A 57,671-nucleotide genomic window follows, 5' to 3' on the forward strand; every position below is an offset into this window, starting at 1 on the left:
CCCAATCAAAAACCTCAGATGCCCCCAGTCTCTCCCGAGCGTCTCCGCAGCTTCCACCGCGTCCCAGCACCTCAGCAGCGCCGGTGAAGGGGTATTTACGGATTAGGTCTGGGACCTGCAACCCCCAATTTGAAAAAACTTCACATTTCCGACCACCTTCTTCTTCACCTTAATAAAAACAACAGGTTAGCTTAACAAATCCTCCCGAGAACTCACAAAAAGGAGGTTTATAGAAAGAGAAAGAACAGTCTCTCGGCGGAATCGTACCCAATGCTTGGTACGCGCCCTGAGTCAGGCGCATGAAAACGCCGCCCGACTCTCCTCGGGCGGCGCAATTTACTGCGATGGTTATAGGGTTACTTCAGATCAAAACGATCCGCGTTCATCACCTTGTTCCAGGCCGAGATGAAATCGCAGACAAATTTGCCACCTGCGTCGTCCTGACCATAGACCTCAGCCAGTGCCCGCAGCTGCGAGTTCGACCCAAAGACCAAATCCACGCGGGTACCTGTCCACTTCACGTCACCACTTGCGCGGTCGCGGCCTTCATAGACGCCGTCACCGGATGGTTTCCATTCGGTGCCCATATCCAGCAGGTTCACGAAGAAATCGGTGCTGAGCGTGCCGACCCGTTCGGTCAGCACACCATGAGAAGTTCCGTCAAAGTTTGTGCCCAGCACACGCATCCCACCTACAAGCGCAGTCATCTCCGGTGCCGACAGCGTCAACAGTTGCGCTTTGTCCACTAGCAGGGCCTCGGCCGGAACCGAGTATTCCTTGTGCAGGTAGTTGCGGAAACCGTCCGCTATCGGTTCCATCACCGCGAAAGACTCGACATCCGTCTGCTCTTGCGAAGCATCGGTGCGGCCGGGGCTAAAGGGAACATCAACGTCATGACCTGCGGCCTTGGCTGCCTTTTCGATGGCAGCACCACCACCCAAGACAATGAGATCGGCCAATGAGACCTTCTTGCCACCAGACTGTGCGTCATTGAACGCTTTCTGAACGCCTTCCAGCGCATCCAGCGACTTGGACAGTTTCAGCGGTTCGTTGACCTCCCAATCCTTCTGCGGGGCCAGACGAACGCGCGCACCGTTGGCACCGCCACGCATATCCGATCCCCGGAAGGTCGAGGCCGAAGCCCATGCGGTCGACACCAGATCTGAGATAGACAATCCCGTCGCGAGTATCTTGGCTTTCAGATCGGCTACATCAGCGTCGTCAATAAGCGCGTGATCGACGGCCGGGACGTTGTCTTGCCAAATAAGCTCTTCGCTGGGAGCCTCGGCTCCAAGATAACGCGCACGCGGACCCATGTCGCGGTGGGTTAGTTTGAACCACGCGCGAGCAAAGGCATCGGCAAATTCGTCCGGGTTTTCGTGGAAGCGCTTCGAGATCGGGCCATAGATCGGGTCCATGCGCATCGCCATGTCGGCGGTGGTCATCATAGTCTTGACCTTTTTCGATGGATCACCCGCTGCCGGGGCCATGTCCTCTTCCTTGACCCCAACAGGTTCCCAGATCCACGCGCCCGCTGGGCTCTTGGTCAGGTTCCAGTCGTAGCCAAACAGCAGGTCGAAGTAGCCGTTGTCCCACTTGGTCGGGTTTGCGGTCCAGGCACCCTCGATGCCGCTGGTGGTGGTATCATCACCCTTGCCGCTGCCAAAGTCGTTGATCCAGCCAAAGCCCATCGCCTCCATCGGGGCGGCCTCGGGTTCGGGACCGACAAGACTGGGATCACCGGCGCCGTGGGCCTTACCAAAGGTGTGACCACCCGCAACCAAAGCAACGGTTTCTTCGTCATTCATCGCCATTCGGCCAAAGGTGTCGCGAATATCGCGACCTGAAGCCAAGGCATCTGGCTGACCATCTGGACCTTCGGGATTCACATAGATCAGACCCATTTGCACAGCGGCCAACGGGTTTTCCAGATCACGTTCGCCCGAATAGCGGCTGTGCGGGTTCTCAGTTGGGGCCAGCCATTCGGTCTCGGCACCCCAATAAATGTCTTCCTCAGGTGCCCAGATGTCTTCGCGACCACCGGAGAATCCAAAGGTCGTACCGCCCATGGATTCGATCGCGCAGTTGCCCGCCAATATGTAAAGGTCAGCCCACGAGATCTGGTTGCCGTACTTCTGCTTGATCGGCCAAAGCAGACGGCGCGCCTTGTCCAGGTTGCCATTGTCCGGCCAGCTGTTCAGAGGCGCGAACCGCTGATTGCCGGTCGATGCGCCACCGCGGCCATCTGCCGTGCGGTAGGTGCCCGCTGCGTGCCAGGCCATACGAATGAACAAACCGCCATAGTGACCATAATCTGCGGGCCACCAATCTTGCGAATCTGTCATCAGCGCATACAGGTCTTCCTTCAGTGCCTTCAGGTCGAGCTTCTTGAACTCTTCGGCATAGTCGAATGTCTCGCCCATCGGGTTCGATGCAGGGCTATGCTGATGCAGAATCGACAGGTTCAGTTGGTTCGGCCACCAATCCCGGTTGGACCGGGCCTCGGCGCCATGCATTACCGGGCATTTGCCCATGTTGGGGGTATCACTTCCGTCCATATCGATCTCCAGTCCTGGCTAGATGTGTGCGTCGCGCGGTTAACTTTGAAACGAGAAACAGGGGTCTTGAGTGTTTTTGCGCTCGTCCTTGGAATGGGCATTACGCGGGATCGCGCAGATCGGCCCAGCCTTCATTGTAGGAAATAGCATTAACGACTCGTTCTTTCTGTTTGGATGTAGATTTAGCAAATCCAAGCCATTCATATAAGTTTTGTTTTTTGATGATATTGATAATCCAGAGCTATCACTTTAACATCTACGCGCAGCCTGACCCTGAAGCGCATGATTACGATTGCACCACCAAGCTTCACCGTGCCTCGCAAGTCGGGCACGAGAGAGAGTGGACGCAAATAAGCTTACGATGATGGCCGCGCATGAAACGACTGAACTGAGTTAGCGCAAAACGGATTGACCGGCCCAGATTCAGTGGCCACTGACCTTCTTATAAAGGGCCGATTTATAGCCGAAGGGAATTCCCAATACCCCGACAAGCCACCCAACCGTTCGGGCGATCTGGATCAATCGCCGATCTGGTTGGAACGGAAACAGAAGGATTGCCCCTAACAGCGCCAACAAGCGAAAGGGGGTGCTCAAAAACCCCAAGATCGCCTTTGTTGGCTTCTGATCAAGCTTACGGCGCATATGGGTGTTGGACTGGTCCCTTCCCCGGGCGGTCTGATACCAGAATGACAACCTTTCGGGAGGAATGGTCTCGTACACAAAAGCGTCGGGCACCCAGCCGACCGGTAAGCCTGCAGCAACGGTCTCGGCATAAAACTTTGCATCCGTCCCGCCGGTCATCCGCATGGTTTCATCGAACCAAAGGCCGGTTTCGCTGAACAGACGTGTCTCGCCCAGCCAGTTATTTGTCACGATGGTCACGCCACCGGTACCGTTCAACGTGGCTTTCTTTGCAGCCGCGTTTTCCTTGTCGAGGTAACGATTGCTGATATTGCGCAACATCAGCCGCTGAATCGCGGTCTCCTGCCCCGATGGCCCCGCCGCACGAAGCGGAGCGCCCATTAGCACGGCAGAGCTGTTGCGATACCCGGCGACCAACCGTTCAAGCCAATCGACCGCCACCACTTCGTCATCATCGACAAAACAGAGCAGATCCGAGCCATTCTCCAACGCTTCGCGTGCGGCTCGGTTGCGTCCGAACGGGATGCCGAGTTCGGTCTCAAGGACATAGTTCAGACTTGCTCCATTAGGCAGCTTCTCCCCTACTGCCTGCACGGTACCTTCGCTGAGCGCTGCGCTGTCGTTTTCCACCACCAAACATCGCACCGAGCAGTCGGGCGGCAGCTTCATCTCTCCCCAGCTTCGAATCAAAGCGGCCAGCATCTCGGGCCGCTGCCGGGTCAGGGTCGAAACGGTAATGTTCAGCGGGACAGAGCGGTCTTTCATCGAAATCCCATACAATCCGTGCCGGTTTCTTGGCAAGGCGCGGTGATCAAGTGGCATCCTTCTGATGCTGCATCAGTGCTTCCAACCCTACACGGTAGTTCGGATAGAGCAATGAGACGCCCAGTTCATCCTTGATCCGATCATTCCGAACGCGCTTGTTCTCATTATAGAAACTGCGCGCCATCGGAGTCAGATCAGCCTCATCAAACGGAACAGCAGGTGGCATCGGCAGACCTTGCAACTCGGCGGCATAGCCGATCACATCCTGCGGTGGCACCGGTTCATCATCACAGACATTGTAGATCGCACCCGGATTGGGTTTGGCCATCGACGCGATCAAAACCTGTGCGATGTCGTCAACATGAATGCGCGAAAACACCTGGCCCGGCTTGATGATCCGCCGCAAACCTCCGCGTTTCAGCTTTGAAAACGGCCCGCGACCCGGCCCGTAAATCCCTGCCAGTCGGAAGATATGCAAGGGCAGGCCCGGAATGCCGCCCCATTGCTCCTCGGCACGCACGCGCCAACGGCCACGTTCAGCCGTCGGTGTGGCGGGCGTCGTCTCATCCACCCAGCCTCCCTGGTGATCCCCGTAAACGGCTGTGGTCGACAGGTAGCCGACCCATTTGAACTGTCCGATCCGCGCGGCGATCTCATCCTTCAATTCCGCCAGCACCGGATCACCTTCGGCTGTGGGTGCTGTAGAGACAAGCAGATGCGTCACCCCGTCCAGATCAGGCCGATCCCCTGGCCAGACACGAGGCTCGGCACCCGAATCGCGAATTGTCTCAAGTTGTTGGGAATCACGCGTGGTTCCGATGACCCGCCATGCGGTTGGATCCAGTTGCCTCGATATCGCTCGGGCAGAATAGCCGTGGCCGAAGGAGAATAGTGTCTGTGTCATGGTCCCTTTGATGATCTGCCCGGCACGTGGATGCAAGCGCCGGATGGACGCACTTGATTCGAATCCTCTGATGCGCATTCATTGAGAAATGACCAAAAAGACACCTGACTTGCACGCAGCCTACTCCCTGAAATCGCCCGAGGAGAACAAGCGCCTTTATGCGGAATGGGCAGGGGAATATGACGACAGTTTCGCAGCGCTTGAGGATTATCAACTCCACAACCACACGGCGCGCGCTTTTGTGGGTGCAGGCGGACAAGGCCCGGTATTGGATGTAGGCGCGGGCACGGGGTTATGCGGAGCGATTCTGGCCGGGTTGGGCGTGGGTCCGATCGACGCAACCGATATCAGCGCCGAGATGCTGGACGAGGCGATGCGCAAGGATATCTATCGCGACGCGATCGAAGCCGATCTCAATCAGGGCCTGCCAGTTCCACGCGGCAGCTATGCCGGTGTCGTCTCGTCCGGAACGTTCACCCATGGCCATCTTGGGCCAGAAGTTTTGCCAGCGCTCTTGCGTGTCGCACGCCACGGTGCGCAGTTCGCCCTGTCGATCAACGTAAAACACTTTGAGGCGCTCGGGTTCGCCGATACCTTCCGCCGCCTCGAGGCGGATCAGATCAGAGACTTATCTTTAACGCAGGTCCGGATTTACGGCGATCTTGCTGCTGGCCCCAACAAAGATGACATCGCTTTGATCGCGTTGTTTGAGAAAACCTGACCAAAGCTCTGCGTAGGTCATATACGGACCTATGCAAAACTCGGCGGGGCAGAACGCCCTCGTGATCTAAGTATACATCTGCTTCTTGAAAGCCCGTGTCCGTGTTGTCGCCTCGGCTGAACCATCGTGATAAGTGCCGAACCACTTGTCGAACGGAATCTCGGATGTGCCGTAGTTACACTCGAAATACCGGTGATGAAGCTGGTGGAAGAAATCCCCGGCCCGCGCGGCATCCGTTTCACCAGCCTTCAGCTTTTCGAAACCCGAGTGAGACAGTACAGGGCTGATCTGCTGGAAGTAGGCGTGAAACAGCAGATGCAGCGGATGCGAGGGTACAATCAGATGGATGAAGTAGGTGGTGAAATAGAGAAGGTTTTCATACCAGTGGTTCGATATTCCTGACCATGGTCCGATATTGACGTTGCGATGGTGCACAGCATGAACGTGCTTGTAGAGTTTCGGGTGATGTTCCAATCGGTGCACCCAGTAGAAATGAAGCCCTGACCACATCGGGATGAAAAGCATCCAGATCACGAACCAAACGGGGGCGGTGGCCCAGGTTATCACTGGCGCATAGCCATTCGCCATCGCCCAGTAGATCAGCCACTGATAGACCGTCGCCACAGTCATCGCACTTCCCAGCGTCCACCAGATGTTATCCAAAACCTGATTTCGAAAGGTAAACGACCCATTGTCACGTGTCAGATCACGCCGGTCGAATTTCTTGTACATGCCCTGCCCTTTGCGCATGTAAAGCCACCAATGCAAACCTCCTGCTATCATGATCTGAGGCACCATGTTCAGCAGCCAGATACGGAACATCCAGCCGGGCGCGAAACTCTGCATGGTCTCTAATGGAGGTAAAAACACGAAATAGGCGGCAAAAGCCATCACCATGCAAAGCGTCAGCGACGTAAGGGGAAGCCAAGCCCCGTTGTACCAGTTCAGGATAGCCGCAGGACGCGGCGGCCAGTTGAACAAAGGGTTCAATCCGACGGGCCCTTCGGGGCGGTAATTCCATCGGGCGGCTTCTGCATCATGCATATCGGTCATGGCTGAAACTCCTAACAGTGCGCTTCAGGTTGCGTAATCCGAGCCTTCGGCATCCAGGACAGATTTGATTTCGCGCAGATGTGCTTCGGCCTGACCGGGATATTCATCAAGCTCTTGCGCGGTTTTCTCAGCAATCTCATTGGACAGAACGCGCAAAGGTTGCCCAGTTTGAAGAGCGCGAATGTACGTTTCTGCGGCGCGTTCAAAATAATAGAGTCTGTTAAAGGCATCTGCCGGACTGTAGCCGATCACCAAAACCCCGTGGTTGCCCATGATCATGACTTTCTTTTTCGGGTCCGACAGCATCGCGGCACAGCGCTCACCTTCGCTTTCAAAAGCCAGACCTCCGAACTCTTCATCGATTACGTAGCGATTGAAGAAAGTTGCGGTGTTCTGATCGATCGGCGGTAAGGTGCTGTCTGCCAGTGAGGCAAGAACCGTCGCAAAAATCGAATGCACGTGCATCACGCAGCGCGCATGTGGGCAATGGCGGTGGATCGATCCGTGCAGCCCCCAAGCCGTTGGGTCCGGTGCGCCGGGCTGATCCATGACATCTTTGTCATTGGCATCAAGCAGCAGCAGATTTGACGCCTTGATACGCGCAAAATGCATCTGGTTGGCATTCATCAGGAACTGCGTGCCGTCTTCATTCACCGCAAGGCTGAAATGGTTCGCCACCCCTTCATGCATGTTCAGCCGCTCAGTCCAGCGGAATGCGGCGGCCATGTCCACGCGTTCGGACCAATGATCGATGTTGGGACGCAGGTTTGTAACGCTCATGCCAGGCTCCTTCGCGGGGTATTCGATTTCTGGAAATCGTGCCTTCGCCGCAAACGTTTGACCAACGAAAAAAACAAGCCTAGTTCATTAGTAAAACTAATGGCAGAGTTATAAGCATGCAGAAATCACTTCCTCCGCTCGGCTGGCTACGCACATTTGAAGCGGCGGCCCGTCATTTGTCATTCACGGGGGCGGCGCGGGATTTGAACATGACGCAAAGCGCAGTCAGCCAGCAAATCAAATCACTAGAGGGCTATTTGGGTCAGCCCTTATTCCTTCGTCGTCCGCGTGCATTGGAGCTGACCGAAGCTGGTATCACCTATCTGCCGGTCGTGCGTGAAGCCTTTCGAACTCTGGTAAGGGGGACACAAGCCGTCACGGGCGCACAACAAAACGCGGTTCAGGTCCAGAGCAACATCACATTTGCCGTCAACTGGCTGGCTCCGCGCCTACCCCGGTTTCGGGAACTGCATCCGGATGTACATCTGAATATCTTCACTGAGCTCTGGGAGCCGCGTGAAATGGCCGAAGGCGCGGCGGTGGAAATCCGCTATTCGCTGCGCCCAGCCGATACGGTGCGAACGGAATTGCTGCGAACAGATCACTACTATCCTGTCTGTGCCCCCGACTTCCCGGTGACGCTGGAAACTCTGCAGGAACAGCCCCTATTCGACTGTTCAAATTTGTTGTCGAATTGGGAGAGTTGGATCACAGATCAGAGTCTAACTTGGCAAAAACCCAAGGTAACCTATTCGACGACCTATCTGGTCAGCCTGTCGGTTGCGATGGCCGGAGGAGGCTTGTGTTTAGCCCACGACATGATCGCAAAACGGTTGATTGAAGAAGGCCGCCTGATCGCGCCGTTCAACCATCGCGCTGCTATGCCCGAGGCCTATTATCTATTGCTATCGCCCCAAGCCGAGGAAACGCCGGGCGCGTTGGCGTTTGTCGACTGGCTGCGCGCGGAGATTGAAGCCGATCGCCACAACTAATCGCGGGTCGCTCCCACCCATCGTCAATGCCCTTCGGGCCTCTCCTCTGGTTGGGCGTGGCAGCGCTGGCGCGCTGCGGATGGCAGGTTTTGTGATGATTCCATGATACCTTAATAGTGGGGGTTGCACCTTGCGCCGCATTCGGGAAAGTTGGGCCATGGAATACACTCCCTTCCCAAGTTGGCCCGATACCGCCCCTCGTCTCATCGCTGTTGCTGCTGGCCGCGAGGCTGCCGATTTGGTGATCCGTGGCGGCGTCTGGATCAATGTGCATAGCCGCGAAACTCTGCCTGACCATGACGTGGCGATCGCTGCGGGGCGCGTCGCTTTTGTGGGGCCGGACGCCGCGCATTGTATCGGTCCTGAGACTCAGATCATCGAGGCGCACGGTCGCTATTTGGTGCCGGGGTTATGCGACGCACATATGCATATCGAATCGGGCATGTTGACCCCGGCAGAATTTGCCCGCGCAGTCATTCCGCATGGCACAACTTCGATGTTCACCGACCCGCATGAGATCGCGAATGTGATGGGGTTAGAAGGTGTGCGACTGATGCATGACGAGGCGCTGATGCAGCCGGTGAACATTTTCACTCAGATGCCGTCCTGTGCGCCATCAGCTCCCGGGTTGGAGACGACCGGGTACGAAATCACTGCTGAGGATGTGGCCGAGGCGATGTCGTGGCCCGGTATCATCGGACTGGGCGAGATGATGAACTTTCCCGGTGTCATTCATGGCGATCCGAAAATGTTGGCAGAGATCGCAGCCACACAGCGCGCCGGGAAAATTGTTGGCGGGCACTATGCTTCGCCTGATTTAGGGTCTGATTTCGCGGCATATGTCGCCGGCGGCCCTGCTGATGACCATGAGGGCACCTGCGAGGCAGACGCCATCGCACGTGTCCGTCAGGGAATGCGGTCAATGATGCGGTTGGGGTCGGCTTGGTATGATGTCGAAACCCAGATTACTGCGGTGACTGAAAAAGGGCTGGACCCGCGCAACTTCATCTTGTGCACCGACGACTGCCATTCGGGAACGCTGGTAAATGACGGACACATGAACCGCGTAGTGCGACATGCGATTGCCTGTGGTTGCGATCCTCTGGTTGCGCTGCAAATGGCGACGATCAACACGGCGACCCATTTTGGGTTGGAACGCGAGATCGGCTCGATCACACCCGGGCGGCGCGCTGACATTATCCTGAGTTCTGATCTGGTAGAGCTTCCGATCGAAACCGTGGTCGCGCGCGGTCAGATTGTGGCTGAAAACGGGACGGTAACGGTCGAATGCCCGCATCTGAACTGGCCCGCTAAGGCGCGAAATACCGTACACCTAGGGCATGCGTTGACCTCGACAGACTTTGAAATCGCAGCCCCTGCCGGAGCGAACCGTGTCACGGCCAACGTGATCGGGGTGGTTGAAAATCAGGCCCCAACGCAAGCGTTGAAATCCGAGCTGCCGATTATCGAAGGGCTTGTTGAAGGCGAAGGCGACGTGTGCCAGATCGCATTGGTCGAACGGCATCGCGCCACGGGGGGTGTGACTAACGCCTTTGTCTCGGGCTTTGGGTATCAAGGCAAAATGGCCCTGGCCTCGACCGTTGCGCATGACAGCCACCATATGATTGTTGTCGGCACCGACCGTGAACAGATGGCGCTGGCCACGAACAGGCTGGCCGAAGTGGGCGGAGGCATCACAATCTTTCGCGATGGCGAGGAACTGGCCTTGGTGGAACTGCCCATCGCAGGCTTGATGTCCGACAACCCAGCGACTGAGGTTGCCGCCAAAGCGGAACAAATGGTCGAGGCGATGAAGACCTGCGGCTGTCAGCTTAACAACGCATATATGCAGCATTCTCTGCTGGCCCTGGTTGTGATTCCTGAACTGCGGATCTCGGACCTTGGGCTGGTGGATGTACGTACATTCGAAAAGATCGACCTTCTGGAACCCCTTGCATGACTACTATCCGAACACCTGACGTTCCCAACCCCGAGAAATTTAGCGATCCGCTTGCAGCTGTCGCACGTTTAGAAGAGCTCTATGAACAGGCGACAAAATTCCTGTGCGATAGGTTTGCAAATGCACTTAAGAACGGCGCTCCTACCGAGAGGTTTCGGGCGTTCTACCCCGAAATCCGGATCAGGACCTCGTCTTACGCGCAGGTCGACAGTCGGCTGAGCTTCGGTCACGTGTCCGAACCAGGTACTCATGCCACGACAGTGACGCGCCCCGATCTGTTCCGGTCATACCTTACCCAGCAAATCGCACTATTGATCAAGAACCACGATCAGCCGGTCACAATCGGAGCCTCGGAAACGCCGATCCCGGTCCATTTCGCTGTCGCCAATAACCCGGATCTGGTTGTCCCGCATCAGGGTGCAGCTGGTTTCACTCTGCGCGATGCGTTTGATGTACCGGACCTGAATACAACAAACGACGATATCGTGAATGGCGTGCACGAGCTGGAAAACGAAGCCGGGCCCCTTGCGCTGTTCACGGCCCAGCGGGTGGACTATTCGTTGGCAAGGCTTTCGCATTACACCGCGACTGACCCCGGTCATTTCCAAAACCACGTGCTGTTCACCAACTATCAGTTCTATGTCTCGGAATTTGAGAGCTACGCACGGGCTCAACTGGCCGATCCCGACAGCGGCTATACCAGCTTTGTCTCGACCGGGAATGTTGAGATCACGGACGCCGAAGCCGTACTGGAACAGCCCCTTAAACTGCCGCAAATGCCAACCTACCACCTGAAACGCGCGGATGGGTCTGGGATTACGCTGGTCAATATCGGTGTCGGGCCATCGAATGCCAAAACGGCCACCGACCACATTGCGGTTCTGCGCCCACACGCCTGGTTGATGGTCGGCCACTGCGCCGGTCTGCGCAACACGCAGGCGCTTGGGGATTTCGTACTGGCACATGCCTACCTGCGCGAGGACAAAGTGCTGGACGACGACCTGCCCGTCTGGGTGCCGATCCCCCCGCTGGCCGAAGTCCAGGTCGCGCTGGAACAGGCTGTGGCCGAGGTAACCGAGTTGGAAGGCTACGAGCTGAAACGCATCATGCGAACAGGTACAGTCGCCTCGGTCGATAACCGCAATTGGGAGCTTCGCGATCAGTCCGGCCCGGTGCAACGGCTCAGCCAGTCCCGTGCGATTGCGCTGGATATGGAAAGTGCAACAATCGCAGCCAACGGTTATCGGTTCCGGGTTCCTTACGGCACCTTGCTGTGCGTCTCGGATAAGCCCTTGCATGGTGAATTAAAGCTTCCCGGCATGGCTTCGGCGTTCTATACCACTCAGGTCAGTCGTCATTTAGCGATCGGAATCCGGGCGATGGAGCACTTGCGCGGCATGCCGCTGGAACGGTTACACAGCCGGAAATTGCGTTCGTTTGACGAAACGGCCTTTCTCTGAAGCAAAAAAGCAACGAATTTCCCCTATTTTTGGGGTTTTTAGTGCTACTATTCGTTGTGTTCAGCCACAATATCCCGTTACAGTTACGCGGTGAGGCCCTATAGATCGGGCACGTTAAGGAGACCAAGAAATGGCAAAGCCTATGACAAAGACTCAGCTGGTGGCTGCTCTCGCTGAGGAAATGGGAACTGACAAGAAATCTGCAAATGCCGCGCTGGAGGCCATGACCGGCCTGATCACTCGCGAAGTTTCGGCCGGTGGTGCCGTCACCCTGCCCGGCGTTGGCAAAATCTACTGCCGCGAGCGCCCCGAGCGCATGGTGCGCAACCCCGCCACCGGCGAGCAGTTCAAGAAAGAAGCCGACAAAGTGGTCAAAATGACCATCGCGAAAGCTCTGAAAGACAGCGTCAACGGCTAATTCGCCGAAGACAGATCGCAAGATCGAAGGGGTCGCCACCGGGCGGCCCTTTTTTTGTCTGAATAAGTTATGTAAGCATCTGATTAATATCGAGTTTTTGCCGCTATCGCCATAGTTGTGTCATATTCCTCATCCACTCGCTTAATGGGAAGTATTATTGAGGAATCTCGATTTATGGCACGATATCAAACCACTGAATTCGATACAGAAAATCAATTCGACTGGGCAAGCATCCAATACACGATTGAAGACGATGTTGTCGTTGCAACGCGGACGACTTTTGATGCCGGATACGAGGTCTTCGGGACTTACGAAGACGGCGTTTTGCGTCAGGAATTTTATGTCGGAACAGATGAGGCACTGGGCTTTGATAATCGGTTCATTGACTATGACGCCAATGGAATAATGACCGAACGCGGAACGGTTTACCCAGACAGTATCCGCGTGACCGAGACCTTTCAAAATGGTGTTCCGAATGAGATTCTCATCCAAGATGGGTTTTTCGGAGACGGTGCAAAATCCTGGAACCAGATCGTTCTACGCTATGATGCGTCGGGCAATATCATAGGCCGCACGATAACAAACGATAATGGTACCCGGACGGTTGAAGCCTTCGCGCCCGGTCATTTCAGTACTGTTCAGGACTTTCTACAAACCAAATCCTGGGATCGGATCGACACGTTCTTCGATGTCAACGGAGAGACAACCGGACGGACGACCACCTATGACAATGGAATTATCAGACAGGAAACGTGGACAGACGGACAGCGTAGCAACGTAACGCAGACAGACGGAAGCGACATAAAGTCGTGGGAAACCATCAGCACCTCATTTGATGGCAGTGGAAAGAAATCTGAAAAGACAACGACATATGACAATGGAGTCGTGAAACATGAGATCTGGTCAAATGGCCAGCGCGTCAGCATCAGCCAGACCGATGAGCTGGATGCGAAATCCTGGGATTCGATCACGACCACCTATCAGGACGGACAAATCTCAGAACGTCGGCTGGAGAAAGATAATGGGGACGTAACCGTTACACTTTATGCGGATGGAAACCGTTCTGACGTGCTGCAACTGGACGGGGACGACAGTGCTTCTTGGGCATTGAAGGTCACCAGCTATCCAGACGCAGGCGGGAAAGAGATTTCTTTGTATGAAAAGGTCGAGGACATCCCTGAATCCTTGTTCCAATACTTCCCGGAACTGACCGCGCCTGACCCGCTTGAAGAGTTCGTGCTGGATTTCAATGACGGAACCCGCATCAATGACAGTGATCAGGTGCTGAATGGTGCATTTATTGCAAGTGTTAGCAAAGGGCAGAGCAACACTGATGGTATTCTAACCCCATACGAATACGGTGGCTCAAACCCCGACCCCGACCTGGAGGCGTTCAATTCCTGGGGGGCAACTGTCGGCTTCTCGAAAAGCGATGGCGAAGAATTCAACTTCAACAGCGTTTCCTTGGCCAATGCTTCCAGATCGGACACCACGTATATTCCTGAATCGAACTGGGCAAACCAAGTCACTATCAATGCCTATAATGGCGATGAGCTGGTGCACTCCGCAGAGGTCGATCTGACATTCGATCACGTCACACACGAGTTTGACTGGCGCGATATTGATCACGTCGAGTTCGTTGCATCGGGAGGTGAAATTACCAATGACCATGTCGAGAACGCGGGTTGGTTCTCGATGGACGATCTTAGCTTTTTCGCCTGAATCAAGCGACAAGCTGAATCATAATGATGAGCAGCGCTTTTCTACAAAAAGCTCTGCTCATTCTCATTGCGCGCAAGCTCAATGATGCCAACTATCGGGCGACCCCGCTATTCGACGCAATGGGTCCTTGCAGCTCATGTTAAAATCAGGAACAGTCGCCCGAATTTCATCAGGAGGCCGTAATGGACCTGCGCGCCATCGCCATGGGGCTTGTTTTCGCCCTCATCTGGTCTTCGGCCTTCAGCTCGGCGCGGATCATCGTTGCCGATGCCTCGCCTTTGTTCTCGTTGGCGCTGCGATTTCTGATTTCGGGACTAATTGGCGTGGCGATCGCACGCGCCATGGGGCAAAGCTGGCGCCTGACTCGCAACCAATGGCGCGCCACTATTCTGTTCGGAATCTGCCAAAATGCTCTTTATTTGGGTCTAAACTTCTATGCGATGCAGACAGTCGAGGCTTCGGTCGCGGCGATCATCGCCTCGACTATGCCCCTGCTGGTAGCCCTAGCCGGCTGGCTGCTATTGGGTGAGCGGATACGCCCGCTGGGCATCGTCGGCTTGCTGGCAGGTTTTGTCGGTGTCGCGCTGATCATGGGTAGCCGGATTAACGCTGGTGTCGATCTGTTCGGGGTTCTGCTCTGCGGAATCGGAGCGCTTGCGCTGACCTTTGCCACCTTGGCTGTTCGGGGGGCGACTTCGGGCGGTAACTTCATGATGGTGGTTGGGCTGCAGATGCTTATCGGATCGGCGGTGCTGTTTCTCGCCGCCCCGGTGTTCGAGTCTATTCATATCCACGCCACACTGCCTTTTGTGCTGGCTTTTACCTACACCACGCTATTCCCGGGCCTTCTGGCAACTTTCATCTGGTTCCTGCTACTGGATCGCATCGGCCCGATCCGTGCAGCAACGTTCCATTTCCTCAATCCGGTATTCGGCGTGACCATCGCCGCCATTTTACTGGGTGAGAAGCTGGGCCCATTGGATGCGGTGGGGGTTCTGATCACAACGCTGGGAATTCTTGCTGTACAGCTGTCGCGCGAACCCGGTCAGCGCAGTAACGCCTCGACCTGATCTATCAATTTAGGCGCATTTGGCTTGGTGCTTGACCCATAGGTGGCAACGACCTCACCCTCGGGGCCAATTAGCACTTTGTTAAAGTTCCCATTCGGGACAAAGCCAGTCTGCGCAGCGACAGCTCGGTAAAACGGATGGGCATCCGAACCTTTCACTGGAGTGATATCCGTCATCGGAAGCGTAAGGTCATAATTTAGTTCGCAAAAATTCTTGACCTCTTTCGACGACGCCAGCTCTTGTTTGAACGAATTCGACGGGACCGCCAGTACCACCAGCCCGCGTTCTTCATATGTTTCGTGCAGCTCCTGCAACGCTGCGTATTGTCCGGTAAAGCCGCAAAGCGACGCCGTGTTGACCACAAGCACGGGCTGTCCGCGCCAGTCTTCCAGTGATATTGTCCCACCATCGATTGATGAAAATTCGCCCGTCAGTGGTGCCGCCTGAAGGGCTTTGCCCAACAAGATCAGAGCAGTCAACAGAGCCATACGGAACATCACTTCACCTCCTGTTATAAATCATACGCGCTTTGCATTCGTTTGGATCAACTGCACAGACCCGCGAGCGCGCTGTAATATGGTTTTGATTCCTGCGCATCTATGCCCAAATAGGACATCATCATTCAAACACCGGAGGATCCATGTCCCGTTATACCAAAGACCCCGAGGTCATTGCGGCCCTCTCACCTGAAGAATTTCACGTCACCCAGCGCAGCGGCACCGAACGCCCGGGCACTGGCAAGCTGTTGAACAACAAGGAACCGGGCATCTACGTGGATATCGTCTCGGGCGAGCCGTTGTTCGCCTCGACCCACAAATACGAATCCGGCTGCGGCTGGCCCAGTTTCACCAAGCCAATCATACATGAACATGTCGAAGAGTTTCGCGACACCACTCATGGCATGATCCGGACCGAGGTCCGCTCGAAACACGGCGACAGCCACCTGGGCCACGTGTTTCCCGATGGGCCCCGCGAACATGGCGGGCTACGCTATTGCATCAATTCCGCCTCGCTGCGGTTCATTCATCGCGACGAGATGGAGGCCGAAGGTTATGGCGAATTTCTGATCCATGTGGAGGATATCTGATGACCGATGAACGCGCCGTTCTGGCCGGAGGCTGCTTTTGGGGCATGCAGGACCTGATACGCAAACTGCCCGGCGTCTCGCGCACCCGCGTCGGGTACACCGGCGGCGATGTGCCAAACGCAACTTATCGCAACCACGGCACCCATGCTGAAGGGATCGAAATCTGGTTCGACCCGACCCAGATCACCTATCGCGATCTGCTAGAGTTCTTTTTCCAGATCCACGACCCGACTACCCTGAATCGTCAGGGCAATGACCGCGGAATGAGTTATCGCTCGGCGATCTACTATGTGGACGATGCCCAGAAACAGGTGGCCGAAGATACAATTGCCGATGTCAACGCCAGCGGCATTTGGCCCGGCAATGTGGTGACCGAAGTCGAACCCGTCGGCGATTTCTGGGAAGCCGAGCCCGAGCATCAAGATTACCTAGAGCGCATCCCCAACGGATACACCTGCCATTTCCCGCGCCCGGACTGGGTGCTGCCAAAACGCTCCAGTGCGGCAGAATGATATGCGCGGTATAGCCCCTTGCGGGGCTATCCGACCGCCACCCGAGGTCGTCCGCTCGCCTCAACCGTGATCAACGCTTCGACGAATACTTCTTGCGCCTCAATCTTGGCGGTGCGGATATCGCGGTCGACTGTCACGCGTATATCCTCGGCACCTGCTTGGCGCACCGCGCCCTCAGCCTCGTTGCGCAGCACATCTTCAAGCAACTGTAGAGCGGAATTCGAGTCCGAGAAATCCTGCGGCCCCTCTTCCAGATGTACCCGATAGCGGCCTTCGGCCGGGGACGTAACTGAACCGGCCCGCCGAAGGGTCAGCCGCCCGACAACCGCACCGATGGCATTTGCAACACCGGCATGCTCTGGCAGGACCATCTTGCAATGCAACCGCTCTCCGACTGCTGGGTAATAGCTGGGGGCCGAAGCCCCAAGGCCCACGACATCCACATTCAGCGCGGCATCCAATGCCAACAACCCACGGTGTTTCGCCAGCCCGCGCTGCGTCAGAACATGCCGGGCCAGATCTCTTGCAGGCTGGTCAAACCCATGGCTTTCCTCGGCAAAAGCAGTCTCTAATAAGGTCAATGAGGTTTGTTCCGTCAACTGATCGACAATGAGCTGAGCCAGCGCTTCAGGCGATGCTGCCAGCTTGTCCCCTGATCCAACCCGCTTACGCGCCATCAGTTCCAGCGCCTTTAGCGCTGCCGAGCAGTCCCAATCCGCAAGCCGCCCCAGAGCATGGCTGGCATCCGAAGGGGTGACACCCGAGACCTGTACGATCCCGCGATCCACCAAACGGCCCAGTGCCCCATGCTCCATCCGGGTTTGCAACAGACTGCTGAGCGGCACAACACGATCCTCCAACCGGTCCAGTAATACTGTTTCACGCGGCCCGACCCCATCGGCGGGGATACCCGACACACGACGGGCAAACCTCGTGTCATGTTCACCTACGGTCGTCGCCCGCAATTGCTCATCCAATGCCGCATGTACCACATCCGGGGCCTCAGCTGCGATCAGCGACACCGGCAGCACCCGACGCGGGCCAAGGAAGACACCACCGCCTAGGCCTTCGGTCACCACATGCACCTGACTGTCACCGCCCAAACCATGAGTCCGCATCGCAACCGCTTCGACCATGGTCCGGAAACCGCCAACCTGCGCGCCTGCAGGGTCGATGGCGGGTTTGCCATCCCGGATCAGCGCGACGTCGGTCGTAGTCCCGCCGATATCGGACACCAGCGCGTTCTCAGCTTCGGTCAACCAGCGCGCGCCAACGATAGAGGCCGCAGGGCCACTTAGGATCGTTTCAATCGGACGCTCCCGCGCCTGCTCGGCGCTCATCAAAGCGCCATCCCCGCGCACAACCATCATTGGGGCGGTGATGCCCTGCGCGCGCAACTGATCCTGCGCGCGCCCGATCAAGCGGTCGATCATCCCGATCAATCGTGCATTCAACACGGCGGTCACCGCACGCTTTGGCCCATTCAGCTTGGCCGACAGGTGATGAGAGCACGTGACCGGCACTCCCGTACGCTCGGAAATCACGCGCGCCACTTCCAGTTCATGCGCCGGATTCCTGGTCGCGAACTGTGCCGCAACCGCATAACCGGAAATGCCTGAATGTGAGTCTAAAAAGGCCTCAAGCCCTGCAACATCCAATTCGGCGACCTGACCCCCGGCATGGTTGTGCCCACCGGCCAGAACCAAAGCCGGATCGCCCTTCAACGCCTCTCTTAGACCGTGTTTCTCAAGGTCGCTTTCCCGAAACCCGACATAGATCAACGCCACGCGCCCGCCCTGGCCTTCGACCAACGCATTGGTGGCCAGCGTTGTCGACAACGATGCCATCCCAATCTGATCCGGAGACACATCAGCCGTCTCTAGCACAGCAGAAACCGCGCTGCCCACACCAATCGCCAGATCCGCTCGTGTGGTCAGCGATTTGGCCGACGCGATCACCTCGCGCTCATCCCGGATCAGCACCGCATCCGTATAGGTTCCGCCCGTATCCACCCCCAAAGCCAACGCCATCGGGTCCTCCATCTGTTCGCCAGAACCGGGTGTAGCGTTTTCCTGCGGCGCGTCCAGCCTGTTTACGACAACCGGGATGCCGCCCAGCGCGCGGCATCAGCCACGGTCGGATCCGGATCATCGGTCAGCGCCTGTGCAACCTGCAGTAACGCCGGCACCGCTGAGTTCCCAATCGCATAAAGCACGTTCCGCACGAACCGATTCCGGCCGATCCGCTTTATCGGCGAGCCCGAGAACATCGCGCGGAATGCTGTATCATCCAGCTGTGCCAGTTCCGCCAACGGAGGCGCCTTTAGCTCCTCCCGCGCCGCATAGCGAAGGTCACTGGCCGCGACCGCAAACTTGTTCCACGGGCAGGCCGCAAGACAATCATCGCAGCCATAGATTCGGTTGCCCAACAGCGCGCGCAACTCTTCCTCCACCGGCCCTTTATGCTCGATGGTCAGATACGAAATACAGCGCCGCGCATCCAACTGATACGGTGCCGGAAAGGCGTCGGTTGGGCAGGCTGTTAAACAGGCGCGGCATGAGCCACAATGATCAACCTCAGCGCCATCCACAGGCAAATCTAAAGTTGTGAAAACAGACCCTAAAAAGGCCCAATTTCCCCAATCCTGACTGACAAGATTGGTATGCTTGCCCTGCCACCCCAGCCCAGCGGCCTGCCCCAGCGCCTTCTCTGGCACCGGAGCAGTATCGACAAACACCTTCACCTCACCCCCACCCTCGGCAATCAGCCAGCGCGCCAATCGTTTGAGGCGCTTCTTAACCAGATCGTGATAATCCTTGTTCTGCGCATAAACCGAAATGGCGCCCAAGTTGGAATGCGCCAGCACCGCAGTCGGGTCATGCTCGGGCGTATAGCTCTCCGCAAGCATGATCACCGACCGCGCGTCAGGCCACAGCACAGACGGATCACCGCGCCAATGAGCCCGCTCAGCCATCCAGCCCATCTGGCCATGATATCCGGCTTGTAGAAAGGCATCCAACCGTTCGGGAACAAGGGGCACATCCCAAGGGTGACAAACCCGACAGGCGACAAACCCCTCAGACAAGGCTTGCTCCACCAACCGCTGTTTCAACTCCGATCCGCTCTTCATCTGGCCAAAAATACCTTCGGGGGTGAATTGGCCCAATGGCCAAGAGGGGGCGGACAGCCACCTACCCCTCAATCTATCAGAAATCCAGATCCGCGTAATGTGGCGGTGGCCGGAATCCCGGAACCTGATCCGCCAGAATCGAGCGGAACGCCGGGCGGGATTTGATCTTGGCGTACCAGTCCTTCACCGCAGAGCTTCGGTTCCAATCTACGTCCGAAATGTAATCCAGCGCCGACAGATGCGCCGCCGCGGCGAAATCGGCCAATGTCATCTGATCTCCGGCCAGCCAGCGACGGTGATCCAGCAGCCAGGCCATATAATCCAGATGATATTTGATCGCGCGCGCGCCTTCCTTGACGTTCTTGCTGTCCGGATAGCCTTGCCCTGTTACTTTCTTGTTCACCCGCTCATACAGTAGCTTTGAGGTCACCTCGTGGTGAAACTTGTCATCAAACCAGCCTACCAAACGCCGCACCTCATAACGTGCTTCGGCTTTTTTAGGCATCAAGGGTGGCTCGGGTCGGGTCTCTTCGATATATTCGCAGATCGCGGCGCTCTCGGCCATGATCTGACCATCCAGTCGCAGCACAGGAACCTTACCCGCCGGGTTGCGGCGCAAAAAATCCGGGTCCTGTTCCCAGTATCGTTCTTCGACCAGCTCAACCTCGATCTTCTTTTCGGCCAGAGACAGGCGAACCTTGCGGCAATAGGGCGAGAGGGGAACGTGAAACAGACGCGCCATGAACTTCCATTCGAACCAGTAGAGTACCCTTCAAGCTTTAGCCGCTGAGGGGTCTGGGTTTCAATCCTCGAAACACGCGGCGCGTCCATCTGCGCGGATGGTGGCCGCTCCATCCAGAATTGACGCGGCACGCCTGCGGGTCCGCACCGATGGATCCGTAACCGACCGGTTGCGCGGGGATGGCAGAATCGCCGCCACACGCGCCGCTTGTGTCGGAGACATCTTTGCCGCACTTACCCCATAGTACTTCTGCGCCGCGGCCTCGACGCCAAAGATCCCTTGTCCGGTTTCCGCGACGTTCAGATACACTTCGAGAATGCGCTGCTTGCTCCAGACGATTTCAACAACCGGAGTCATCGAGGTTTCAAGCGCCTTGCGGACCCAGCTGCGCCCTTGCCAGAGAAATACATTCTTGACCACCTGCTGCGTGATGGTCGATGCACCCCGGCTGCCGCCATCTTCCAGCGCATCGCGGATCGCTTCGACATCAAAGCCCCAATGCAGGCAGAAGTTGGCATCCTCGGCTGCTACGACCGACCGCGCCATGATCGGTGCAATCTCTTCGATCGGCACCCACTCGCGATCAACCTTCCCAAGCCGACGCCACTCGGACCAGATCGTATGCGTGACCGGCGGGTTCACGACTGAATAGATCAGAACCAAAGACACAAAAGCCACGACCATCGCCAGAACAACACGAAGGGCCCAGCGCCGTATCCGAGCGATGGGGCCTGTTGTTTTGTTTGATCTGGACGCCCTCTTTTTCTTACCGCGCGGTTTGCGGACTGCTTTTTTTGCCATGCCTTGCTATACGCCGCGAAGGGCGTATTTGAAACGGATTATTTCGACAACATCTGTCCGTCGCGCGGTCGCACAACCGGGCGTGCAGTTCTGACTGAGGCTGCTCCGCGCGCCGCCAACTCCGGGAACAAGGCCAATACTTCTGCTTGCGTCCGACGCTCGGCCTGGGTCAGTGCATGTCCCGGGTAGTAGCTTTCACTTTTGGCGCCATTGGCGAACACGATCTCATGTCGCCGGAACAGAATGTGGATATAATCCACCTCGCCCCCTTCGACACGCGTGACTGTTGTTCCGTTCACAAGACAATGGGCAGCGATCAGAACTTCTTCATGGCCAAACAGGTAGGGTGCACGCCAATCATCGATCAGCATCCTGTGCTGCGGCGAAACAAGCAGAGGGCGCGTGAGCCCGAACATCCCTGTCTCGAAGCGAATTGGGGCCAGTTTACCCTCGGCTGCTACCTTGGTCCGACCAATCCAGAGCACAGGTTTAGCGCCGCTATCCGCGGTCGTAACCAGATCTCCAAGTTTCAGGTCCTCGACCGGCCGGGGCCCATCGAGGGTATTAATCAATGTGCCGGGCGTAAAGCAGGGCGGACCGAGATCACCGTTGGCGATATCGACCGAACCAAACGAAGCCCCATCATCGCTGAAATCGGTGACTGAAGAAGAAACAAACGTGCCTTGCTGCAGAACCGATCCGTCTGTTGGGGTAAAAACCTCGCGCCCGTCAGCAAGGTAGAAGGTAACGCCGGTATATGTAACCTGCGCACCACCTGGCAACTCGATGGTCACCATATCATTGAAGTAAGACGCAGTGATATCAGATCCGTCAACCGAGTCTCCATTCAGCCGGTTGACCAGATCATCGTCATTCTGATCGATGATATCAAAGAACTCGACGTTGAGCGTGGATCCAACAACGGTTCCGTTCGCACCCGGATTGGCCGGGTCGAGCACAAAAAACTGATCTGTATACGTCGTGGGCACACCGATATTCCACTTCACTCACATCATTGGGATAGCAGCATGCCTGCATTTCCCGAATAAACTATGACTAAAGCTAGGCGTTATGCACGGCATTACACAAGAATTGGAAACAATATGGCCAGACAAAAGAATACCCGGCGTGTTGGGAACGACACGCCGGGCCAAAGATTTAGATCTCTCAAGACCTATTCTGCAGGAACCGCCGCCACTTCGGTGGTCAGAGGATGACTGAGCTTGTTCAACATCTCTTTTGGGCAAACCTGCAGGAAGTTGGTCTTTTCCACATCCCAATGCTGTAAGATATCAATGGCTTTGCGGCTGTTGGTCTCCGCGACATGGCGCTCGATCATTGCTTTCAGCTGATCTTCCCAATGGTCCACTGTCACCGGACAGGTGACAAGCGTCTCCATATTCATCAGCGCCTCAGCTTTGCCTTCGGGGTCGTACAGATAAGCCATACCACCCGTCATCCCCGCACCAAAGTTGGCACCGATATCGCCGAGAATAACCGCAACACCGCCGGTCATGTATTCACATCCGTTCGAGCCGCAGCCTTCGATCACCACTCTGGCACCTGAATTTCGCACCGCGAACCGCTCACCTGCGCGGCCTGCTGCAAATAGGTGGCCATCGGTGGCACCGTATAGGACGGTGTTGCCAATGATGGTGTTATATTCCGCCTTGAGCGGGCTCACCTGCGGGGGTCGCACAACAATCATGCCGCCCGAAAGCCCCTTGCCGACATAGTCGTTGGCATCACCCGAGACCTCCAGCTTGAGACCTGGAGCGGCAAAAGCCCCCAGCGACTGGCCGGCCGAACCCTGCAGTTTCACATGCAAGTGATCGTCCTGGAACGTGTTCCGCATGCCGAAATTCTGGACGATGTGGCTTGAGACACGCGTACCCACGGTCCGATGCGTGTTCTGCACCGCGTAAGATAGTTGCATCTTCTCACCGTCTTTCAGGAATCGCGCCGCATCGCGCACAATCTCGGCATCCAGCGTATCCGGCACTGCATTACGATCCTTGTCGCGGTTGTAGACGATATCATGTGCGCCATCGACGGTGATTAACAGCGGGTTGAGGTCCAGATCATCCAGATGCGCCGATCCGCGGCTGACCTGTGCTAGCAGATCAGCACGACCGATGATTTCGTCAATCGAGCGTGCGCCGAGGCTAGCCAGCAGTTCTCGCACTTCCTGTGCGTAGAAGGTGATCAGGTTCACCACCTTGTCCGCGTTACCAGTAAACTTGGCACGCAACGATTCGTCCTGCGTGCACACCCCGACCGGACAGGTGTTCGACTGGCACTGGCGTACCATGATACAGCCCATTGCGATCAGGGCGGCGGTGCCGATGCCGTACTCCTCTGCCCCCATCATCGCGGCCATGACGATGTCACGACCGGTGCGCAGGCCACCATCCGTCCGCAGAGTCACACGGTCGCGCAGGTTGTTCATCGCCAGAACCTGATGGGCTTCGGTCAGGCCCATTTCCCATGGCAGGCCGGCATATTTGATACTGGTTGCGGGCGACGCACCCGTCCCGCCATTGTGACCCGAAATCAGGATAATATCCGCTTTCGCCTTGGCCACACCGGCAGCAATCGTGCCAACGCCCGAAGACGCCACCAGCTTTACCGTCACCTTGCAACGCGGGTTGATCTGTTTCAGGTCATAGATCAGCTGCGCCAGATCCTCGATCGAGTAGATGTCGTGGTGCGGCGGCGGTGAGATCAGGGTCACGCCCTTGGTAGAATGCCGCAGACGCGCGATCAGGTCTGTGACTTTCATACCCGGTAGCTGACCGCCCTCACCCGGTTTCGCGCCTTGGGCGACCTTGATCTCAAGCTCTTCACACTGGTTCAGGTACTCGGCGGTTACGCCAAACCGGCCCGAGGCCACCTGTTTGATCTTGGCCGACGGGTTGTCACCGTTGGGTTCAGGCACAAAATGCGCAGGGTCTTCACCACCTTCGCCGGAATCCGACTTCGCGCCAATCCGGTTCATCGCCACGTTCAGTGTCTTGTGCGCCTCGGGGCTGAGCGCGCCCAGCGACATGCCTGGAGTGACAAAGCGTTTGCGGATTGAAGTGATCGATTCGACCTCTTCGATCGGCACCGGCTTGCCCAGCGGCTTGAAATCCATCAGATCGCGCAAGTGAATCGGAGGATTGGACTGCATCTTGGCCGAATACTGTTTCCACAGCTCATATGAGGCGCGGTTACAGGCCATTTGCATCATGTGCATTGAGGTTGCTTCCCACGCGTGGGTCTCACCCGATTTACGCGCTTTGTAGAAACCTCCGATGGGCAGAACATCCAGACCGCTGTCCCACGCCTTGGCATGAATTTCTTCGACTTTGGTCTGAATGCCGGTGACACCGATGCCGGAGATACGACTGGTCATGCCCGGGAAATACTCGGCCACCATCGCGCGGCTGAGACCCACGGCTTCGAAATTCAGACCACCGCGATAGGACGAGATCACCGAAATACCCATCTTGGCCATGATCTTGAGCAGACCCTGGTCGATGGCTTCGCGATAGCGCGCAACGTTTTCGGTCAGGGTGCCGTCCAGCAGACCACGGTCAATGCGATCAGCCAGTGAGTCTTCGGCCAGATAGGCGTTCACAACAGTCGCGCCACAGCCGATCAGAACCGCAAAGTAATGAGGATCAACACATTCAGCAGACCGCACGTTCAGCGAACAAAAGGTCCGCAAACCCTGACGGGTCAAATGCGAATGCACAGCACTGGTGGCCAGGATCATCGGCATCGCCACACGACCTTGCCCTGAATTCATGTCAGACAGAACCAAGTGACCCGCGCCCGAGCGCACGGCTTCCTCTGCTTCGGCTCTAACACGTGCCAAGGCGGCGCTCAGAGCGCCTCGGCCGGGTTCAAAGCTACAATCGATCTCCGCAAGGGGTGAACCCAGTTGATTGACCAGGGTGTCCCATTGTGCATTGCCGACAAAGGGGCTTTCCAGAACGATGATCTCGGTCTGGCTGCTGTCTTCGTCCAGCACGTTCTTAAGGTTGCCGAACCGCGTCTTCAGCGACATCACACGGTATTCACGCAAACTGTCGATCGGAGGGTTCGTCACCTGGCTGAAGTTCTGCCGGAAAAAGTGGCTGAGCGGGCGGTATTGCTTGGACAGAACAGCCGAGGGCGTATCATCCCCCATCGAAGCCAGCGCCTCTTTGCCGTCCTCTGCCATCGGGGCAAGAATCTGTTCTAGGTCTTCTACAGAATACCCGGCCGCGATCTGACGCTTGCGCAGTTCTTCTCCGGTGAATTTCGGGTGTTCCGTCACGCCCGCAAGTGACTCGTCCAGATCGTTGATCTTGCCGACCCAGTCGCCAAACGGCAGTGCTCGGGCCAGTTTGTCCTTGATCTGCTTGTCGCGGAACAGCTTGCCCTTTTTCATATCGACAGCCAGCATCTGGCCCGGTCCCAGCGCGCCTTTTTCGGTCACGGTGGCCTCATCAATCGGCACCATACCCGCCTCGGACCCCGCGATGACCAGACCATCGCCGGTTACCACATAGCGCATCGGGCGCAGACCATTCCGATCCAAACCGGCACACACCCAGCGGCCATCCGTCATTGCCAGCGCAGCAGGGCCATCCCAAGGTTCCATCACTGAATTGCAGTAGGAATACATGTCGCGCCAGCTTTGCGGCAGCTCGATAGCTTGCTTGGACCAGCTTTCCGGAACCAGCATGGTCTTCGCCATCGGCGCCGAGCGCCCCGCACGCACCAAAACCTCGAATACCGAGTCTAATGCGGCAGAATCCGACGATCCGCCCGCAATGATCGGCTTGATGTCCTCGGCATAGACGCCAAAGCTGTCCGAGGTCATGCGGATCTCGTGGCTTTTCATCCAGTTGATGTTGCCTTTCAGCGTGTTGATCTCACCGTTGTGGGCCAACATACGGAAGGGCTGGGCCAGCCACCATTGCGGGAACGTGTTGGTCGAATAGCGCTGGTGGTAAATCGCAAAAGCGGACTCGAACCGCTCATCCATCAGGTCGGGGTAGAAAACAGCGACCTGCTCGGCCAGCATCATGCCTTTGTAGATGATCGACCGGCAAGACAGCGACGCCAGATACAGCCCCGAGATTCCTGCGGCCAGCGCCGCTTTTTCAATACGGCGACGAATGACATAGAGCTCACGCTCGAATGTCTCTTCATCCACGCCTTTGGAGTTCGAGATCAAAATTTGCTCGATCTCGGGCCGGGTCGCGTTGGCCTTTTCGCCCAGACAGGTCACATCAACCGGCACATGTCGCCAGCCATAAATATAGTAACCCATGCGCAGAACTTCGGTTTCGACTATGGTCCTGCACTGTTCCTGCGCGCCAAAATCCGTGCGGGGCAGGAAAACCTGACCGACAGCAACCAGTTCATCCAAGTTTGGTTCATGACCCGTGCGCCGAATCTGATCATAGAAGAATGGGACCGGGATCTGAACATGGATACCTGCGCCATCCCCGGTTTTACCGTCCGCATCCACCGCGCCGCGATGCCAGATTGCCTTTAGCGCATCGATCCCCGCATCCACCACCTTGCGTGACGGCTTACCATCGACGGACACAACAAGGCCCACACCGCACGAGGAATGCTCTTCTTCCTCTGAATAGAGACCGTTTTCTGCCATCCATTTGCGCTTGGCTTCCTCGGCCCGCACCCAATCGGCATCATATTTGGTCATTGGCTGTCTCCTTCTTCCCAAGGGGGCACACAGGCTTTTGTTCATCTGTCGGCGTTCGCTTTCGAACGCATACCCGCTGGGATTTTTCGAATTGCTTTTGCGTTTTGTTTCACTCGGCTGCGATGGCGGATTTGGCGTTAAAACGCTCAATTATGGCATCTGCGCAATCGCGCCCGTCACGGATCGCCCAGACCACCAGCGAAGCACCGCGCACGATGTCGCCGATGGCATAAACGCCCTCCATCTCGGTTGCACCGGTCTGGAACGCAGCTTTGATTGTACTCCAGCGGGTCACGGGTAGATCGGGTTGACCAAACAGCGTGGGCAGGTCTTCGGGTTCGAATCCAAGCGCCTTGATCACCAGATCGGCCTCTTCGACATAGTCTGCGCCCTCAATCACTTCGGGAGCCTGACGGCCCGAGGCATCGGGCTGGCCCAGACGCATCTTCTGCACCATGACACCGTTTACTTGCTCATCGCCGGTAAAGCCTTTGGGTGCGCTAAGCCATTCGAAGATCACGCCTTCTTCCTCGGCATTCTGGGTCTCGCGCTGCGAGCCTGGCATATTGGCGCGGTCGCGGCGATAGAGGCATTTGACCGACGTCGCACCCTGACGAATCGACGTGCGCACGCAATCCATCGCGGTATCACCCCCGCCGATGACGACCACTTTCTTACCTTCCGCGTTCAAGCGGCCATTGTCGAAGTCATCAACCGCATCGCCAAAACTTTTGCGATTCGAGGCTGTCAGAAAATCGATCGCCTTTTCAATCCCACCCAGACCGCTGCCGGGCATGGACAGATCACGGGATTTGTAGACGCCCGTTGCAATAATTACCGCATCATGTTTCGCGTGGATTTCCGCGAATTTCGCGGCGTCCACATCGCAGTTCAGCTCAAATGCAACACCACCATCTGCCAGCAGGTCATTTCGGCGTTGGACGATATCCTTTTCCAGCTTGAAACCGGGAATGCCGTACATCAGCAGCCCCCCCGCACGGTCATAACGATCATAGACCGTGACCTGAATACCCGCCCGGCGCAGCATATCCGCCGCTGCCAATCCACCGGGTCCACCGCCAATGATACCCACGCTTTCGTCGCGCTCGGCACGGGGCTGAACGGGTTTAACCCAGCCTTTATCCCAGGCTGTATCGGTAATGTATTTCTCGATCGAGCCGATGGTGACCGTACCGTGGCCCGATTGCTCGATCACGCAATTGCCTTCGCACAGACGGTCCTGTGGGCAGATGCGGCCGCAGATTTCAGGGAAAGTGTTGGTAGCCTGGCTTGTTTGATACGCCTCTTCCAACCGCCCGGTTGCCGTCAGGTTCAGCCAATCAGGGATATTGTTGTGCAGCGGACAATGGGACTGGCAATAGGGCACTCCGCACTGGCTGCATCGGCTGGCCTGTTCGGCCGCCTTCTCCGCGGCGTACTCGGCATAGATTTCATCGAAGTCCTCTTTGCGGTCACTGGCGGCACGCTTTTCAGGCATGACACGATCGATCTGCACAAATTTCAGCATCGGTTGCTTGGCCACGGGTCAGACTCCATGAATTGGCTTGGTCAGGGTTCTTTAAGTGATGTCATTCTAGATGAAAAGTCAATAGTACTGACCTATATTGAGAAAACTGCATCGCTCGATGTTTTTTCAGAGAAATTTGTCGTGTTTTTAGTTCCGATTCGGACCTATCTGAGCACTTCACTTTCCCGTTGCCCGCTTATACCCATTGTTCTCAACAAAACGAGCACGGTACCGGCAGAGCAGATGAGCCTTTTTCACTTGATTCTTGTGGCGATCATTCAGGGCGTCACCGAATTCTTGCCTGTATCTTCATCCGGGCACCTGATCCTGCTGCCCCGCCTGACTGGCGCGGTTGATCAAGGCCTGGCAATCGATGTCGCCGTCCATGTAGGAACACTTGGCGCGGTTATTCTTTATTTCTGGTCAGATGTGAAACAAGCCCTCGCCGGGATACCCCAAATTATCCGAGGACGAATTGAGACGCCTCAGGCGCGGTTGGCACTGGGCTTGGTCATCGCCACGATCCCGACAGTCATCGCGGGCGGGATCGTGTACCTGACGGGGCTTGAGCAGGCTCTGCGTTCAGTCGCCGTCATCGGATGGGCGATGCTTGGCTTCGGGTTAGTGCTGTATTGGATGGATCAAAAGGGGGTACAAACCAAACGTAGTTCGGACTGGGGCTTAAAGGACGCAATGATCATGGGGCTGTGGCAGATGTTGGCCTTGATCCCGGGGACTTCACGCTCGGGGATTACGATCACAGGCGCTCGTCAGCTTGGCTATACACGCGAAGATGGTGCGCGGATTGCCATGCTGATGTCGATACCTACGATCATCGCTTCGGGCGTCCTGCTTTCGGTCGACGTCATCCGTGAGGCGGATACACAGCTGGCCAAGGACGGCGCGATTGCCGCAGCCTTCGCCTTTGTTTCGGCTCTGCTCGCGCTTAACCTGATGATGCGGCTTCTGCGTAGCGTCAGTTTCACACCCTATGTGATCTACCGGGTCATCCTCGGAGCAATACTGCTAATGATCGCCTATAGCTAATCAGATGCGCAGGTTCTTGGCCGAGTTCTGAATATCGTCATACTGACCCGCGGGGCGGAATTTCCACAGATATTCTGGCAGAACCGACTCCAACGTTGCGGGCTCGATCCCGAGGTCCGAAAAACCTTTAGCGTCATCCGCCACCACATTATCGCGCCGCAGATTCTTAAGTTGGTCACGAGTCAGGATATTGTTCGGAAACAACTGAAAACTGACGAACTTCGCGATATCCAACACACCCGCCATGATTTTCGCCGCCCAGAAAGGCATCCCGATGATGATCCGGCGGCGATGAATTACGTCGAGCATCTGCTGCATCAAGGCGCGGAAACTCTTTACCTCTGGCCCGCCCAGTTCATAAACACCGGCAGACGCTTTGCCCAGAACGCCTTGAACTGCCGCTTGCGCAACATCATCGACATAGACAGGTTGAAATTTCGTTTCCGCCCCAACAAGCGGCAGGAACGGGCTCATCCGTGTCATTCCTGCGAAGCGGTTGAAAAACTGGTCTTCGGTGCCGAAAATGACTGATGGGCGCAGAATGACGGCACCCGGCATGTGTTGCAAAACGCCCGCCTCGCCCTGCGCTTTGGTGCGCGCATATTCGCTGTCGGATTCGGGATCCGCACCAATGGCCGAGATATGGACCATGCGGTCAATACCCTGAGCGGCCGCCAGCCGGGCGATCCGTTCGGCACCTTCGGCCTGCACTGCGTCGAACGCATTCTTGCCCAGCTCATTCAATACGCCGACGCAATTCACCACGGCGTCCACACCATGCATCGCTGCAGCAACCGAGGCGTCATCACGGATATTGCACAAGATAGGCTCGACCTGACCAACCGCGCCATAGGGTCTGACGAACATCGCTTCATTGGGCCGCCGCACAGCGACGCGGACACGCCAGCCTTCTGCAGCCATACGCCGCGCGATATATCGGCCGACAAAGCCCGATCCACCGTAAATCGTGACGAGTTTCGACATGATGGCGCTCCTGCTGTCTTGGTCTGAATTGATCTAGCGCCCACGAGCCCGTCGAACAAGGCGCAATAACGCCGCGCTTCTCTGAAAATCCGTCGCGTGAACCAGAAGTTGGGGCACGCATCAAAAAACTTTCAAAAACACCCCCGAATCTGGTTGACGCCCCCTGCCAGTCAGCTTAAACGCCCCTCCACGACACCTGCCCAGGTGGCGGAATTGGTAGACGCGCTAGCTTCAGGTGCTAGTGTCCGTATGGACGTGGAGGTTCGAGTCCTCTCCTGGGCACCAAATTTTCCATAAAATTTGAACCCCTGGCACTTCCGGTCACTTGACCGATGTACAATTAGACTGGTTTGGCCTGTCTGAGACAATTTCTTTGTTTGACCCCGAAAATTGTCCCGCAGGTACCGGAATTAACAATCTCTGTTGCACTACCTTTTGCCAGTCGAAGAAGGACATGGTGCAAGGCTATGGCAATTTCCTGCAAATCAAACTCATCTTTTTTGAAGATACCTTCCCGTCACGCTTGTTAGTTACAAAGTCAACTATTACCACACCGATTAAATTCGATCGTATCTGTCCGGAAGGAACGTGCAAAATGAATGAGCCGACCAAGAATGAACGCATGACAGTTGCCCCATCCTTGAAAGGGCCGCACGAAGGGTACATGCCGGGCTTTGGCAACGATTACGAAACCGAAGCGCTTCCTGATGCTCTGCCCCAGGGTATGAACAGCCCGCAGAAATGCAATTACGGCCTCTATGGTGAGCAGCTTTCAGGCACTGCGTTCACGGCACCCTCGCACCAGAACGAGCGCACCTGGTGCTATCGTATCCGCCCGTCAGTAAAGCATTCACATCGCTATGAAAAAATCGATGTTCCCTATTGGAAATCAGCGCCCAATGTCGATCCTGACGTTGTCAGCTTGGGACAGTACCGCTGGGATCCGGTGCCCCATACCGGTGAACAGACAACCTGGGTCACGGGCATGCGCACCATGACCACTGCCGGGGATGTGAACACTCAGGTCGGGATGGCCAGCCATATCTATATGGTGAACACTTCGATGCAGGATGATTACTTCTTCTCGGCTGACTCCGAGCTGCTGGTGGTGCCGCAAGAGGGCGTTCTGAGATTCTACACCGAATTAGGGATCATCGACCTTGAACCCAAGGAAATCGCTATCATTCCACGCGGCCTTGTCTACCGGGTCGAAGTTGTGGAAGGCCCTGCGCGTGGGTTCGTGTGCGAAAACTACGGACAGAAATTCGAACTGCCTGGCCGCGGCCCGATCGGCGCCAACTGCATGGCCAACCCGCGTGATTTCAAAGCCCCGGTAGCGGCGTTTGAGGACCGCGAGGTGCCCTCAACCGTGACCGTCAAATGGTGCGGCCAGTTTCACCAGACCAAGATCGGTCACAGCCCACTGGATGTAGTGGCGTGGCACGGCAACTATGCACCCGTTAAGTACGACCTGCGTACCTATTGCCCGGTCGGAGCCATCCTGTTCGATCATCCGGATCCGTCGATTTTCACCGTTCTAACCGCACCTTCAGGCCAGCCCGGCACCGCAAATATCGACTTTGTTCTGTTCCGCGAGCGCTGGATGGTCATGGAAGATACCTTCCGCCCGCCTTGGTACCACAAGAACATCATGTCCGAACTGATGGGCAATATTTACGGCCAATATGATGCGAAACCGCAGGGCTTTATTCCCGGCGGTATGAGCCTGCACAACATGATGCTGCCCCACGGCCCGGATCGCGAAGCCTTTGAAAAAGCATCGAATTCAAACCTGGGGCCAGACAAACTGGAGAACACCATGTCCTTCATGTTCGAAACCCGCTTTCCGCAGCATCTCACAGCGTTCGCCGCCAATGAGGCACCGCTGCAGGACGACTACATCGACTGTTGGAGCGACATCGAAAAGAAATTCGACGGCACACCCGGCAAGAAGTGACGAGGGTAAAATTCCTTCGTCACCCAAAGGGCAGAGAATTAGAACGCTTGGTCTGTAACGCATTTAATCGGGTACGTTCAGAAAAGCTTGGCGACCCCGGCAGGATTCGAACCTGCAACCTGCCCCTTAGGAGGGGGCTGCTCTATCCAGTTGAGCCACGGGGCCGCGCGTCGTTTTCTCTAGCGGGGTTTTTTCAGATTGTCATGGGCTTTGCACAACAGTTGAACAATTCGCCCTGTTCACGCTACCATCGGCCAAACAATCAATGCAGGTATCTCGGTGACAACAGAAACAAAACGCCCGCTTACCCTTCGTGATGTCTCGGAAGCGTCCGGAGTATCCGAAATGACCGTTAGCCGGGTGCTACGTAATCGCGGGGATGTGTCGGATGCCACCCGTACCCGTGTTTTGGCCGCCGCAAAAGAGCTGGGATATGTGCCCAACAAGATCGCGGGAGCATTGGCGTCAAGCCGGGTGAATCTGGTCGCTGTGATCATCCCGTCATTGTCAAATATGGTCTTCCCCGAAGTTTTAACCGGTATCAATCAGGTGCTGGAAGATACTGAACTGCAGCCGGTGGTTGGCGTCACGGACTATCTGCCAGAAAAAGAAGAAAAAGTGCTGTACGAGATGCTCTCGTGGCGGCCCTCAGGCGTGATCATTGCCGGACTGGAGCATACCGAAGCCGCGCGCGCTATGCTGGATTCAGCTGGCATACCGGTGGTCGAGATCATGGATACTGATGGCAAACCGGTGGATGCGATGGTGGGAATCTCTCACCGCCGCGCCGGGCGCGAAATGGCGCAGGCAATCCTGAAGGCGGGCTATGAGCATATCGGGTTTATGGGCACCAAGATGCCGTTGGACCACCGTGCCCGTAAACGGTTCGAAGGCTTCACCGAAGTATTGGGCAAGCACGGGATCGAGATCGAAGATCGCGAATTCTACTCGGGCGGGTCGGCGCTGGCCAAGGGGCGCGAGATGACACAAGCGATGCTTGAACGCTCGCCCGAGTTGGATTTTCTGTATTATTCCAACGATATGATCGGCGCAGGTGGGCTGCTGTATTTGCTGGATCAAGGGATTGATGTGCCCGGTCAGATCGGATTGGCCGGATTCAACAATGTGGAGCTGCTGCAGGGGCTACCACGCAAGCTGGCCACGATGGATGCCTGCCGGACCGAGATTGGGCGCACCGCGGCCGAGATCATTGCGGCGAAGCTGGCCGATCCGGATTCCGAGGTTGAAACCCGCGTTACCCTAACCCCAAAGATCAGCTACGGCGACACGCTGAAACGGCGATAACTCCCGATGGCGCAGCAACGTCTGGACAACCGCGCGGCGCGGGCGCTGTTCATGGATCGGCACGCGCTTTTGGAACAGCCTACTGGAAGTTCCAAAGGCGATGACTTGTTACAGCTGATCCATCGTTTAGGGTTTGTCCAGCTCGACAGTATCAACACCGTCGCCCGCGCGCATGACATGATCCTATATGCGCGTAAGCCCAGCTATCGTTCGCGCCACCTCAAACACCTCTATGAACGCGACCGCGCGCTGTTTGAGCATTGGACGCACGATGCGGCGGTGATCCCAATGGAATTCTATCGCCATTGGCATCTGCGGTTCCTGCGCGATGCCGACATGCTGAAAGCTCGTTGGAAGAACTGGCGGCGTGACGGGTTTGAGCAAAAGTTCGAAACCGTCCTGCAACATATCCGCGACCATGGTCCGGTTGGCTCGTCCGATGTGGGAAAAGGCGAGAAAAAGGGATCTGGCGGTTGGTGGGACTGGCATCCATCCAAGACCGCGCTGGAATATCTCTGGCGATCCGGCGCACTGACCGTGGTTGGACGCGATGGGTTTCAGAAACGCTATGACCTGACAGAGCGGGTTATAGAAACTCAACTTTGCCCCGGCAATTTGCACTGCGACGCAAATGAAACTGTGGATTGGTTGTGTAACGCCGCACTCGACCGGCTGGGGTTCGCCACATCTGGAGAGCTTGCCGCGTTCTGGGATACGGTAAGCGCTGCCGAGGCAAAATCCTGGTGCCAACAGGCTCTAACACAGGGTGAAATCGAAGAGATCTGCGTCGAATGCGCAGACGGGCGGGAACGAAAAGTGTTCGCCCGCCCCGGTCTATGTGAACACGCTACAGAGCTGCCCGATGCGCCGGGCCGGATCAGAGTTCTCAGCCCTTTTGACCCTATGTTGCGTGACCGGAACCGGGCCGAGCGGTTGTTCGGATTCCACTATCGGATCGAGGTGTTCGTCCCCGAACCCAAGCGTACCTACGGCTATTATGTCTTTCCGTTGATTGAGGGGCACCGGTTGATCGGACGCGTCGACATGAAGGCCCAGCGAGACCGTGGACTGTTGCAAGTCCGATCCGTATGGCCAGAACGGTCGGTGCGTTGGTCTGACGCAAGAACCCGCCGCCTGCAGGCCGAATTGGACCGGGTACGGCGATTTGCGGAACTGGACGGGGTGAAATTTGAAAAGGATTGGCTGAAAGATCCTAAATAGAACCCAATTTTTCGATCAGGAAACCTTGTTCCTCAATCAGTAGGCGCAGCTCGTTCAGCGAAACATGGGGCGCCCTGCCCGATGTATCCAGCTGCGCATTTGCCCGCCCATACAAAGCCTCGCGACTGGCCAATATGTTCTTGAGCTGTTCCATCGCCTTGGGATTTCCGGCCATCGGGCGTTCGTCGCCTTGGGCGCGCACGCGGTCCATATGCTCGGTCGGTGACGCGCGCAGCCAGATGGTGTGAAACCGGCCAAGCAGGGTAGCATAGGTCGAAGGCTCTGATACGATCCCGCCCGCGACTGCCAGCACGACCCGATCATGCTCTGCAATCACCCGATCCAGCGCCTGCGCTTCCAGATTGCGATACCCGTCTTGCCCGTAGAACGCCATCACTTCAGACATGGGCATGCCGGCCATCTCTTCAATCATGGCTGTGAGCTCAACAAACGGCAGTCTTTGTGCAGCGGCCAGCATAGCGCCAAGAGTTGACTTACCCGCTCCGCGTAATCCAATCAGACAAACCCGATGCGCACGTGCATCCTCATCTGGGTGAGGTTGCAATGCACGCCTGACGCTTTCTTTGACGTCGTCGCTGGCTTGTCGGAAAAGCTCAACTATCTGCAAAGCATCCGAATCCCACGGATCATCTTCACCAATCAACCATTCGGCTTTGTAATCCAGTGCCTGTGCGACACGGTGCAACACGCCGATCGAGATGTTGCCCTCACCCGCCTCAAGCTGCGCCAAATAGCGTGGGGAAACGCCCGAGTTCTCAGACAGGATCCGGCGCGGGATGCCTCGCATTTGACGCGCCCGGCGTACTCGCGCGCCCACTCGCTCGCTTAAATCCTGCTTTGCAATATGTGCAGGCGGTGCCGGTTCTGGCGGTTTGGGCCCATCCATCTGCATTGAACCGTTTGTTAAAGGTAAGGATGAGGCTACGACGCGAACCATCTACGGGCAACGAATATTACCTTCTCCGCCCACAATGCTTATAGTTTGGGGCCTTAAACGAGGTCTGAACGACGGCAAACAACTTGGTTAGAGCCTGTTCTGAGCATTGCGCTCAGCCTTCCAGCTGGTGAAGCTCTACCAGAAGGTCCAGCAACTTCTCGTGCTGCTCTGCCCCGAGCAAAGAGCGGGTGTGTTCCGCCAGCTCCAACATTTCCGCCAGATTTGCGTCGATAATTTGCAACCCGTTCTCGCTGATTTCGACAATCTGTCGGCGGCGGTCTTTGGTATCCGGCCGCCTCATAATCAGCTTGCTGTCTTCTAGCTTTTTCAGAATGCGCGTCAGGCTGGGCAACAAGAGGCAGGCGCGCTCGGCGATCTGAGTAGGCTCCTGAGGTCCTTCTTCCTGCAAAACGCGCAGAACGCGCCATTGTTGCTCGGTGACGCCAGCATCCGTTAGCACACCACGAATAGGCCCCATCACCCTTTCCCGAGCGCGCAACAGCGCTATCGGCAATGATCGGGACGTCTGTGGTAAGTTTCTTGACATATGGAATTTTCGCGCAATTCCAAATATTTCGCAATAGAACGTTGGTTGTGGTTGAGTTTCGTTTACTGGGCTTTACTTAACTTGTTTAGCATATGATACTGACAAAAAGGCTACCGAGGCGGATAAGATGAAATGGAATGAATTCTCCGATTGGGGCAAGAAGGTTGCCGAGTGGACGCAAGACTATCACCTGACGGTGGGCGACAAGCCCGTGCGCGCCTGGACCGAGCCGGGCGATATCCTGAACGCTCTGCCCGCGCATCCCCCTGAGCAGGGCGAGCCGATCGAGGACATCTTTCATGATTTCGAACAAATCGTGATGCCCGGCATTACCCATTGGCAACACCCTCGGTTCTTCGCCTACTTCAATTCGAACGCCTCGGCCCCGTCTGTTCTGGCCGAGTTCCTGGCCAGCGCCATCGCGCCGCAATGTATGCTGTGGCAGACCTCGCCCGCCGCAACCGAGATGGAAACACGAATGATGGACTGGCTGCGCGAAGCGCTGGACCTGCCCAAAGGGTTTGCCGGGGTTATTCAGGATTCGGCGTCATCTGCGACATTGGCGGCTGTGCTGACCATGCGCGAGAAGGCGATGAACTGGCAGGGCAACACGCTGGGGCTGTTCGGTCAAAAGCCACTGCGCATTTATTGCTCTTCCGAGGTTCATACCTCAATCGACCGCGCCATCTGGGTTGCGGGGATTGGACAGGACAATCTGGTGCGCATCCCCGTGCAAGGTGATTGGCGTGGAATGAACCCCGATGCGCTTGAAGCAGCGATTCAATTAGATTTAGAGTCTGGTTTCCACCCGGCGGGCGTGATCCTTTGTGTTGGAGGGACCGGAACCGGGGCAACTGATCCAGTGGATCACTGCCTGGCGATCGCACAGAAATACGGCCTTTATACCCATGTCGATGCAGCCTGGGCGGGGTCGGCGATGATCTGCCCCGAATATCGTCACTACTGGCCGGGGATCGATCAGGCCGACAGCATTGTATTCAATCCCCATAAGTGGCTGGGCGTGCAATTCGATTGCTGTGCGCATTTCCTGAAAAACCCCGATGATCTGGTCCGCACGCTTGCGATCAGCCCGGAATATCTGAAAACCCACGGCAAGGACGGGATCATCAATTACTCGGAATGGTCGGTGCCATTGGGACGTCGGTTCCGCGCGCTGAAACTGTGGTTCGTCATCCGCACCTATGGGCTGGAGGGGTTGCGCGAACGGCTGCGGAATCACGTCAATTGGTCGCGCGCACTGCATGATCGTCTAGCAGCAGAACCGGATTTTCGGATCGTGACGCCTCCAATGTGGTCTCTTTGGACCTTCCGATACGAGCCGGATGGGGCCGACGATCTGGATGATCTGAACCTGCGGCTGGTGAATGCAATCAATGATGATGGGCGGATCTACCTGACACAGACCCGCGTGGATGGCGATCTGGTCATCCGCTTTCAGGCCGGTCAGTTTGAAACCACAGAACAGGACGTGATGATGGCCTATGACGTGATCACTGAAATCGCTCGAGGGCTTTAGGCCCTCATTGACGCTGCAGCCTGCGCGTATCCCCCCGAGGCCCCGTCAACAAAATGCACATGGTCGTCGCGCATGGCCGAGGGAACAAAGCAGGTCATCATCGCCTCTTGCTGGGCGTGCATTCCATATCTGATTTTGCCTTTTGTTTGCGCGTCGTCCAGCATCTGAGTGAGCTGTTCCAACGTGCTCGAGTCACAATCCAGCGTCATTTTCAGACCGTCATCAAACTTTCGGAAATCAGCGTTGCGACTGACCATCTCTTTGTAATGCTTGGGTTCGAATTGACCCAGGCGCATCCCGGTTTTGAACAACAAGCCGATCAACATATTCCCGATCATCAAGCGTGTTTTCTGCATCAGAAGATTCCGACCTGCGCGTGAGACATGGGCGTCGATATCGACGCCGGGCGGAGGGAAACTCATCGGAGGTCCTTTGGCCGGAACCGGGTGACCGGCGCGTTCTAGCCCTTCGGCGACGGACAGGATGGATTGGGTCAGGGCGGCGAATTCAGCCTCATTAGACTCTGATGTAGGCTGAATAACCAGTGAAACGATCTGACCAACCCTCGCTGGACTGTTGGACCAACGACAAGATAGGCCGGTCAGATCGGGCTGCGCGTCAGGTCCGGCTGGTTGCACAACACGTTGCCCGGATTTCATCTGAGCCTCGGCCCAGGCCAGTCCCCCGCCGGTAAACATCGCATAGTCAACGCCGGTGGAAGGCGCAAAGCGAGCAACACGCAGATCACGTCCAGCGGCGCGGATGTCGGCCACCGAAACCAGCGCCGCGCGCAGAGTGATGGCGAATTCCGTTTCGGCCCAGCTTTGCAATGTTGCCAGCGTATCCCGCGCGATCTCGGCATCCTCACCCGATACGGCGAATCCAGCACCATCACCACCGAAGACATACGGAAATATGCGCCCACCCAGCGCATTGATCATGCCTGAAATCACGGCCGCCCCCACCATGTTGACGGTCTTGTACCGGCCCCGCGCGATTTCACCGGTCGAATCTACGATATCGGCGACGCCCAGAACCCATGTCTCTGGCAAAGGTGTGAACTGCGCGGGGTCACTGAGGCTGAGGAAATTGTCCGAAATGGGGACGGAGTCATAAAATACAGAGTCTGAGAGGGTCATAACACACTCGGGAAATCCAAAATCTGCCGTGATGATAGCTCAATTGTGAAGAATGTCCGCCCCAATCGATTCAATCATGGCACTTGTGCCGATCAACGCGGCGTGCAAAGCATCGGGGCGGGGCAGCTAGACAATAGGTCAAGAAATGCAGGCAGGTTTGGTGATCTTGTGTCTGGCCTATGTACTCAGCCAGTTTTTCCGCGCTTTTCTGGCAGTTTTGACTACCGATCTGGGACGCGATATCGGCGCAACACCCGAAGACCTCGCCTTTGCTTCAGGTCTTTGGTTTCTAATCTTTGCGGCGATGCAGATTCCGGTGGGCTGGGCACTGGACCGCGTCGGTCCTCGGCGCAGTTCTGCGGTGCTGCTACTGATCGGCGGGGCTGGCGGGGCTGGCCTGTTCGCGGTCGCAACGACCCCGTTCCATGTGGCGCTCGCCATGGCGCTGATCGGGGTAGGATGCTCGCCGGTTCTGATGGCATCCTACTACATCTTCGCACGAGAGTTTCCACCCGCCAAATTTGCCACGCTCGCCGCGGTGATGCTGGGTGTGGGATCTGTCGGCAATCTGGTCGCCTCATACCCCACGGCGCTGGCGGTCGAGCTGATGGGCTGGCGCGCGACGCTGGCCGGTCTGGCGATTATCTCTGCTGCGGTGGCTGCGGGGATCTGGCTGACGGTGCATGACCCTGAAAAGGTAAAAACCGAGCAAAAAGGATCACTTCTAGACCTGCTGAAAGAACCTGCGCTGTGGACCATTCTGCCGCTCATGCTTGTGTCTTATGCGCCATCGGGTGCGATCCGAGGGCTTTGGGCCGGGCCGTATTTGAATGACGTGTTCGGGCTCAGCACCGCTCAGATCGGGACGGCAACGTTGATCATGGGGGCCGCGATGATCGCAGGAACCTTCGCCTATGGGCCGCTGGACCGTATCCTGGGCACCCGGAAATGGGTGATCCTGGGCGGTAATACCTTGGGAGTCGCAGCACTGGGCCTGCTGTGCCTGTGGATTGACAGCGGCGTTTGGGTCTCGGTGCTGCTGTTGGCAGTGATCGGCTTTCTGGGCGCCAGTTTTCCGGTGATCATGGCCCATGGCCGGGCCTTCGTGCCGCCGCATCTGGTCGGGCGGGGCGTTACCCTGCTGAACCTTTTTGGCGTTGGCGGCGTTGGTCTGGCGCAATTTGCCACCGGGCGCATCCATGCGGCCAGCGCCGGGATCAGCCCCTCAGCACCTTATACGGCGATCTTCGGCTTTTTCGCGGTCACCCTTGCCATTGGCTGCGTGATCTATCTATTCAGTCGGGACAGCGTGGACTGAAACCGGAGACCGCCCGTGCAGGACATTGAGGTGATTGCACCCAATCTGAAGCATTCCCTGTCGGGCGTGACAACGACGGTGATCCGACTGCTGCCAATCCAGCAGAAAATGATCGGCATCCGTGCCACCGGTCCCGGCCTGCCGCCAGATTTGCCCCATATCAGACTCTGGAAACTGTTGTTTCTACCCAATCGCAAACGGGTTTGGCATGCGCGCCGGAATACCGAGATGTTGATGGGTCTGTTTCTGCGCACTGTGCTTCGGCGCAACTACAAACTGCTATTTACCTCAGCCGCGCAACGTGATCATTCCGGGTTCACCAAGCGGCTGATTTCGAAAATGGACGCGTTGATCGCGACGACGCCTCAGGCCGCTTCCTTTCTGGAGCATCCCGCTACTGTCATCATGCATGGCGTCAACACCGAGCTGTTTCACCCAGCCGAGGACAAAAGCGCCCTGCGCCAAAAACTTGGCCTGCCAGACGGGCTGCTGATCGGGTGTTTTGGCCGTATCCGCCCTCAGAAAGGGGTCGACTTGCTGGTCGATGCCGCCCTGAAGATGCTGCCTAATCACCCCGATGCGCATGTGATCTTTACCGGGCGTACCACCAACGAATTTGAGGCGTTTCAGGCTGAGCAGGAGCAAAAGCTGCAGGACGCCGGGCTGGGCGACCGCGTTCATTTTCTGGGTGAGCGCCCTTGGGATGAGATTGTCGAGACCTATTGCGCGCTCGATCTGTTCGTTGCGCCCGCACGGCACGAAGGGTTCGGCCTTACACCGCTTGAAGCGATGGCCTCGGGCGTGCCCGCCATAGCCAGTCACGGGGTCGGAGCGTTCAGTGCGCAAATCAAGGATGGTGAGACCGGAAGACTGGTCGAGAAAGACAATGCCCCTGCACTGGCCGACGCGCTGGAGGATATGGTGCAGGACCGCGCCGCGCTGGCCGCTGCGGGACTAGCCGCGCGCGCCCATGTCGAGCAGAATTTTCGAATCGAAGGCGAAGCGCAGGCGATTGTCGAGGTTTATCGATCCTTGCTGAAACAACCCTGAACGGTACTGAACTGTGTCAAATCGGTGTGACGGGGTGAAATAAGCCGAAACGCCTCTTTTTTCTTTGCCGCAACGCGGCTATGAACGCGCGTCCTTAACTTTGGAGACATGAAATGGGCTATCGCGTCGTAGTCGTCGGCGCCACGGGTAACGTGGGCCGCGAAATGCTGAACATCCTGGCGGAACGCCAGTTCCCTGTCGATGAACTTGCTGCTCTGGCAAGCCGTCGTTCGCTGGGTACTGAGGTGACATTTGGCGACAAGACGCTCACTACCAAAGATCTGGACACATTCGATTTCACTGGTTGGGACATGGCGCTATTTGCTGTGGGTTCCGAGGCCACAAAGGTTTACGCCCCTAAGGCGGCAGCGGCTGGCTGCGTGGTGATCGATAACAGCTCGCTCTATCGCTATGACCCGGACATTCCGCTGATCGTGCCGGAATGTAACCCCGAGGCGATCCACGACTATAAAAACAAAAACATCATCGCCAACCCCAACTGCTCGACCGCGCAGATGGTCGTCGCGCTGAAGCCTCTGCATGACCGTGCCAAGATCAAGCGCGTGGTTGTGTCGACCTATCAGTCGGTGTCGGGCGCCGGTAAGGAAGGCATGGATGAGCTTTGGGATCAGACCAAGGCCATCTATAATCCCACGACCGAGGTTGAACCGAAGAAATTCCAGAAGCAGATTGCCTTCAACGTCATTCCGCAGATCGACGTCTTCATGGAAGACGGCTCGACCAAGGAGGAGTGGAAGATGGTTGTCGAGACCAAAAAGATCGTCGATCCGTCGATCAAGGTCACCGCAACCTGCGTTCGCGTTCCGGTATTCGTTGGCCACTCCGAGGCCGTGAACATCGAGTTCGAAGAGTTCCTCGACGAAGACGAAGCCCGCGACATCCTGCGCGAAGCACCGGGCATCATGGTGATCGACAAGCGCGAAGCCGGTGGCTACGTCTCGCCCATCGAATGCGCGGGCGACTTCGCCACCTTCATCAGCCGTATCCGTCAGGACTCGACCATCGAGAACGGCCTGAACCTGTGGTGCGTATCCGACAACCTGCGCAAAGGCGCGGCGTTGAACGCTGTTCAAATTGCAGAATTGCTGGGCCGTGAAGTTCTGAAGAAGGGGTAACCTTCGCCAGTTGGTTATGACTCTATTAAACCCCGCTGCACCGCCAGTGGGGTTTATTATTTTGTGGACGGGCAGAGATGGCAATATTGCGGGGCAAAGCCGCCCTGTGCATGCGTTGCCATTGCCTATCCAGCACCAGTTGGTCAGCCGCCGATCTGGGACATTGTCGCTTTTACCGCATGGTATCTTTGAGAGTTTGGGGGATGCGTCCCCAGAAAGCGATCACCAGGATCAGGAACTCGTGCGAAGTACAGCGCACCCTTGAGTGGATCATAACCCGCTTTGTAGGCTATTACAGTGCCTAGTCGATCAGCTTCCAATTCAAAGTTCTTTGAATAGCTGCGGCCGCCAACAAAGGCTCCAATGTCTTGTGCTGCGGCAATGTCATTCGGCCCCGACCCCGCAATTGTTGCTAGACCGGCCAGAAGCACCGCACCAGCCGCCGCATTTTGGGCCTGTCGCGCCAAATGCCCTTGAATGTGGTGAGCGGCCTCATGCGCCATAACAAATGCAAGTTCGTCAGTGTTGTTTACATTCCGTATCAGCGCTTGAGTCATTGTGATAACGGGGCGCCCCGACTTGCTTAAACTCTGATACGCGTTTGAGGGTGCTTTTTTGTCTGGATCAATGCGGATCAAAAAATCACAATTCACATTCTTAGTGCGGCGGCGGCATTCTCGTTCTGCCACAGGTTCTATTCGTGAGGCGACCTGACGGAACCTTATTTGTGCCTGTTGTGAACTGACGGGCGCGCTCGCGCGACCGGGGTTTGGAATAGGTGCTGATGGAGGAGTGGTGGTTGAAGCGCATCCCGCTAATGCCAAAACAGCTAACATCAATACCGTTCGCCTCATAAACACACCTTTCCAAATGTTCAGAGCATCAAAATCGAATCTGTGGCTTTCGAGAAACCAACTTGCACATTCGAACCTACGGTCTTCACGATTTGATATTCAATAACAGACGGGTTGTCGGTGGTCGCCCCGATTAAGCTGTCGTCAAAATGGTAGGCACTACAAATGGCATTGAAGCGAAGGACCAACCGATCCACGCCCCGTTCTGTATGGGCTTGAACCGAGTTGAACACCGCATCAGCGGAGGCGATTTGCGCTGCACGATGGCTTGATCCCAGCCTCCTGCGCGGCAAAGGGACTGCTATGAGCGCACGTACAGTTCAACAATCGTTTCTGGTATGGCCTCAAAGCAGTCATCAGAGAGATGCCTCCTGCCTGATCCTTCACCCCTGTCCCTCAACCAGCGTCTTCAAATTCTCCAACCCGCGCTCGTAATCTCCGCCGACCCAATTGTCCATCATTAGGCCCATCCAGCGGGACATGGGGTTCATACCAAGGTCGGATACGAATCCCCAGGTAACCTGTGTGCCTGATCCTTCTGGCCGCAACTGGAACGAGGCGGTGGCTGTCCCCATCGGGCCAAAATCCAGTGCGGTTTGCACGGACTGATCCGGGGTGCTCTCGGTGATTTCCTGCGAACCGGTTCCCACCTGCGGGTTGTCCGAGGCCCAGTTCAGCGTGTTTCCGACACCCGCTTCCGGGCCACTATAGCTCAGCTTGGTTTCGGGGTCTCGGGACAGCCAGGGGGACCATTTCTCGGTCTCCTGCATCGAATTCACATAGGGAAAGATCGCCGAGGCTGGTGCGTCGATCGTGATGCTGCGGGACACCTCGGCCTGACCAGGCAAAAGATATGATACTCCGACAAGCGCCAGAATGATCACCAGTAGGGTGACGAGAATACGTTTAATCAATTTCATGAGCTCGATCCGATTCTGACAACATCATCGGAAACATATCAAAAAATCGACGTAATTTCAGAGGTCCGATCGTATGACCCGCAGGATCAGGCCGGTGGCTGGTAAGGCAGCGACGAATGGTGCAGCACGATGCGAAGCACTCCGTCAGCGTCTTTTTTGTAGCCGAAGCTTTTGTCGACTTGCGTGATGTTACCTTGGCTATCCGTCAGAATGACCTTGCCCATCCACATGGCGACATCGCCTTCGACGAAGCTGGCCGATGTCTCACTTGCCATTTCGCGCCAACCCTTGATTCCGAAACCGCCATCAAGCGGAAATTCGGCATCGTGACCGACAAAATAGGCCAGTGCACCGTGGCGAGTCGGGCGAAAGGTTTGATCTCCGGATGCCATAGTTGGTTTGAACAGGACCGGACCCAGATTATAGCCGTATGCCGCATCTAGAACACCCTCAGCAACGGAACGGGCCGCATCGATCCCACCGTCTTCAAAAGCTTTGGAGATCGCAATCAACCCATCGCCCCAGGCGGTACGGGCAGCGGCCAGCTCGTCAGTGGTAATCGGCATGATCCTGTCCTTCTCTGTCCGGTTTCTATGGTACTGGCAGCAAGTGAGCGTCAACGCAAGAGGTGTGACCTGACTCTCGCCCGGTTTTGCCCACAGAACCGCGTGGAAGCCTGAATTCTCAGAAAATTCGACCCATTCTTTTGAACCGGTGCAAGGTTTTGCAAAGTATTTTGCCGCCAATCTCTGACAGTGCCGTGGGGGCACTTCAATTGGGGTGAATGTGGTGGACAAGATTATCACACTGGAACAGAAAGAACCCGTGCGTCTGGACCCGGACCGCCTGAGCAGCCTGTACAATCAGCTCGGCGACACCAACGCGATGGACGTGCTGTGCCGCACGGTTGAAGAACTGGCGTTGCGGCTGTCGAATTGTGAACGGTTTTGGTGGCAACGCGATTGGGCCGGGCTGCGCAAATGCGCAAAATCTCTCGTGGCCATATCCGAGCAAATCGGCATGACAGCACTGGCACGTGTGGCAGGCGATGTAGCCTGTACTGTCGACGCTGGCGATGCTGTGGCGACAGGGGCGACTCTGAGCCGCCTAATCCGGGTGGGTGAGCGATCGCTGACCGCCGTCTGGGACCAGCAAGATCTATCCGTCTGAGGGGGGTTGCGAGTGCGCCGCAGACAGATAGTCTGGGCGAAAATCCAACCAGCCGAGACACGCATGACCCTGTCCTTCGCCCCTGCCTCCGACCCATCGCTGCCACTACATGTGTTAGAGCAATCAGATTTTGAAAGCTGGCTGACCGATCAGCCGGATCATATCCGAGCTTGGGTTGCGGCCGATGGGTTTTCCGGAGCTCTGGGTCAAACACTTCTGGTGCCCGGCACAGATGGTAATCCGCAGTTTGCCTTGGCGGGATATGGCAGCGCGGCAAAACGGGTACGCAAGCGGTTTCCGCTAGCCGCTGCGACAGAATCGCTGCCCAAGGGCACCTATCATATCGCCACGGGCGTTCCCGCAGATGTGCTTGAGGCCGAATGCCTGGGCTGGCTGATGACGGGATATGCCTTTGATCGCTATGCGGCGCAAAGCCCGGCTAACGCCACGCTGATCGCGCCCGAGGGCGTAGATGCCCGGCGGATCGAAATCATGGCCAATGCCGAGGCATTGACACGGGATCTGGTCAACACACCCACTTCGGACATGGGCCCGGCGCAATTACAACACGCGGTTGAGGCACTGGCACGGGAACACGGCGCAGACATCTCGGTCATCACAGGCGATGCGTTGCTGGAACAGAATTTTCCGATGATCCACGCGGTCGGGCGTGCTGCCGAACAGGCCCCGCGTCTGATCGAGATGAACTGGGGTGACCACGGGCCAAAACTAACATTAGTTGGGAAAGGGGTCTGTTTCGATACCGGCGGCCTGAATCTGAAACCCGGAGCGTCGATGGGGTTGATGAAAAAAGATATGGGCGGAGCGGCCAATGTGCTGGGTCTGGCCCGTATGATCATGGCGCTGGATCTGAAGGTGCAATTACGGGTCCTGATCCCGGCGGTCGAAAACGCAGTAGCGGGCAATGCTTTCCGCCCCGGCGACATCCTGACGGCGCGCAATGGGCTAACGGTTGAGATAAACAACACTGATGCCGAGGGTCGGTTGGTGCTGGCCGATGCCCTTGCTCTGGCGCATGAAGGGGCACCAAACCTGCTCATCTCGATGGCCACTTTGACTGGCGCGGCCCGGGTTGCATTGGGCGCTGATTTGGCCCCGTTTTATACCGATGACGACAAAGCCGCGGACGTGCTGGCGCGTGCTGGCCGGGCTGCCGCTGATCCGGTCTGGCGTATGCCTTTTCATGACCCCTATGAAGCGATGATCGAACCCGGCATCGCTAACCTCGACAATGCGCCTTCTGGTGGATTTGCAGGCTCTATCACCGCGGCACTGTTCCTGCGCCGGTTCGCTGCCGAAAGTCGCTATATGCATTTTGACATCTATTCGTGGCAACGCAGTAAGGAACCCGGTCGCAGCAAGGGTGGTTTGGGCCAAGGCCCGCGTGCCCTCCTGGGGGCTTTGCCAGAGATCCTTGGCCTATGACTCAGGCGCGCATCATTCAACCGGTCATAGACCTGCTACGCCACCCTGACGGTCCGCGCGACCGGCAATTGTTGTTCGGCGACACGGTCACTGTTTTGGACGACCAAAACGGCTGGAGCAAGATCTCAGCCAGCAAGGACGGCTATACCGGATGGGTGGCGACGGACCATCTGGGACCAATTGAGCCACAGACTCACTGGATCGTCGCCGCTTCGACCCATGCCTATGAGAAGCCCGATATAAAAAGCCGCGATCTGACCTCGCTGAGCTTTGGCAGTAAAATCAGGGCTCTGTCTGAGGAGGGCGGGTTTCTGGAAACGCCAATCGGGTTCATTCCGGGGGTGCATGCCGTGCCCGCCTATTCCCTGCTGACCGATCCCGTTTCCGCGGCCGAACTTTTTCTCGGCACCCCTTATCTTTGGGGTGGTAACAGTCGATTCGGGCTGGATTGCTCGGGCCTCGTACAGCTCGCACTGCTCGCCTGCGGCGTTCCTTGTCCCGGAGACAGCGGCGATCAGGAACGCGAAGTTGGTGGATCGGTGCCCGAGGGCGATCCCGCACGGCGCGGAGACTTGCTGTTCTGGAAAGGCCATGTTGCCTGGGTTGCCGCCGAAAACCTTCTACTTCACGCCAACGCCTATCACATGGCTGTCGCGCTCGAACCGATGGATCAGGCGATTGCCCGGATCGCTGCCCAGGGTGACGGGCCGGTTACAGCGCACAAAAGGCTCTAATCCAGGTCAACCGCACGGATAAGCTTGCGTTCCAGAACCCTCAGAACCGCGCGCAGATCGTGCCCGCGCTTCAAAATACGCCCATCCATGCCGACCACGGAATACATGCCCTGACGTAGCCGCAAGCGCGGGTGCTTCTCGACCCTGTAGATGGGATGTTCCGCCGTGCGCCGAAAAATCGAAAATACCGCCATATCCCGCAGGTTCGAGATTCCGTAGTCGCGCCATTCACCGGCAGCGACCATTCGGCCATAAACAAACAGGATTTGAGACATCTCGCGCCGGTCAAACGCGACCGGCATCTGGGCAGAGCCGGACCCGAACCGGCTGGGAGGCTGCATGTTCATATGACAAGCCTTGCCGGAAATCGCCGTCGAATCAAGCCCACTGGCATCAAGGTGTTGTATTTTTGGATCGCCCGCCCGCTATCTGCGCCCAACCTGACGGCAAATCAGGATCACCGGCAACAAGCCAACCGCCAGAATAACCAGCGACGGAACCGCTGCACCTTCAAGCCTCTCATCCGAGGCCAGACGATAGGCCTGCACTGCTAGCGTGTCGAAGTTAAAAGGCCGCATGATCAGGGTCGCGGGCAGCTCTTTCATCACATCCACAAAGACAATCAACAGTGCCGTTAGCAGCGAAGGCGTAAGGATCGGCAGATGCACCCGGCGCAGCGTTCCTAACGGGGTTTGACCCAGTGACCGCGCCGCGGCATCCATATTGGCGTGAACGGTACTCTGCCCACCCTCATACGCGCTGAGCGCGGCGGCCAAAAAGCGCACCATATAGGCCGCGATCAACAACCAGATAGATCCCGTGACCAACAGTCCGGTCGAGATACCAAAGGTTTGGCGCATCCACGCATCCAGTGCGTTGTCGAATCCCGCAAAGGGGACGATCAGCCCCACGGCAATCACGCCACCCGGCACCGCATAGCCCAACCGCGCCACATAAGCCGCCATTGCGGCCCCGCGTCCGGGGCGCAGGCGTTGGAAGAATCCTATCGAAATCGCCGCGCTGACGGTGATAACCGCCGCAGTCCCCGCCAGTGTCAGCGAGTTCTGTATGAACCCGATATATCGGCGCGACAGCAGGTTCTGCTCGGATTCCAAACCCATCTGCACCAGGATAACCACAGGCAGAAGGAATCCGAACAGGACGGGAATTGCGCATAGCAGAAATGCCGCAAGTGATTGCCATCCCTTGAGTTGCGCCGCTGGCAGACCTGCGTGGCGCTTGCCTGCCTGATAGTATTTGGCTTTGCCGCGCTGTGTCCGCTCGGCCACGGCCATGACAAGCGCAAAACCCAACAGACAAAGGGCGAGTTGCGCCGCAGCAGCGCGATCAGCCATGGAAAACCAGCTTGTGTAGATGCCCGTGGCAAAAGTCTGCACTCCGAAATAGGCGACTGTGCCGAAATCGGCGATGGTTTCCATAACCGCCAGCAAGACGCCCCCCGCAATCGCCGGTCGTGCCATCGGCAGGGATACGCGCCAAAAGGCATGCCAGGGGCCATTGCCCAGCGCCCGGGCCGCCAGAAAGGCCGTGGCGCTTTGCTGCAGAAATGCCGCGCGCGCCAGCAAATAGACATAGGGATACAACACCAGGATCAACATCACCGCCGCGCCCTCGGTCGAGCGAATCTCGGGGAACCAATAGTCGCGCGGGCCCCAGCCGGTCACATCCCGCAGCGTGGTCTGAACGATTCCGGGATGATCCAGAATGAAGGTATAGGCATAGGCCAGCACATAAGCCGGAAAGGCCAGCGGCAGGACCAGAGCGATTTCCAGCCACCGCACTCCGGGAAAGCGGGTCATCGTGACCAGCCACGCAGCGCCGACACCAATCGAAAACGTCCCTGCTGCGACCAGCACCACCAGGATCACCGTGGTCAGCGCATAGCCAGGCAAAACAGTCTCTAACAAATGGGAAATTGTGTCGGTGCCACCGGTCACCGCCGCTAGAACAACCGCCACCATTGGCAACAGACAAGCGGCCGCCACGACATAGGCAATGCCGCCCACAAAGCGTGTACCTAGGGCGCCGCGATTATGTGTTCCGTGTTCTGAATATTCGACTTCGGCCATGGCGTCTGACTGAGAATCCCATAGGGTCTGCCTTTAATCGACTAAAACTCTAAGAAACACCAGTGGGCCGACTAACAAAAACTGCGGCAATGTTTGCCGCAGATCCCTATTCATAAGCGCGCTGATCCTCGATCACCAAGCCATCTTTGGGCAAAGAGCCCGGCGCCACAACTTCAATCGCGCCTTTCAGTTTCAGGACTTCGACCACCGATTTTGCATAGGCACCATCGTTCTCGCAGGGGCTTTCGATCTGAACGGTCATGGTATCCATCTCGCCCTGTCGCGCCGCAATGACACGCGCCTTGACGATTTCATCATGCTTGTCGACCAGCGCGGCCACCTGTTCGGGGCGGACGAACATGCCCTTGATCTTAGTGGTCTGATCGGCGCGACCCATCCAGCCTTTGATACGCATATTTGTGCGCCCGCACGGAGACTCTCCGGGCATGATCGCCGACAGATCACCGGTGGCAAAACGGATCAACGGGTAATCGGGGTTCAGCGTGGTCACAACCACCTCACCTACTTCACCAGGTGCAACCGGGATTCCTGTGCCGGGGGTGACGATCTCAACGATCACGTGTTCGTCGATGATCATACCCTCCATCGCAGGGCTTTCATAAGCTATGTTGCCCAGATCAGCGGTCGCGTAGCATTGCAGGCAGACGATGCCCCGATCGGCGTAATCCTGTCGTAGGCTTGGAAACAGCGCCCCGCCACCCACAACGGCCTTGGAAAATTTCAGCGCGACGCCCATGGCTTCGGCTTTATCAAGTATGACTTTCAGATAGTCGGGCGTACCTGCATATGCGGTGCAACCCACATCGCGCGCAGCGGTCACCTGCAACTCGGTCTGACCTGTACCTGCAGGCAGGACCGACGCGCCAACGGCCTGCGCGCCGCTTTCAAAGATCATGCCCGCGGGGGTGAGGTGATAGCCAAAACAGTTCTGAACGATATCGCCCGGACCAACCCCTGCAGCATTCAGGAACCGGCCCATGCGCCACCAGTCGTGATCAGTGCTGCCGGGTTCATAGATTGGCCCCGGAGATTGAAAGACATGCTGGAAATTCCGCGCCGGTTTGACGGTGAACCCTCCAAACGGAGGCCGGGTGCCCTGCGCCTTTGTCAGATCGGATTTTCGCAGAACCGGCAGTTGTGCCAGCGCCTGCATGTCTGTCACTGTGCCGGCGTCCACGTTGGACAGGATGCCGGCATATCCGGGCGCTTTTTGCGCGCGGGCAATCTGTTCTGGCAAGGCGCGCGCGTGATCAGCGGTGCGCTCGTCAGCGGATCGGGTTTCAAGCTTATCAAAATAGGTCATTGAAATATCCTCCACCCGCTTACAGCCATCTCTTGCGGCGGCGGTATGAGCGCACGTCTCGAAAGCTCTTGCGGCCTTCGTCAGACATGCCGAGATAAAATTCCTTTACGTCCGGGTTTTCGCGCAATTCAGCGGCGGGGCCGTCCATCACCACGCGGCCAGATTCCAGAATATAACCGTAATGAGCAAACCTTAGAGCCACATTTGTGTTCTGCTCAGCCAGCAGGAAGGACACGCCTTCCTTCTCGTTCAGGTCCCTTACGATGCCAAAAATCTCTTCGACAAGTTGCGGGGCTAGACCCATTGAGGGTTCATCAAGAAGGATGGTCTCGGGGCGCGACATCAGAGCCCTGCCCATCGCAACCATCTGCTGCTCACCGCCCGAAGTATAACCGGCCTGACTACGACGGCGTTCCTTCAAGCGTGGGAAGTAATTGTAAACCAGTTCCAGGTCCTGCTGGATCGCGGCAGACCCGTCCTTACGGGTATAGGCACCGGTCAGCAGATTTTCTTCGACTGTGAGGTGTTCGAAACAGTGGCGGCCTTCCATGACTTGAATGACGCCCTTCTCCACCAAGGCAGCCGGGTCGCTTTCATGCACGCCCTCGCCGCGATATTTAATCGAGCCTTTGGTGACCTCGCCCCGTTCCGAATGCAGCAAGTTCGACACGGCCTTCAAAGTGGTTGTCTTGCCCGCACCATTGCCACCCAGTAGGGCTGTGATGCCGCCCTTGGGCACAGTCAGGCTGACGCCTTTCAGAACAAGGATCACATGGTTGTAGATCACCTCGATATTGTTGACCTCAAGCAGGGTTTCCGCCTGCACGTCAGTGGTTTGTGCCGCATCCAACATCAGTGCGTGTCCTTGTGCGAGTGTGGGGTTCGGGGCGGCAGCGATCCGCCGCCCCGTTTGGTTCAGAGCACCTTATTCGCAGCGCTGAGAAATATTGTTCTCAGCAGCATATGCGCCCGAGTCTTCGTCGATCAGTGCGTTGATGACCTCAGCGTCAGTCGGTTCGAAGCCCTGAATCGAGTTCCAGGTACCCGCCGCTGCATCCCACTGAACAACGCCGACAAGGCCTGGGCCGCCGTGGTTTTCGCATGAGACCGCGAATTCAGGTCCGAAACCGGCCATACCCAACGCTTCCATCTTGGCGTTGGTGATCTCCAGCGCCTCCATGCCATCGCGCATCATCGATGCGTCGATTTCGGCAGTGCCGTGCATCTCTTGCGCGGTTTTCACTGCTTCTGCGGCCAGCATCGCAGCATAGAGGCCGCGGTTGTACTGCACCGTACCCAGTTGATCACCGGCGCCTGCAGCTTTGCCCGCATCGACGACATATTTCTTCAGGTCGTCATAGACAGGATAGTCGTCGCCCAGACCGGTGAAGGTCAGCGCTTTGTAACCGGTGGCCTTATCACCCGCAGGCTCAACATCAAACTCGGCCCCGGACCACCAGACACCGATGAAGTTCTCCATCGGGAAGCGGATATTGGCGGCTTCTTGCACGGCGACCTGGTTCATCACGCCCCAGCCCCACATGATCACATAGTCGGGCTTTTCCCGGCGGATTTGTAGCCACTGCGACTTCTGCTCCTGACCGGGGTGGTCGACCGGCAGCAGGGTCAGGTCATAGCCATGTTTTTCAGCCAGTGTTTCCAGCGTACGGATCGGTTCCTTGCCATAGGCCGAGTTGTGATAGACCAGCGCGATCTTCTTGCCGCTCAAGTCGCCACCGTTTTCGTCCAGCAGATAGTTGATCGCGCCCGACGCCCCGTTCCAGTAGTTGGCAGGATAGTTGAACACGTTGCTGAACACCTTACCGTTCGCCGCCGAGGTGCGGCCATAACCCATCGTGTGCAGCGGAATGCCGTCTGCGGTCACTTTAGGGATCAACTGATAGGTGATGCCGGTGGACAGGGGCTGATAGACCAAAGCACCTTCGCCCTTGGTCGATTCATAACATTCTACGCCTTTTTCCGTGTTATATCCGGTCTCGCATTCGATCACGTTGGCCGCAACACCGCCGATACCGCCATCGCGTTCGTTCAGCAGTGTGAAGTAGTCGGCATATCCGTCCGCAAATGGGATACCGCCGGCCGCATAAGGCCCGGTCCGGTAACTGAGCGACGGGAATACGAGGTCGGCCATGACCGGACCTGCGGCCATCACGGCGCCCAGCGCCAGGGTTGCCAGTTTCTTTTTCATCGGGTGTCTCCTCCCTTGGTTGATCCGATGTTGGGTTTCGGGTTTCACACCCTTCTTTTCGTTGGGCCGGTCCTTAGTGCGGGAACGGCCAGAGTCTGAGTTTCTCTTTCGCCACACGCCAAAGCTGCGCCAGACCGTGCGGTTCGAGGATCAGGAACATGATGATCAGAGCACCGACGATGACGAGGTTCAGGTGCGCCACGATATCTGTGGGCCAGCCCAGCAGATCGACGCCAAGCAGTTTCAAAACGACTGGCAGCAGCACGAGGAAGGCGGCACCGGCAAAGGACCCAAAAATAGACCCTAACCCGCCGATAATCACCATGAACAGCACTAGGAACGATTTTTGAATGCCGAACACTTCTCCAACCTCGACCGCGCCCAGATAGACCGCAAAGAACAGCGCGCCGGCCACGCCCACGAAGAACGAACTGACAGCAAAGGCGGTCAGCTTGGCCTTGAGCGGGTTCACCCCGATGATCTCGGCCGCGATGTCCATGTCGCGGATTGCCATCCAGGTACGACCAGTGGTGCCGCGGGTCAGGTTACGCGCGATGATTGCGCAGACGGTCAAGAAGATCAGGCAGAACAAATAAGTCGCCCATGCCGGAGCATTCGGGCCAGTGATAATGATACCGAACACATCGCGTTCCGGCGCATTGATCTGTCCCGAGGCCGAGTAGTTGTAGAACCACGGCACCCGGTTAAACAGCCACACAAGGAAGAACTGCGCCGCCAGCGTGGCCACCGCCAGATAGAATCCTTTGATCCGCAGAGAAGGTAAGCCGAAGAGGACACCCACGATCGCGGTGATGCCGCCTGCAAGGATCACATGGATGAACATGCTGACATCCGGAAAAGCCGTCATCAACTTGTAACAGGCATAGGCCCCCACAGCCATGAACCCGCCGGTGCCCAGCGACACCTGTCCGCAATAGCCCACCAGAATGTTCAGCCCGATCGCCGCAATCGCATAGATCAGGAATGGCAGCAGCAGCGCGTTGGCCCAATAGTCGTTGATGATGAACGGAATGATCCCGAACGCCACCGCCAGCACGACATAATACCGATACCGGTCAAACTTGATCGGGAAAGTCTGGCTGTCGGCGATATATGAGGTTTTGAAATCCCCGGCCTCACGATAGAACATATCTTACTTTCCCCATTCTTCCTGCGCCCGATTGCGGGCAGCGGCGTCCAGTTGATTGGACCCTTTGGCATATCCGGTGGCCTCGGAAGCGCGCACCAGTTTCATGTAAGCCAGGATGCCCATGACCAGCCCGGCAAAGGCCAGAATTACAGCGATCACAAGTTGGCCCTCGGTCAGATCGCTCGATGTCAGGGCGATGTAGCCGAAAGCCCAAAACCCCGCCCATGCGATCACGTTGATGATGGCAATCAGCTTGGTCACGCCCTACACCCTCTCGATGATCTTCTCGCCGAACAGGCCCTGAGGTCGGAACACGAGGAAGATCAGCGCCAATACATAGGCAAACCAGTTCTCGGTTGCGCCGCCAACCATCGGACCGATCGCGAATTCGAATAGTTTCTCGCCTACACCGATGATCAGACCGCCGACGATGGCCCCGGGGATCGAGGTAAACCCGCCCAGCATCAATACCGGCAGAGCCTTAAGCGCGATCAGCGACAGCGAGAACTGAACGCCCGATTTGGTGCCCCACATGATGCCCGCAACCAGCGCCACAAACCCGGCGACCGACCAGACCATGATCCAGATGAAGTTCAGCGAAATCCCGACCGATAGCGCCGCCTGATGGTCATCCGCCACCGCACGCATCGCGCGGCCCTGCTTGGTGTACTGGCTGAACGCGACCAGAGCCGCCACCAGAAGTGCTGCGATGATCGTGGCCACGATGTCCAGATTGTCGATGAAGAAACCGTAGTCGAAGATGTTAAAAGTCGTCTCGTCAATCCACAGGTTGATACCCTGCGGCAGACCCACATCCAGCGTCTTGATCTCGGACCCCCACATCAGGTCGGCGACGCCCTCAAGGAAATAGGCCAGACCGATGGTCGCCATGAACAGGATGATCGGTTCCTGTCCGACCAGATGGCGCATCACGAACCGCTGCACGCACCAGGCCAGCAACACCATCACGGCCATGGTTAGAATAATCGCAAGCAACGCGGGCACATTCCAACCAAAATTATAGACGTGCGTGCCGAAAGTCGCGTTGATCAGGTGCGCAAAAGGCACCTGCCCGTTCATGATTCCGACCAGCGTCATCGCCGCAAACAGGGCCATAACCCCTTGGGCATAATTGAAAATCCCCGACGCCTTGTAGATCAACACAAAGCCCAGCGCGACCAGCGCATACAGCACCCCAGCCATCAGACCGTTGAGGATGACCTCCATCGCGAAGATTAATTGTTCAGGCATGCCAGCCCCTCCCCAATTCTGCCCGGACCTCAGTCATGGCTGACCCCCAAATAGGCATCAATGACTTCTTGGTTGTTGCGCACCTCATCCGGGGTGCCGTCACCAATCTTTTTGCCGTAATCCATCACAACCACACGGTCGCTCAGATCCATTACCACGCCCATATCGTGCTCGATCAGCGCAATCGTGGTGCCAAACTCGTCATTCACGTCGAGGATAAAGCGGCTCATGTCCTCTTTCTCTTCGACGTTCATCCCGGCCATCGGCTCATCCAGCAGCAGCAATTTCGGTTCCGCTGCCAGCGCGCGCGCCAGTTCGACCCGTTTCTTCAACCCGTAAGGCAGCCGGGACACCGGCGTTTTGCGGATGTGCTGAATCTCAAGGAAATCAATGATCTTCTCGACCGCCTCGCGATTCTCGGTCTCTTCTGCCTCGGCCTTACCCTTCCACAGCGCCTGCTGAAGAATATTGGTCTTCATAAAACCCAAACGCCCGGTCATGACGTTGTCCAGAACGCTCATCCCTTCAAACAAGGCAATGTTCTGGAACGTCCGCGCGATCCCTTGCTGGGCTACTTCAAAGGGCCGCATCGGCGGGCGTTTGGCACCGTGAAACCAAACCTCACCCTCTTGCGGAACATAAAAGCCCGAGATCACATTCAGCATCGAGGACTTACCCGCCCCGTTTGGCCCGATGATCGCACGGATCTCACCCTCACGGATGTCGAACGAGATATCCTTGATCGCCACCACGCCGCCAAAGCGCAGGGTGATGTTCTTCATCTCCATCACCACACCGCCGATCTTGCGGCCGTCTTCGGTGACATATCCTTCGGAGTTATCCAGCATCAGAACCTCCCTGACACAAAAACGGGACGGCGGGCGGGGCGATGACCGCAGGTCGAGCGGCGCGCTTCAGCCCACTCATTCCGCCGCCACCTTGTGCTGCGCGACCGGAACCACTGGCGCATCGACAATTTCCAACGTCGCAGAAATCGATCCCTTACGACCATCTTCATAGGTCACTTCAGTCGTGGTCGAAACGCTCGACGACCCGTCGTACAACGCCGCAATAATGTCGCTGAATTTGTCCTCGACAAACCCACGCCGCACCTTGCGGGTCCGAGTCATCTCGCCATCATCGGCATCCAGTTCCTTGTGCAGAACCACAAAGCGATGCACCTGACAGCCCGATAGCATTTCATCCGCCGCGACCGACTTGTTTACCTCTTCAACGTGGCTCCGAATCGTCTCTAACACACGAGGATGTCCCGCAAGTTCCTGATAGGACGCGTAGGCCACGTTGTTGCGTTCCGCCCAGTTTCCGACCGCCGTCAGGTCGATATTGATGAAAGCGACGCATCGATCCTTGCCATTCCCGAACAGCACGACTTCAAGAATATCGGGATAGAATTTCAGCTTGTTCTCGACATATTTCGGCGCAAACATCGAACCATCAGCCATCTTGCCCACGTCTTTGGCACGATCAATGATCCGCAGATGGCCTGAATTCTCCTCGATGAACCCGGCATCCCCCGTCGCCACCCAACCTTCGGCATCCTTGGTCGAAGCCGTCGAATCCGGGTTGTTGTAATACTCGACGAACACGCCGGGTGAGCGGTAATGAATCTCGCCCTTATCATCGATCTTCAGCTCGACATCCGGCGCCGGAACACCAACCGTATCCGCCCGAACCTCGCCATCCGGCTGCACGGTGATGAACACGGTCGCTTCGGTCTGACCGTAAAGCTGCTTCAGGTTGATGCCCAAAGA

At 56.9% G+C, this 57,671-nt stretch carries 50 protein-coding genes and 2 tRNA genes (1 of these 52 running past the window's edge); 21 read left to right on the forward strand and 31 right to left on the reverse strand.

Translation table 11 applies throughout. The features are described from left to right. Positions 1–356 precede the first annotated feature (356 nt). From katG to ACR0BI_RS20520, 3 genes are all read right to left on the reverse strand, one after another. Entirely contained in the window at positions 357–2,558 is a 2,202-nt protein-coding gene (katG, locus tag ACR0BI_RS20510) for a catalase/peroxidase HPI (protein ID WP_480562869.1), read from the reverse strand. Positions 2,559–2,981: 423 nt separating this feature from the next. Beyond that, entirely contained in the window at positions 2,982–3,965 is a 984-nt protein-coding gene (locus ACR0BI_RS20515; RefSeq protein WP_170567193.1) for a glycosyltransferase, read from the reverse strand. Between the two features lie 46 nt (positions 3,966–4,011). Next, positions 4,012–4,869 (reverse strand): SDR family oxidoreductase, encoded by an 858-nt coding sequence (locus ACR0BI_RS20520; protein WP_170636755.1) that lies wholly within the window; start codon positions 4,867–4,869, stop codon positions 4,012–4,014. 88 nt (positions 4,870–4,957) lie between these two features. Between ACR0BI_RS20520 and ACR0BI_RS20525 the strand changes: the two genes are divergently transcribed. Beyond that, positions 4,958–5,590 (forward strand): class I SAM-dependent DNA methyltransferase, encoded by a 633-nt coding sequence (locus ACR0BI_RS20525; RefSeq protein WP_480562868.1) that lies wholly within the window; start codon positions 4,958–4,960, stop codon positions 5,588–5,590. A gap of 66 nt (positions 5,591–5,656) precedes the next feature. Here ACR0BI_RS20525 and ACR0BI_RS20530 read toward each other — a convergent pair whose 3' ends face one another. After that, positions 5,657–6,643, reverse strand: a complete 987-nt coding sequence (locus ACR0BI_RS20530; RefSeq protein ID WP_480562867.1) for a sterol desaturase family protein — start codon at positions 6,641–6,643, stop codon at positions 5,657–5,659. Between the two features lie 24 nt (positions 6,644–6,667). Next, on the reverse strand, positions 6,668–7,423 hold the full coding sequence (locus ACR0BI_RS20535; protein WP_170399133.1) for a class II aldolase and adducin N-terminal domain-containing protein: 756 nt from the start codon (positions 7,421–7,423) through the stop codon (positions 6,668–6,670). Between the two features lie 116 nt (positions 7,424–7,539). On the opposite strand from ACR0BI_RS20535, the gene ACR0BI_RS20540 reads away from it, so the two are divergent. From ACR0BI_RS20540 to ACR0BI_RS20565, 6 genes are all read left to right on the forward strand, one after another. Continuing rightward, entirely contained in the window at positions 7,540–8,415 is an 876-nt protein-coding gene (locus ACR0BI_RS20540; protein WP_170399135.1) for a LysR family transcriptional regulator, read from the forward strand. Positions 8,416–8,572: 157 nt separating this feature from the next. Beyond that, positions 8,573–10,375: an adenine deaminase gene (gene ade / locus ACR0BI_RS20545; protein ID WP_480562866.1), complete on the forward strand. Its 1,803-nt coding sequence runs from the start codon at positions 8,573–8,575 to the stop codon at positions 10,373–10,375. Next, positions 10,372–11,835 (forward strand): AMP nucleosidase, encoded by a 1,464-nt coding sequence (locus ACR0BI_RS20550; protein ID WP_170399140.1) that lies wholly within the window; start codon positions 10,372–10,374, stop codon positions 11,833–11,835. Before ade ends, ACR0BI_RS20550 begins: the two co-directional genes overlap by 4 nt. Positions 11,836–11,965: 130 nt before the next feature. Then, positions 11,966–12,253, forward strand: coding sequence for an HU family DNA-binding protein (locus ACR0BI_RS20555; protein ID WP_010442901.1), 288 nt, complete (start codon positions 11,966–11,968; stop codon positions 12,251–12,253). 174 nt (positions 12,254–12,427) lie between these two features. Continuing rightward, positions 12,428–13,975, forward strand: coding sequence for a hypothetical protein (locus ACR0BI_RS20560; protein ID WP_480562865.1), 1,548 nt, complete (start codon positions 12,428–12,430; stop codon positions 13,973–13,975). A 182-nt stretch (positions 13,976–14,157) separates the two neighbouring features. After that, complete coding sequence (locus ACR0BI_RS20565) at positions 14,158–15,045, forward strand: DMT family transporter (protein ID WP_223117259.1); 888 nt, start codon at positions 14,158–14,160, stop codon at positions 15,043–15,045. Here ACR0BI_RS20565 and ACR0BI_RS20570 read toward each other — a convergent pair. After that, complete coding sequence (locus ACR0BI_RS20570) at positions 15,021–15,542, reverse strand: glutathione peroxidase (RefSeq protein WP_480562864.1); 522 nt, start codon at positions 15,540–15,542, stop codon at positions 15,021–15,023. The two genes, ACR0BI_RS20565 and ACR0BI_RS20570, sit on opposite strands and share 25 nt — an antisense overlap. Positions 15,543–15,685: 143 nt before the next feature. On the opposite strand from ACR0BI_RS20570, the gene msrB reads away from it, so the two are divergent. Both msrB and msrA read left to right on the forward strand, forming a co-directional pair. Beyond that, positions 15,686–16,132 carry a peptide-methionine (R)-S-oxide reductase MsrB gene (gene msrB / locus ACR0BI_RS20575; RefSeq protein ID WP_170399151.1) on the forward strand — a complete coding sequence of 149 codons (447 nt, stop codon included), beginning with the start codon at positions 15,686–15,688 and terminating at the stop codon, positions 16,130–16,132. Then, complete coding sequence (gene msrA, locus ACR0BI_RS20580) at positions 16,132–16,644, forward strand: peptide-methionine (S)-S-oxide reductase MsrA (RefSeq protein WP_170408742.1); 513 nt, start codon at positions 16,132–16,134, stop codon at positions 16,642–16,644. The genes msrB and msrA overlap by 1 nt, the downstream gene beginning before the upstream one ends. Positions 16,645–16,670: 26 nt before the next feature. Here msrA and ACR0BI_RS20585 read toward each other — a convergent pair whose 3' ends face one another. The 7 genes from ACR0BI_RS20585 to ACR0BI_RS20615 all read right to left on the reverse strand — a co-directional run bounded on the left by ACR0BI_RS20585 (position 16,671) and on the right by ACR0BI_RS20615 (position 28,567). Then, on the reverse strand, positions 16,671–18,674 hold the full coding sequence (locus ACR0BI_RS20585) for a hydantoinase/oxoprolinase family protein (protein ID WP_170819278.1): 2,004 nt from the start codon (positions 18,672–18,674) through the stop codon (positions 16,671–16,673). Between the two features lie 62 nt (positions 18,675–18,736). Then, on the reverse strand, positions 18,737–19,774 hold the full coding sequence (gene queG, locus ACR0BI_RS20590; RefSeq protein WP_480562863.1) for a tRNA epoxyqueuosine(34) reductase QueG: 1,038 nt from the start codon (positions 19,772–19,774) through the stop codon (positions 18,737–18,739). A 76-nt stretch (positions 19,775–19,850) separates the two neighbouring features. Next, a complete protein-coding gene (gene fzlA, locus ACR0BI_RS20595) occupies positions 19,851–20,516 on the reverse strand; it encodes an FtsZ-binding protein FzlA (protein WP_170399162.1) in 666 nt (221 codons plus the stop codon). Between the two features lie 60 nt (positions 20,517–20,576). Continuing rightward, entirely contained in the window at positions 20,577–21,317 is a 741-nt protein-coding gene (gene mtgA / locus ACR0BI_RS20600; RefSeq protein WP_170399165.1) for a monofunctional biosynthetic peptidoglycan transglycosylase, read from the reverse strand. Positions 21,318–21,355: 38 nt separating this feature from the next. Next, positions 21,356–22,324 carry a Hint domain-containing protein gene (locus tag ACR0BI_RS20605; protein WP_480879137.1) on the reverse strand — a complete coding sequence of 323 codons (969 nt, stop codon included), beginning with the start codon at positions 22,322–22,324 and terminating at the stop codon, positions 21,356–21,358. Between the two features lie 167 nt (positions 22,325–22,491). Continuing rightward, on the reverse strand, positions 22,492–27,024 hold the full coding sequence (gene gltB, locus ACR0BI_RS20610; protein ID WP_170515240.1) for a glutamate synthase large subunit: 4,533 nt from the start codon (positions 27,022–27,024) through the stop codon (positions 22,492–22,494). Positions 27,025–27,133: 109 nt separating this feature from the next. Beyond that, the gene (locus ACR0BI_RS20615) at positions 27,134–28,567 is read right to left on the reverse strand and encodes an NAD(P)-dependent oxidoreductase (RefSeq protein ID WP_480562861.1); all 1,434 of its coding nucleotides are present in this window, start codon (positions 28,565–28,567) and stop codon (positions 27,134–27,136) included. Positions 28,568–28,795: 228 nt separating this feature from the next. On the opposite strand from ACR0BI_RS20615, the gene ACR0BI_RS20620 reads away from it, so the two are divergent. Beyond that, positions 28,796–29,599: an undecaprenyl-diphosphate phosphatase gene (locus tag ACR0BI_RS20620; protein ID WP_170426255.1), complete on the forward strand. Its 804-nt coding sequence runs from the start codon at positions 28,796–28,798 to the stop codon at positions 29,597–29,599. On the opposite strand, the gene ACR0BI_RS20625 is transcribed toward ACR0BI_RS20620, so the two are convergent. After that, positions 29,600–30,583, reverse strand: coding sequence for a complex I NDUFA9 subunit family protein (locus tag ACR0BI_RS20625; RefSeq protein WP_170515229.1), 984 nt, complete (start codon positions 30,581–30,583; stop codon positions 29,600–29,602). A 198-nt stretch (positions 30,584–30,781) separates the two neighbouring features. On the opposite strand from ACR0BI_RS20625, the gene ACR0BI_RS20630 reads away from it, so the two are divergent. Next, positions 30,782–30,868: transfer RNA gene (locus ACR0BI_RS20630), tRNA-Leu, on the forward strand. A gap of 310 nt (positions 30,869–31,178) precedes the next feature. Further along, positions 31,179–32,540: a homogentisate 1,2-dioxygenase gene (gene hmgA, locus ACR0BI_RS20635; RefSeq protein WP_480562860.1), complete on the forward strand. Its 1,362-nt coding sequence runs from the start codon at positions 31,179–31,181 to the stop codon at positions 32,538–32,540. A gap of 88 nt (positions 32,541–32,628) precedes the next feature. Here hmgA and ACR0BI_RS20640 read toward each other — a convergent pair. Next, positions 32,629–32,705 (reverse strand) — tRNA-Arg (locus ACR0BI_RS20640). Positions 32,706–32,819: 114 nt separating this feature from the next. Here ACR0BI_RS20640 and ACR0BI_RS20645 point away from each other — a divergent pair. Continuing rightward, the gene (locus ACR0BI_RS20645) at positions 32,820–33,845 is read left to right on the forward strand and encodes a LacI family DNA-binding transcriptional regulator (protein ID WP_170399205.1); all 1,026 of its coding nucleotides are present in this window, start codon (positions 32,820–32,822) and stop codon (positions 33,843–33,845) included. A gap of 6 nt (positions 33,846–33,851) precedes the next feature. Continuing rightward, on the forward strand, positions 33,852–35,066 hold the full coding sequence (locus ACR0BI_RS20650) for a winged helix-turn-helix domain-containing protein (protein WP_480562859.1): 1,215 nt from the start codon (positions 33,852–33,854) through the stop codon (positions 35,064–35,066). Here ACR0BI_RS20650 and ACR0BI_RS20655 read toward each other — a convergent pair. Both ACR0BI_RS20655 and hpaR read right to left on the reverse strand, forming a co-directional pair. After that, a complete protein-coding gene (locus ACR0BI_RS20655; RefSeq protein WP_480439470.1) occupies positions 35,059–36,024 on the reverse strand; it encodes a helix-turn-helix transcriptional regulator in 966 nt (321 codons plus the stop codon). The genes ACR0BI_RS20650 and ACR0BI_RS20655 overlap by 8 nt on opposite strands. Positions 36,025–36,136: 112 nt before the next feature. Then, the gene (hpaR, locus tag ACR0BI_RS20660) at positions 36,137–36,571 is read right to left on the reverse strand and encodes a homoprotocatechuate degradation operon regulator HpaR (RefSeq protein ID WP_170426263.1); all 435 of its coding nucleotides are present in this window, start codon (positions 36,569–36,571) and stop codon (positions 36,137–36,139) included. Positions 36,572–36,698: 127 nt separating this feature from the next. Here hpaR and ACR0BI_RS20665 point away from each other — a divergent pair, with 127 nt between their 5' ends. Next, positions 36,699–38,108 carry a pyridoxal phosphate-dependent decarboxylase family protein gene (locus tag ACR0BI_RS20665; protein WP_480562858.1) on the forward strand — a complete coding sequence of 470 codons (1,410 nt, stop codon included), beginning with the start codon at positions 36,699–36,701 and terminating at the stop codon, positions 38,106–38,108. On the opposite strand, the gene ACR0BI_RS20670 is transcribed toward ACR0BI_RS20665, so the two are convergent. Further along, the gene (locus tag ACR0BI_RS20670; protein WP_170627020.1) at positions 38,105–39,247 is read right to left on the reverse strand and encodes a DUF3095 domain-containing protein; all 1,143 of its coding nucleotides are present in this window, start codon (positions 39,245–39,247) and stop codon (positions 38,105–38,107) included. The two genes, ACR0BI_RS20665 and ACR0BI_RS20670, sit on opposite strands and share 4 nt — an antisense overlap. Positions 39,248–39,392: 145 nt before the next feature. On the opposite strand from ACR0BI_RS20670, the gene ACR0BI_RS20675 reads away from it, so the two are divergent. The 3 genes from ACR0BI_RS20675 to ACR0BI_RS20685 all read left to right on the forward strand — a co-directional run bounded on the left by ACR0BI_RS20675 (position 39,393) and on the right by ACR0BI_RS20685 (position 42,751). Then, positions 39,393–40,565 (forward strand): MFS transporter, encoded by a 1,173-nt coding sequence (locus ACR0BI_RS20675; protein WP_480562857.1) that lies wholly within the window; start codon positions 39,393–39,395, stop codon positions 40,563–40,565. A gap of 15 nt (positions 40,566–40,580) precedes the next feature. Further along, the gene (locus ACR0BI_RS20680) at positions 40,581–41,615 is read left to right on the forward strand and encodes a glycosyltransferase family 4 protein (protein ID WP_170648977.1); all 1,035 of its coding nucleotides are present in this window, start codon (positions 40,581–40,583) and stop codon (positions 41,613–41,615) included. A gap of 113 nt (positions 41,616–41,728) precedes the next feature. Further along, entirely contained in the window at positions 41,729–42,751 is a 1,023-nt protein-coding gene (locus tag ACR0BI_RS20685) for an aspartate-semialdehyde dehydrogenase (RefSeq protein ID WP_170399241.1), read from the forward strand. A gap of 143 nt (positions 42,752–42,894) precedes the next feature. Here the strand turns inward: ACR0BI_RS20685 and ACR0BI_RS20690 are convergent, their stop codons facing one another. The 3 genes from ACR0BI_RS20690 to ACR0BI_RS20700 all read right to left on the reverse strand — a co-directional run bounded on the left by ACR0BI_RS20690 (position 42,895) and on the right by ACR0BI_RS20700 (position 45,091). Next, a complete protein-coding gene (locus tag ACR0BI_RS20690) occupies positions 42,895–43,587 on the reverse strand; it encodes a M48 family metalloprotease (RefSeq protein ID WP_480444271.1) in 693 nt (230 codons plus the stop codon). A 401-nt stretch (positions 43,588–43,988) separates the two neighbouring features. Then, positions 43,989–44,525 (reverse strand): SRPBCC family protein, encoded by a 537-nt coding sequence (locus ACR0BI_RS20695; protein ID WP_170408759.1) that lies wholly within the window; start codon positions 44,523–44,525, stop codon positions 43,989–43,991. Between the two features lie 86 nt (positions 44,526–44,611). Further along, positions 44,612–45,091, reverse strand: coding sequence for a phosphoribosyl-AMP cyclohydrolase (locus ACR0BI_RS20700; protein ID WP_170399250.1), 480 nt, complete (start codon positions 45,089–45,091; stop codon positions 44,612–44,614). Positions 45,092–45,305: 214 nt separating this feature from the next. Between ACR0BI_RS20700 and ACR0BI_RS20705 the strand changes: the two genes are divergently transcribed. The 3 genes from ACR0BI_RS20705 (at position 45,306) to ACR0BI_RS20715 (ending at position 47,875) form a co-directional block, all read left to right on the forward strand. Continuing rightward, positions 45,306–45,695: a hypothetical protein gene (locus ACR0BI_RS20705; protein ID WP_480562856.1), complete on the forward strand. Its 390-nt coding sequence runs from the start codon at positions 45,306–45,308 to the stop codon at positions 45,693–45,695. Positions 45,696–45,758: 63 nt separating this feature from the next. Further along, positions 45,759–47,141, forward strand: a complete 1,383-nt coding sequence (locus ACR0BI_RS20710; protein WP_480562871.1) for a leucyl aminopeptidase family protein — start codon at positions 45,759–45,761, stop codon at positions 47,139–47,141. Beyond that, on the forward strand, positions 47,138–47,875 hold the full coding sequence (locus tag ACR0BI_RS20715) for an NlpC/P60 family protein (protein WP_170408761.1): 738 nt from the start codon (positions 47,138–47,140) through the stop codon (positions 47,873–47,875). The genes ACR0BI_RS20710 and ACR0BI_RS20715 overlap by 4 nt, the downstream gene beginning before the upstream one ends. Here the strand turns inward: ACR0BI_RS20715 and ACR0BI_RS20720 are convergent. The 10 genes from ACR0BI_RS20720 to ACR0BI_RS20765 form a co-directional block, all read right to left on the reverse strand. Then, the gene (locus ACR0BI_RS20720; RefSeq protein WP_480562855.1) at positions 47,872–48,222 is read right to left on the reverse strand and encodes a DUF2794 domain-containing protein; all 351 of its coding nucleotides are present in this window, start codon (positions 48,220–48,222) and stop codon (positions 47,872–47,874) included. The genes ACR0BI_RS20715 and ACR0BI_RS20720 overlap by 4 nt on opposite strands. A 78-nt stretch (positions 48,223–48,300) precedes the next feature. After that, positions 48,301–49,965 (reverse strand): ABC transporter permease, encoded by a 1,665-nt coding sequence (locus ACR0BI_RS20725; protein ID WP_170613512.1) that lies wholly within the window; start codon positions 49,963–49,965, stop codon positions 48,301–48,303. A gap of 106 nt (positions 49,966–50,071) precedes the next feature. Then, entirely contained in the window at positions 50,072–51,289 is a 1,218-nt protein-coding gene (locus ACR0BI_RS20730) for a phenylacetate--CoA ligase family protein (protein WP_480562854.1), read from the reverse strand. A 19-nt stretch (positions 51,290–51,308) separates the two neighbouring features. Then, positions 51,309–52,142, reverse strand: a complete 834-nt coding sequence (locus tag ACR0BI_RS20735) for an ABC transporter ATP-binding protein (RefSeq protein ID WP_170399269.1) — start codon at positions 52,140–52,142, stop codon at positions 51,309–51,311. A gap of 72 nt (positions 52,143–52,214) precedes the next feature. Beyond that, entirely contained in the window at positions 52,215–53,498 is a 1,284-nt protein-coding gene (locus ACR0BI_RS20740; protein ID WP_170408764.1) for an ABC transporter substrate-binding protein, read from the reverse strand. 73 nt (positions 53,499–53,571) lie between these two features. Next, complete coding sequence (locus ACR0BI_RS20745) at positions 53,572–54,648, reverse strand: branched-chain amino acid ABC transporter permease (RefSeq protein ID WP_170408765.1); 1,077 nt, start codon at positions 54,646–54,648, stop codon at positions 53,572–53,574. A gap of 3 nt (positions 54,649–54,651) precedes the next feature. Beyond that, positions 54,652–54,909, reverse strand: a complete 258-nt coding sequence (locus ACR0BI_RS20750) for a hypothetical protein (protein ID WP_170408766.1) — start codon at positions 54,907–54,909, stop codon at positions 54,652–54,654. A 3-nt stretch (positions 54,910–54,912) separates the two neighbouring features. Beyond that, entirely contained in the window at positions 54,913–55,899 is a 987-nt protein-coding gene (locus ACR0BI_RS20755; protein WP_170408767.1) for a branched-chain amino acid ABC transporter permease, read from the reverse strand. Between the two features lie 29 nt (positions 55,900–55,928). Beyond that, positions 55,929–56,747, reverse strand: a complete 819-nt coding sequence (locus tag ACR0BI_RS20760) for an ABC transporter ATP-binding protein (protein ID WP_170426283.1) — start codon at positions 56,745–56,747, stop codon at positions 55,929–55,931. A 75-nt stretch (positions 56,748–56,822) separates the two neighbouring features. Beyond that, positions 56,823–57,671, reverse strand: the 3' end of a protein-coding gene (locus ACR0BI_RS20765) for an AMP-binding protein (protein WP_170408821.1). The gene runs 1,095 nt beyond the window's last position; 849 of the gene's 1,944 nt are visible here — the last part of the coding sequence; its start codon lies beyond the right edge, outside the window — the gene reads right to left on this strand; its stop codon occupies positions 56,823–56,825.

The sequence above is a fragment of the Ruegeria sp. E5 genome, from assembly GCF_056534105.1.

Bases quoted from the DNA above. Each gene is read 5' to 3' on its own strand.
- hmgA (WP_480562860.1), top strand. From the start codon at position 31,179: ATGAATGAGCCGACCAAGAATGAACGCATGACAGTTGCCCCATCCTTG.
- ACR0BI_RS20620 (WP_170426255.1), top strand. From the start codon at position 28,796: ATGAGCCTTTTTCACTTGATTCTTGTGGCGATCATTCAGGGCGTCACC.
- ACR0BI_RS20720 (WP_480562855.1), bottom strand. From the start codon at position 48,222: ATGAACATGCAGCCTCCCAGCCGGTTCGGGTCCGGCTCTGCCCAGATG.
- katG (WP_480562869.1), bottom strand. From the start codon at position 2,558: ATGGACGGAAGTGATACCCCCAACATGGGCAAATGCCCGGTAATGCAT.
- gltB (WP_170515240.1), bottom strand. From the start codon at position 27,024: ATGACCAAATATGATGCCGATTGGGTGCGGGCCGAGGAAGCCAAGCGC.
- ACR0BI_RS20550 (WP_170399140.1), top strand. From the start codon at position 10,372: ATGACTACTATCCGAACACCTGACGTTCCCAACCCCGAGAAATTTAGC.
- ACR0BI_RS20570 (WP_480562864.1), bottom strand. From the start codon at position 15,542: ATGTTCCGTATGGCTCTGTTGACTGCTCTGATCTTGTTGGGCAAAGCC.
- ACR0BI_RS20650 (WP_480562859.1), top strand. From the start codon at position 33,852: ATGGCGCAGCAACGTCTGGACAACCGCGCGGCGCGGGCGCTGTTCATG.
- ACR0BI_RS20745 (WP_170408765.1), bottom strand. From the start codon at position 54,648: ATGTTCTATCGTGAGGCCGGGGATTTCAAAACCTCATATATCGCCGAC.
- ACR0BI_RS20675 (WP_480562857.1), top strand. From the start codon at position 39,393: ATGCAGGCAGGTTTGGTGATCTTGTGTCTGGCCTATGTACTCAGCCAG.
- ACR0BI_RS20525 (WP_480562868.1), top strand. From the start codon at position 4,958: ATGACCAAAAAGACACCTGACTTGCACGCAGCCTACTCCCTGAAATCG.
- ACR0BI_RS20540 (WP_170399135.1), top strand. From the start codon at position 7,540: ATGCAGAAATCACTTCCTCCGCTCGGCTGGCTACGCACATTTGAAGCG.
- ACR0BI_RS20710 (WP_480562871.1), top strand. From the start codon at position 45,759: ATGACCCTGTCCTTCGCCCCTGCCTCCGACCCATCGCTGCCACTACAT.
- ACR0BI_RS20715 (WP_170408761.1), top strand. From the start codon at position 47,138: ATGACTCAGGCGCGCATCATTCAACCGGTCATAGACCTGCTACGCCAC.
- msrB (WP_170399151.1), top strand. From the start codon at position 15,686: ATGTCCCGTTATACCAAAGACCCCGAGGTCATTGCGGCCCTCTCACCT.
- ACR0BI_RS20565 (WP_223117259.1), top strand. From the start codon at position 14,158: ATGGACCTGCGCGCCATCGCCATGGGGCTTGTTTTCGCCCTCATCTGG.
- ade (WP_480562866.1), top strand. From the start codon at position 8,573: ATGGAATACACTCCCTTCCCAAGTTGGCCCGATACCGCCCCTCGTCTC.
- ACR0BI_RS20755 (WP_170408767.1), bottom strand. From the start codon at position 55,899: ATGCCTGAACAATTAATCTTCGCGATGGAGGTCATCCTCAACGGTCTG.
- ACR0BI_RS20685 (WP_170399241.1), top strand. From the start codon at position 41,729: ATGGGCTATCGCGTCGTAGTCGTCGGCGCCACGGGTAACGTGGGCCGC.
- ACR0BI_RS20655 (WP_480439470.1), bottom strand. From the start codon at position 36,024: ATGGTTCGCGTCGTAGCCTCATCCTTACCTTTAACAAACGGTTCAATG.
- ACR0BI_RS20760 (WP_170426283.1), bottom strand. From the start codon at position 56,747: ATGCTGGATAACTCCGAAGGATATGTCACCGAAGACGGCCGCAAGATC.
- ACR0BI_RS20730 (WP_480562854.1), bottom strand. From the start codon at position 51,289: ATGACCTATTTTGATAAGCTTGAAACCCGATCCGCTGACGAGCGCACC.
- queG (WP_480562863.1), bottom strand. From the start codon at position 19,774: ATGAAGAGCGGATCGGAGTTGAAACAGCGGTTGGTGGAGCAAGCCTTG.
- ACR0BI_RS20665 (WP_480562858.1), top strand. From the start codon at position 36,699: ATGAAATGGAATGAATTCTCCGATTGGGGCAAGAAGGTTGCCGAGTGG.
- ACR0BI_RS20740 (WP_170408764.1), bottom strand. From the start codon at position 53,498: ATGAAAAAGAAACTGGCAACCCTGGCGCTGGGCGCCGTGATGGCCGCA.
- ACR0BI_RS20725 (WP_170613512.1), bottom strand. From the start codon at position 49,965: ATGGCCGAAGTCGAATATTCAGAACACGGAACACATAATCGCGGCGCC.
- ACR0BI_RS20515 (WP_170567193.1), bottom strand. From the start codon at position 3,965: ATGAAAGACCGCTCTGTCCCGCTGAACATTACCGTTTCGACCCTGACC.
- ACR0BI_RS20520 (WP_170636755.1), bottom strand. From the start codon at position 4,869: ATGACACAGACACTATTCTCCTTCGGCCACGGCTATTCTGCCCGAGCG.
- ACR0BI_RS20670 (WP_170627020.1), bottom strand. From the start codon at position 39,247: ATGACCCTCTCAGACTCTGTATTTTATGACTCCGTCCCCATTTCGGAC.
- msrA (WP_170408742.1), top strand. From the start codon at position 16,132: ATGACCGATGAACGCGCCGTTCTGGCCGGAGGCTGCTTTTGGGGCATG.
- ACR0BI_RS20625 (WP_170515229.1), bottom strand. From the start codon at position 30,583: ATGTCGAAACTCGTCACGATTTACGGTGGATCGGGCTTTGTCGGCCGA.
- ACR0BI_RS20735 (WP_170399269.1), bottom strand. From the start codon at position 52,142: ATGTTGGATGCGGCACAAACCACTGACGTGCAGGCGGAAACCCTGCTT.
- hpaR (WP_170426263.1), bottom strand. From the start codon at position 36,571: ATGTCAAGAAACTTACCACAGACGTCCCGATCATTGCCGATAGCGCTG.
- mtgA (WP_170399165.1), bottom strand. From the start codon at position 21,317: ATGGCAAAAAAAGCAGTCCGCAAACCGCGCGGTAAGAAAAAGAGGGCG.
- ACR0BI_RS20560 (WP_480562865.1), top strand. From the start codon at position 12,428: ATGGCACGATATCAAACCACTGAATTCGATACAGAAAATCAATTCGAC.
- ACR0BI_RS20585 (WP_170819278.1), bottom strand. From the start codon at position 18,674: ATGGCGTTGGCTTTGGGGGTGGATACGGGCGGAACCTATACGGATGCG.
- ACR0BI_RS20690 (WP_480444271.1), bottom strand. From the start codon at position 43,587: ATGTTAGCTGTTTTGGCATTAGCGGGATGCGCTTCAACCACCACTCCT.
- fzlA (WP_170399162.1), bottom strand. From the start codon at position 20,516: ATGGCGCGTCTGTTTCACGTTCCCCTCTCGCCCTATTGCCGCAAGGTT.
- ACR0BI_RS20535 (WP_170399133.1), bottom strand. From the start codon at position 7,423: ATGAGCGTTACAAACCTGCGTCCCAACATCGATCATTGGTCCGAACGC.
- ACR0BI_RS20695 (WP_170408759.1), bottom strand. From the start codon at position 44,525: ATGAAATTGATTAAACGTATTCTCGTCACCCTACTGGTGATCATTCTG.
- ACR0BI_RS20530 (WP_480562867.1), bottom strand. From the start codon at position 6,643: ATGACCGATATGCATGATGCAGAAGCCGCCCGATGGAATTACCGCCCC.
- ACR0BI_RS20555 (WP_010442901.1), top strand. From the start codon at position 11,966: ATGGCAAAGCCTATGACAAAGACTCAGCTGGTGGCTGCTCTCGCTGAG.
- ACR0BI_RS20700 (WP_170399250.1), bottom strand. From the start codon at position 45,091: ATGCCGATTACCACTGACGAGCTGGCCGCTGCCCGTACCGCCTGGGGC.